49 protein-coding genes, 1 tRNA gene and 2 pseudogenes (1 of these 52 running past the window's edge) are annotated in these 55,979 nt (G+C 74.0%); 22 read left to right on the top strand and 30 right to left on the bottom strand.

What is annotated here, in order from left to right; all coding sequences use genetic code 11:
- Window positions 1-990, top strand: partial view of a polysialyltransferase family glycosyltransferase gene (locus ACZ6ZT_RS12300; RefSeq protein WP_469718480.1) — the 3' portion only. 753 nt of this gene lie to the left of the window's left edge; the window shows 990 of its 1,743 coding nt (coding positions 754-1,743); its start codon lies beyond the left edge, outside the window; its stop codon occupies window positions 988-990.
- 75 nt (window positions 991-1,065) lie between these two features.
- Here the strand turns inward: ACZ6ZT_RS12300 and ACZ6ZT_RS12295 are convergent, their stop codons facing one another.
- From ACZ6ZT_RS12295 to ACZ6ZT_RS12270, 6 genes are all read right to left on the bottom strand, one after another.
- The gene (locus ACZ6ZT_RS12295) at window positions 1,066-3,195 is read right to left on the bottom strand and encodes a 3-hydroxyacyl-CoA dehydrogenase NAD-binding domain-containing protein (RefSeq protein WP_469718476.1); all 2,130 of its coding nucleotides are present in this window, start codon (window positions 3,193-3,195) and stop codon (window positions 1,066-1,068) included.
- Complete coding sequence (locus tag ACZ6ZT_RS12290) at window positions 3,192-4,418, bottom strand: thiolase family protein (protein WP_469718472.1); 1,227 nt, start codon at window positions 4,416-4,418, stop codon at window positions 3,192-3,194. The genes ACZ6ZT_RS12295 and ACZ6ZT_RS12290 overlap by 4 nt, the downstream gene beginning before the upstream one ends.
- 128 nt (window positions 4,419-4,546) lie before the next feature.
- Complete coding sequence (locus ACZ6ZT_RS12285) at window positions 4,547-5,323, bottom strand: hypothetical protein (RefSeq protein ID WP_469718467.1); 777 nt, start codon at window positions 5,321-5,323, stop codon at window positions 4,547-4,549.
- A gap of 120 nt (window positions 5,324-5,443) precedes the next feature.
- Entirely contained in the window at window positions 5,444-6,724 is a 1,281-nt protein-coding gene (locus ACZ6ZT_RS12280; RefSeq protein ID WP_469718463.1) for an HRDC domain-containing protein, read from the bottom strand.
- Window positions 6,725-6,847: 123 nt separating this feature from the next.
- Complete coding sequence (locus ACZ6ZT_RS12275) at window positions 6,848-7,510, bottom strand: helix-turn-helix transcriptional regulator (RefSeq protein WP_351817870.1); 663 nt, start codon at window positions 7,508-7,510, stop codon at window positions 6,848-6,850.
- Between the two features lie 297 nt (window positions 7,511-7,807).
- The gene (locus ACZ6ZT_RS12270) at window positions 7,808-8,464 is read right to left on the bottom strand and encodes a DUF3000 domain-containing protein (RefSeq protein WP_469718460.1); all 657 of its coding nucleotides are present in this window, start codon (window positions 8,462-8,464) and stop codon (window positions 7,808-7,810) included.
- A gap of 91 nt (window positions 8,465-8,555) precedes the next feature.
- Between ACZ6ZT_RS12270 and hemE the strand changes: the two genes are divergently transcribed.
- Complete coding sequence (gene hemE / locus ACZ6ZT_RS12265; protein ID WP_469718456.1) at window positions 8,556-9,620, top strand: uroporphyrinogen decarboxylase; 1,065 nt, start codon at window positions 8,556-8,558, stop codon at window positions 9,618-9,620.
- A 61-nt stretch (window positions 9,621-9,681) separates the two neighbouring features.
- On the opposite strand, the pseudogene ACZ6ZT_RS12260 reads toward hemE, so the two are convergent.
- A pseudogene (locus ACZ6ZT_RS12260) lies at window positions 9,682-11,064 on the bottom strand (FAD-dependent oxidoreductase).
- An 80-nt stretch (window positions 11,065-11,144) separates the two neighbouring features.
- A complete protein-coding gene (locus tag ACZ6ZT_RS12255) occupies window positions 11,145-12,149 on the bottom strand; it encodes a DUF4349 domain-containing protein (protein ID WP_469718454.1) in 1,005 nt (334 codons plus the stop codon).
- Window positions 12,150-12,288: 139 nt separating this feature from the next.
- On the opposite strand from ACZ6ZT_RS12255, the gene hemG reads away from it, so the two are divergent.
- Window positions 12,289-13,767 (top strand): protoporphyrinogen oxidase, encoded by a 1,479-nt coding sequence (gene hemG, locus ACZ6ZT_RS12250; protein ID WP_469718451.1) that lies wholly within the window; start codon window positions 12,289-12,291, stop codon window positions 13,765-13,767.
- 23 nt (window positions 13,768-13,790) lie between these two features.
- Complete coding sequence (gene hemQ / locus ACZ6ZT_RS12245) at window positions 13,791-14,504, top strand: hydrogen peroxide-dependent heme synthase (protein WP_469718447.1); 714 nt, start codon at window positions 13,791-13,793, stop codon at window positions 14,502-14,504.
- A 110-nt stretch (window positions 14,505-14,614) separates the two neighbouring features.
- Here hemQ and ACZ6ZT_RS12240 read toward each other — a convergent pair whose 3' ends face one another.
- The 4 genes from ACZ6ZT_RS12240 to ACZ6ZT_RS12225 form a co-directional block, all read right to left on the bottom strand.
- A complete protein-coding gene (locus ACZ6ZT_RS12240; RefSeq protein WP_469718443.1) occupies window positions 14,615-16,255 on the bottom strand; it encodes an alpha/beta fold hydrolase in 1,641 nt (546 codons plus the stop codon).
- A 123-nt stretch (window positions 16,256-16,378) separates the two neighbouring features.
- Window positions 16,379-17,398, bottom strand: a complete 1,020-nt coding sequence (locus ACZ6ZT_RS12235; protein WP_469718440.1) for a TIGR04222 domain-containing membrane protein — start codon at window positions 17,396-17,398, stop codon at window positions 16,379-16,381.
- A complete protein-coding gene (locus tag ACZ6ZT_RS12230) occupies window positions 17,395-18,825 on the bottom strand; it encodes an MbnB/TglH/ChrH family RiPP precursor modification enzyme (protein ID WP_469718437.1) in 1,431 nt (476 codons plus the stop codon). The genes ACZ6ZT_RS12235 and ACZ6ZT_RS12230 overlap by 4 nt, the downstream gene beginning before the upstream one ends.
- 165 nt (window positions 18,826-18,990) lie before the next feature.
- Entirely contained in the window at window positions 18,991-19,743 is a 753-nt protein-coding gene (locus ACZ6ZT_RS12225; RefSeq protein WP_469718433.1) for an aminoacyl-tRNA hydrolase, read from the bottom strand.
- A gap of 71 nt (window positions 19,744-19,814) precedes the next feature.
- On the opposite strand from ACZ6ZT_RS12225, the gene ACZ6ZT_RS12220 reads away from it, so the two are divergent.
- The 3 genes from ACZ6ZT_RS12220 to ACZ6ZT_RS12210 all read left to right on the top strand — a co-directional run bounded on the left by ACZ6ZT_RS12220 (window position 19,815) and on the right by ACZ6ZT_RS12210 (window position 21,393).
- A complete protein-coding gene (locus ACZ6ZT_RS12220) occupies window positions 19,815-20,489 on the top strand; it encodes an AIM24 family protein (protein WP_469718430.1) in 675 nt (224 codons plus the stop codon).
- 143 nt (window positions 20,490-20,632) lie between these two features.
- Window positions 20,633-21,085, top strand: a complete 453-nt coding sequence (locus ACZ6ZT_RS12215) for an iron chaperone (protein ID WP_469718427.1) — start codon at window positions 20,633-20,635, stop codon at window positions 21,083-21,085.
- Between the two features lie 116 nt (window positions 21,086-21,201).
- Window positions 21,202-21,393 (top strand): hypothetical protein, encoded by a 192-nt coding sequence (locus ACZ6ZT_RS12210; RefSeq protein ID WP_469718425.1) that lies wholly within the window; start codon window positions 21,202-21,204, stop codon window positions 21,391-21,393.
- 26 nt (window positions 21,394-21,419) lie between these two features.
- On the opposite strand, the gene ACZ6ZT_RS12205 is transcribed toward ACZ6ZT_RS12210, so the two are convergent.
- From ACZ6ZT_RS12205 to zapE, 3 genes are all read right to left on the bottom strand, one after another.
- Window positions 21,420-22,301 carry a polysaccharide deacetylase family protein gene (locus tag ACZ6ZT_RS12205; RefSeq protein WP_469718421.1) on the bottom strand — a complete coding sequence of 294 codons (882 nt, stop codon included), beginning with the start codon at window positions 22,299-22,301 and terminating at the stop codon, window positions 21,420-21,422.
- Window positions 22,302-22,420: 119 nt separating this feature from the next.
- Window positions 22,421-22,846, bottom strand: coding sequence for an OsmC family peroxiredoxin (locus tag ACZ6ZT_RS12200; RefSeq protein ID WP_469718417.1), 426 nt, complete (start codon window positions 22,844-22,846; stop codon window positions 22,421-22,423).
- 62 nt (window positions 22,847-22,908) lie between these two features.
- A complete protein-coding gene (gene zapE, locus ACZ6ZT_RS12195; RefSeq protein WP_469718413.1) occupies window positions 22,909-24,018 on the bottom strand; it encodes a cell division protein ZapE in 1,110 nt (369 codons plus the stop codon).
- Window positions 24,019-24,054: 36 nt separating this feature from the next.
- Between zapE and ACZ6ZT_RS12190 the strand changes: the two genes are divergently transcribed.
- The 4 genes from ACZ6ZT_RS12190 (at window position 24,055) to msrB (ending at window position 27,317) form a co-directional block, all read left to right on the top strand.
- Entirely contained in the window at window positions 24,055-24,837 is a 783-nt protein-coding gene (locus ACZ6ZT_RS12190) for a pyrimidine reductase family protein (RefSeq protein WP_469718409.1), read from the top strand.
- Window positions 24,838-24,984: 147 nt separating this feature from the next.
- Window positions 24,985-25,452: an indole-3-glycerol phosphate synthase gene (locus ACZ6ZT_RS12185; protein WP_469718406.1), complete on the top strand. Its 468-nt coding sequence runs from the start codon at window positions 24,985-24,987 to the stop codon at window positions 25,450-25,452.
- A 47-nt stretch (window positions 25,453-25,499) separates the two neighbouring features.
- Window positions 25,500-26,894, top strand: coding sequence for a UDP-N-acetylmuramate--L-alanine ligase (gene murC / locus ACZ6ZT_RS12180; protein ID WP_469718403.1), 1,395 nt, complete (start codon window positions 25,500-25,502; stop codon window positions 26,892-26,894).
- A 15-nt stretch (window positions 26,895-26,909) separates the two neighbouring features.
- Window positions 26,910-27,317, top strand: a complete 408-nt coding sequence (gene msrB, locus ACZ6ZT_RS12175) for a peptide-methionine (R)-S-oxide reductase MsrB (protein WP_469718400.1) — start codon at window positions 26,910-26,912, stop codon at window positions 27,315-27,317.
- A 199-nt stretch (window positions 27,318-27,516) separates the two neighbouring features.
- On the opposite strand, the gene ACZ6ZT_RS12170 is transcribed toward msrB, so the two are convergent.
- A complete protein-coding gene (locus ACZ6ZT_RS12170; protein ID WP_469718397.1) occupies window positions 27,517-27,861 on the bottom strand; it encodes a hypothetical protein in 345 nt (114 codons plus the stop codon).
- Between the two features lie 284 nt (window positions 27,862-28,145).
- Between ACZ6ZT_RS12170 and ACZ6ZT_RS12165 the strand changes: the two genes are divergently transcribed.
- Entirely contained in the window at window positions 28,146-30,206 is a 2,061-nt protein-coding gene (locus ACZ6ZT_RS12165; RefSeq protein ID WP_469718393.1) for a phosphocholine-specific phospholipase C, read from the top strand.
- 56 nt (window positions 30,207-30,262) lie between these two features.
- Here the strand turns inward: ACZ6ZT_RS12165 and ACZ6ZT_RS12160 are convergent.
- A tRNA-His gene (locus tag ACZ6ZT_RS12160) sits at window positions 30,263-30,335 on the bottom strand.
- Between the two features lie 73 nt (window positions 30,336-30,408).
- Entirely contained in the window at window positions 30,409-31,269 is an 861-nt protein-coding gene (locus ACZ6ZT_RS12155; protein ID WP_469718390.1) for a CTP synthase C-terminal region-related (seleno)protein, read from the bottom strand.
- A gap of 93 nt (window positions 31,270-31,362) precedes the next feature.
- On the opposite strand from ACZ6ZT_RS12155, the gene ACZ6ZT_RS12150 reads away from it, so the two are divergent.
- Window positions 31,363-32,208: a LysR family transcriptional regulator gene (locus ACZ6ZT_RS12150; RefSeq protein WP_469718386.1), complete on the top strand. Its 846-nt coding sequence runs from the start codon at window positions 31,363-31,365 to the stop codon at window positions 32,206-32,208.
- The gene (locus tag ACZ6ZT_RS12145; RefSeq protein WP_469718383.1) at window positions 32,205-33,347 is read left to right on the top strand and encodes a M24 family metallopeptidase; all 1,143 of its coding nucleotides are present in this window, start codon (window positions 32,205-32,207) and stop codon (window positions 33,345-33,347) included. The genes ACZ6ZT_RS12150 and ACZ6ZT_RS12145 overlap by 4 nt, the downstream gene beginning before the upstream one ends.
- A gap of 22 nt (window positions 33,348-33,369) precedes the next feature.
- Here the strand turns inward: ACZ6ZT_RS12145 and treZ are convergent, their stop codons facing one another.
- On the bottom strand, window positions 33,370-35,121 hold the full coding sequence (gene treZ, locus ACZ6ZT_RS12140) for a malto-oligosyltrehalose trehalohydrolase (RefSeq protein WP_469718380.1): 1,752 nt from the start codon (window positions 35,119-35,121) through the stop codon (window positions 33,370-33,372).
- A gap of 124 nt (window positions 35,122-35,245) precedes the next feature.
- Between treZ and ACZ6ZT_RS12135 the strand changes: the two genes are divergently transcribed.
- Together ACZ6ZT_RS12135 and ACZ6ZT_RS12130 are read left to right on the top strand one after the other, a co-directional pair.
- Window positions 35,246-35,809, top strand: a complete 564-nt coding sequence (locus ACZ6ZT_RS12135) for an FHA domain-containing protein (RefSeq protein ID WP_469718376.1) — start codon at window positions 35,246-35,248, stop codon at window positions 35,807-35,809.
- Window positions 35,810-35,911: 102 nt separating this feature from the next.
- On the top strand, window positions 35,912-36,406 hold the full coding sequence (locus ACZ6ZT_RS12130; protein ID WP_469718372.1) for a GNAT family N-acetyltransferase: 495 nt from the start codon (window positions 35,912-35,914) through the stop codon (window positions 36,404-36,406).
- Window positions 36,407-36,430: 24 nt separating this feature from the next.
- On the opposite strand, the gene ACZ6ZT_RS12125 is transcribed toward ACZ6ZT_RS12130, so the two are convergent.
- Together ACZ6ZT_RS12125 and ACZ6ZT_RS12120 are read right to left on the bottom strand one after the other, a co-directional pair.
- Window positions 36,431-36,640 carry a DUF397 domain-containing protein gene (locus ACZ6ZT_RS12125; RefSeq protein ID WP_469718370.1) on the bottom strand — a complete coding sequence of 70 codons (210 nt, stop codon included), beginning with the start codon at window positions 36,638-36,640 and terminating at the stop codon, window positions 36,431-36,433.
- On the bottom strand, window positions 36,637-37,476 hold the full coding sequence (locus ACZ6ZT_RS12120) for a helix-turn-helix domain-containing protein (protein ID WP_469718367.1): 840 nt from the start codon (window positions 37,474-37,476) through the stop codon (window positions 36,637-36,639). The genes ACZ6ZT_RS12125 and ACZ6ZT_RS12120 overlap by 4 nt, the downstream gene beginning before the upstream one ends.
- 104 nt (window positions 37,477-37,580) lie before the next feature.
- On the opposite strand from ACZ6ZT_RS12120, the gene ACZ6ZT_RS12115 reads away from it, so the two are divergent.
- Complete coding sequence (locus ACZ6ZT_RS12115) at window positions 37,581-37,994, top strand: DUF7848 domain-containing protein (protein ID WP_469718364.1); 414 nt, start codon at window positions 37,581-37,583, stop codon at window positions 37,992-37,994.
- Between the two features lie 23 nt (window positions 37,995-38,017).
- Here ACZ6ZT_RS12115 and ACZ6ZT_RS12110 read toward each other — a convergent pair whose 3' ends face one another.
- The 3 genes from ACZ6ZT_RS12110 to glgX all read right to left on the bottom strand — a co-directional run bounded on the left by ACZ6ZT_RS12110 (window position 38,018) and on the right by glgX (window position 45,003).
- On the bottom strand, window positions 38,018-39,250 hold the full coding sequence (locus ACZ6ZT_RS12110; RefSeq protein WP_469718360.1) for a M14 family zinc carboxypeptidase: 1,233 nt from the start codon (window positions 39,248-39,250) through the stop codon (window positions 38,018-38,020).
- A gap of 1,138 nt (window positions 39,251-40,388) precedes the next feature.
- Entirely contained in the window at window positions 40,389-42,641 is a 2,253-nt protein-coding gene (treY, locus tag ACZ6ZT_RS12105) for a malto-oligosyltrehalose synthase (protein WP_469718356.1), read from the bottom strand.
- 247 nt (window positions 42,642-42,888) lie between these two features.
- Window positions 42,889-45,003 (bottom strand): glycogen debranching protein GlgX, encoded by a 2,115-nt coding sequence (glgX, locus tag ACZ6ZT_RS12100; protein ID WP_469718352.1) that lies wholly within the window; start codon window positions 45,001-45,003, stop codon window positions 42,889-42,891.
- 289 nt (window positions 45,004-45,292) lie between these two features.
- Between glgX and ACZ6ZT_RS12095 the strand changes: the two genes are divergently transcribed.
- Together ACZ6ZT_RS12095 and ACZ6ZT_RS12090 are read left to right on the top strand one after the other, a co-directional pair.
- Complete coding sequence (locus tag ACZ6ZT_RS12095; protein WP_469718348.1) at window positions 45,293-46,552, top strand: SAV2148 family HEPN domain-containing protein; 1,260 nt, start codon at window positions 45,293-45,295, stop codon at window positions 46,550-46,552.
- A 211-nt stretch (window positions 46,553-46,763) separates the two neighbouring features.
- Window positions 46,764-47,477 (top strand): exonuclease domain-containing protein, encoded by a 714-nt coding sequence (locus ACZ6ZT_RS12090; RefSeq protein WP_469718346.1) that lies wholly within the window; start codon window positions 46,764-46,766, stop codon window positions 47,475-47,477.
- Window positions 47,478-47,519: 42 nt separating this feature from the next.
- On the opposite strand, the gene ACZ6ZT_RS12085 is transcribed toward ACZ6ZT_RS12090, so the two are convergent.
- Window positions 47,520-48,371 carry a phosphotransferase enzyme family protein gene (locus tag ACZ6ZT_RS12085; protein ID WP_469718342.1) on the bottom strand — a complete coding sequence of 284 codons (852 nt, stop codon included), beginning with the start codon at window positions 48,369-48,371 and terminating at the stop codon, window positions 47,520-47,522.
- Between the two features lie 117 nt (window positions 48,372-48,488).
- Here ACZ6ZT_RS12085 and mgt point away from each other — a divergent pair, with 117 nt between their 5' ends.
- Both mgt and ACZ6ZT_RS12075 read left to right on the top strand, forming a co-directional pair.
- Window positions 48,489-49,742: a macrolide-inactivating glycosyltransferase gene (mgt, locus tag ACZ6ZT_RS12080; RefSeq protein ID WP_469718340.1), complete on the top strand. Its 1,254-nt coding sequence runs from the start codon at window positions 48,489-48,491 to the stop codon at window positions 49,740-49,742.
- Window positions 49,739-50,350, top strand: coding sequence for a DUF1697 domain-containing protein (locus ACZ6ZT_RS12075; RefSeq protein WP_469718338.1), 612 nt, complete (start codon window positions 49,739-49,741; stop codon window positions 50,348-50,350). Before mgt ends, ACZ6ZT_RS12075 begins: the two co-directional genes overlap by 4 nt.
- A 10-nt stretch (window positions 50,351-50,360) precedes the next feature.
- On the opposite strand, the gene ACZ6ZT_RS12070 is transcribed toward ACZ6ZT_RS12075, so the two are convergent.
- Together ACZ6ZT_RS12070 and ACZ6ZT_RS12065 are read right to left on the bottom strand one after the other, a co-directional pair.
- Window positions 50,361-52,010 (bottom strand): amidohydrolase family protein, encoded by a 1,650-nt coding sequence (locus ACZ6ZT_RS12070; RefSeq protein ID WP_469718336.1) that lies wholly within the window; start codon window positions 52,008-52,010, stop codon window positions 50,361-50,363.
- A 161-nt stretch (window positions 52,011-52,171) separates the two neighbouring features.
- The gene (locus ACZ6ZT_RS12065; RefSeq protein WP_469718332.1) at window positions 52,172-53,020 is read right to left on the bottom strand and encodes an aldo/keto reductase; all 849 of its coding nucleotides are present in this window, start codon (window positions 53,018-53,020) and stop codon (window positions 52,172-52,174) included.
- Window positions 53,021-53,064: 44 nt separating this feature from the next.
- Between ACZ6ZT_RS12065 and ACZ6ZT_RS12060 the strand changes: the two genes are divergently transcribed.
- Complete coding sequence (locus ACZ6ZT_RS12060) at window positions 53,065-54,066, top strand: ketopantoate reductase family protein (RefSeq protein WP_469718329.1); 1,002 nt, start codon at window positions 53,065-53,067, stop codon at window positions 54,064-54,066.
- A 44-nt stretch (window positions 54,067-54,110) separates the two neighbouring features.
- Here ACZ6ZT_RS12060 and ACZ6ZT_RS12055 read toward each other — a convergent pair whose 3' ends face one another.
- The 3 genes and pseudogenes from ACZ6ZT_RS12055 to ACZ6ZT_RS12045 form a co-directional block, all read right to left on the bottom strand.
- Window positions 54,111-54,884, bottom strand: coding sequence for a sirohydrochlorin chelatase (locus ACZ6ZT_RS12055; RefSeq protein WP_469718325.1), 774 nt, complete (start codon window positions 54,882-54,884; stop codon window positions 54,111-54,113).
- 9 nt (window positions 54,885-54,893) lie between these two features.
- Window positions 54,894-55,790 carry an ABC transporter permease gene (locus tag ACZ6ZT_RS12050; RefSeq protein ID WP_469718321.1) on the bottom strand — a complete coding sequence of 299 codons (897 nt, stop codon included), beginning with the start codon at window positions 55,788-55,790 and terminating at the stop codon, window positions 54,894-54,896.
- Window positions 55,777-55,979 (bottom strand): annotated as a pseudogene (locus tag ACZ6ZT_RS12045) (ABC transporter ATP-binding protein); the annotation flags it as partial. The gene ACZ6ZT_RS12050 and the pseudogene ACZ6ZT_RS12045, both read right to left, overlap by 14 nt.

Raw genomic sequence — 55,979 nt, 5'->3', positions numbered from 1 at the left:
ACCTCCATCGTCTTCAAACCGCACCCCAGCGCCCCCTCCAGCCTCGCCGACACCCTCGGCGAGGCGGCCCGGGAGGCGGGCGTGCCCTTCCTCGTCCTGGACGTGCCCGTCCTCGCCGAGACGCTCTTCGCGTACCTGCGCCCCCGCCAGGTCATCGGCTGCTTCTCCACCGGCCTGTTCACCGCCCGCGTGCTCTACGGCATCCCCGTCGCCCAGATCGGCGCCCTGGAGGTGATCCGGCGGATGCGGCCCTACGCCAACAGCAACCGCATCCCCGCCACCCTCACCCACGCGCTGCTCCCCGACCTGGAGGCCCCCTCCGCCGCCGGCCCCGCCGACCGGGTGCTGGACACCGAGTACATCCGCACCGAGGTCACCCCGTACGTCCAGGCCGTCGCCTACTGCATGCAGTCCAAGCGGTACGCGTTCCTGCGCCCGGTCGCCGAGGCGTACGTGGCCGCAGCCGTCGACCAGTGGGAGGGCCGCCCGGAACTGTCGATGCACTTCAACGAGCGCACCCGGACCCGGCTGGACCTGCCCGGGCCGCGCACCTGGAAGTGGCGCCCGGGCAAGGGCTGGACCTTCCGCGCCACCGGCGAGCGCACCGAGCCGGACGACGTGCCGTTCACCGACATCACGCTCAGCGGGTTCGCCTCCCTCGTCGAGGCCAAGGACGACCGGGGGATCCTGGAGGTGGGCGCGCGGCTGCTCGCCGAGCACGAGAACCTCGACCTGCTCATCGGCATGGCCCAGGCCCACATCCGCCGCAAGGAGACCGACCAGGCCAGGCGCCGCATCCAGCGCGCCGTCGAGATCTCCGCGGACAGCGGGCGCGCGCTGGTCTGGCTGCGGATCGCCGAGACCGCGGCGAAACTCGGCAAACACGGCGACGACCTGCGCCGCCAGGCCGGACAGCGGGCGCTGAGCATCAACCCCGAATCGCCCGCCGCCCAGCGCCTCGTCAAGAGCGGCCGCCTCGGCCGCAGATAGCGGGGTCGCCCGGCGGGTACGCGAACGGCCCGTCCGCACCGGAGTGCGGACGGGCCGTCGTGGTGACGCCGTGGGTTACGCCGGGACGCTGGCGACGCCCTGGGCGAGGAAGCGCTTGCCGTTCACCCGCTCCGAGACGCCCTCACGGTCCAGGTACGGCGTGATGCCGCCCAGGTGGAAGGGCCAGCCCGCACCGGTGATGAGGCAGAGGTCGATGTCCTGGGCCTCGGCCACGACACCCTCCTCCAGCATCAGGCCGATCTCCTGCGCCACCGCGTCCAGGACGCGGTCGCGGACCTGCTCCTCGGTCAGCACCGAGTCGCCCTGCACCAGCAGCGCGGCGACCTCGGGGTCCAGCTCCGGCCGGCCCGAGTCGTACTTGTAGAAGCCGCGCTTGCCGGCCTTGACGACCGCGGCGAGGTTCGGGGAGACGGTGAAGCGCTCCGGGAAGGCGCGGTTCAGGGTCTCGGAGACGTGCAGACCGATCGCCGGGCCGACGAGCTCCAGCAGCACCAGCGGGGACATCGGCAGGCCGAGCGGCTCGATGGCCTTCTCGGCGGTGGCCACCGGGGTGCCCTCGTCGATGACGTTCTGGATCTCGCCCATGAAGCGGGTCAGGATGCGGTTCACGACGAACGCCGGGGCGTCCTTGGTGAGGACCGCGGTCTTCTTCAGCTTCTTGGCGACACCGAAGGCCGTGGCCAGCGAGGCGTCGTCGGTCTGCTCACCGCGGACGATCTCCAGCAGCGGGAGGATCGCGACCGGGTTGAAGAAGTGGAAGCCGACCACGCGCTCCGGGTGCTGGAGCTTGGAGGCCATCTCCGACACCGACAGCGAGGAGGTGTTGGTGGCGAGGATCGCGTGCGCCGGGGCGACCGCCTCGACCTCCGCGAACACCTTCTGCTTGACGGACATCTCCTCGAACACGGCCTCGATGATGAAGTCCGCGTCCGCGAAGCCCTCGGCCTTGTCCAGGACGCCGGTCACCAGGGCGGTCAGGCGGTTGGCCTTGTCCTGGTTGATGCGGCCCTTGCCGAGCAGCTTCTGGATCTCGGCGTGGACGTAGCCCACACCCTTGTCCACGCGCTCCTGGTCGATGTCGGTGAGGACCACCGGCACCTCCAGGCGGCGCAGGAACAGCAGCGCCAGCTGCGAGGCCATCAGGCCCGCGCCGACGACGCCGACCTTGGTGACCGGACGGGCCAGCGACTTGTCCGGGGCGCCGGCCGGGCGCTTGGCGCGCTTCTGCACCAGGTTGAAGGCGTAGATGCCCGAGCGCAGCTCGCCGCCCATGATGAGGTCGGCCAGGGCCTGGTCCTCGGCGTCGAAGCCGGCCTGGAGGTCGCCGTCCTTGGCCGCGGCGATGATGTCCAGCGCGCGGTAGGCGGCCGGAGCGGCGCCGTGCACCTTGGAGTCCGCGATGAAGCGGCCCTTGGCGACGGCCGCGTCCCAGGCGTCACCGCGCTCGACATCGGCGCGCACGACCTCGGTCTCGCCGTTGAGGACCCGGGCGGTCCACAGCAGCGACTGCTCCAGGAAGTCCGCGCCCTCAAACAGCGCGTCGGCGATGCCCAGTTCGAAGACCTGCTTGCCCTTGAGCTGGCGGTTCTGGTTCAGCGAGTTCTCGATGATGACCGAGACCGCGCGCTCCGCGCCGATCAGGTTCGGCAGCAGGGCGCAGCCGCCCCAGCCGGGCACCAGACCGAGGAAGACCTCGGGCAGGGAGAAGGCCGGGATGGCCTTGGAGACGGTGCGGTAGGTGCAGTGCAGACCGACCTCGACACCGCCGCCCATCGCCGCGCCGTTGTAGTACGCGAAGGTGGGGACGGCCAGCGCCGAGAGGCGCTTGAAGACGTCGTGGCCGCCCTTGCCGATGGCGAGCGCCTCGTCGTGCTTCTTCAGCAGCTCGACGCCCTTGAGGTCGGCGCCGACCGCGAAGATGAACGGCTTGCCGGTGATGCCCGCGCCGACGATGGAGCCGGCGGTGGCCTCCTGCTCGACCTGGTCGATCGCCGCGTTCAGGTTGGCGAGGGACTGCGGGCCGAAGGTGGTCGGCTTGGTGTGGTCCAGGCCGTTGTCCAGCGTGACGAGCGCGAAGCGCCCGGCGCCGAACGGCAGGTCCAGGTGGCGGACGTGCGCCTGCGTGACGACCTCGTCCGGGAACAGCTCGGCCGCGCCCTTCAGGAGCTCAGCGGTGGTGCTCACTTGGAGTCTCCCTCGGCGTTGAAGTTCGGGTTCTCCCAGATGACCGTGGCGCCCATGCCGAAGCCGACGCACATGGTGGTCAGGCCGTAGCGGACGTGCGGCTGCTCCTCGAACTGGCGGGCCAGCTGCGTCATCAGGCGCACGCCGGAGGAAGCCAGCGGGTGACCGAAGGCGATGGCGCCGCCGTACTGGTTCACGCGGGCGTCGTCGTCGGCGATGCCGTAGTGCTCCAGGAAGGCGAGCACCTGGACCGCGAAGGCCTCGTTGATCTCGAAGAGACCGATGTCGTCGATGGTCAGGCCGGCCTGCGCCAGGGCCTTCTCGGTCGCCGGGATCGGGCCGTAGCCCATGACCTCCGGCTCGACACCCGCGAAGGAGTACGCGACCAGGCGCATCTTGACCGGGAGGTTGTTCTCCCGGGCGAAGTCCTCGGAGGCGATGATCGCGGCGGTGGCGCCGTCGTTGAGACCGGCGGCGTTGCCCGCGGTGACCCGGCCGTGCGTACGGAACGGGGTCTTCAGGCCGGCCAGGTTCTCCAGCGTGGTGCCCGGGCGCATCGGCTCGTCGGAGGTGACCAGGCCCCAGCCCGTCTCGCCCGCGGCCTCGTTGGTGTTGCGCACCGAGATCGGCACCAGGTCCTGCTGGATCTTGCCGTCGGCGTACGCCTTGGCGGCCTTCTCCTGCGAGCGCACGGCGTACTCGTCGGCGCGGAGCTTGGTGATCGCCGGGTACCGGTCGTGCAGGTTCTCGGCGGTCATGCCCATGAACAGGGCGGACTCGTCGACCAGCTTCTCGGAGACGAAGCGCGGGTTCGGGTCGACGCCCTCGCCCATGGGGTGGCGGCCCATGTGCTCGACACCGCCGGCGAGGGCGACGTCGTACGCACCGAAGGCCACGCCGCCCGCGACGGCGGTGACGGCGGTCAGCGCGCCGGCGCACATGCGGTCGATCGAGTAGCCCGGGACGGACTGCGGGAGGCCCGCGAGGATGCCGGCGGTACGGCCCAGCGTCAGGCCCTGGTCGCCGATCTGGGTGGTCGCGGCGATGGCAACCTCGTCGATCTTCGCGGGGTCCAGGTCCGGGTTGCGGCGCAGCAGCTCCCGGATCGCCTTCACGACGAGGTCGTCGGCGCGGGTCTCGTGGTAGATGCCCTTCGGGCCCGCCTTGCCGAACGGGGTGCGGACGCCGTCGACGAAGACGACGTCCCTGACGGTACGAGGCACGTTGGCTCTCCTCCAGGTGCGGGTGTGCACTGCTGCGCGGGGGCGTCCATCACTGAGCGCCCGCTCACCCCGCCATGCTACTTGCGAGTAACTGGTGTGCACACCCCCTCACGGAGGAGCGGTGAACGTCACACTCCGGCGGCCCCGGGCACCGGCCCGGCGGCCGGGCCGCCCGAGGTCACCCCGGCCATCGCCGCGGCCATCGGCGCCGAGGAGCGCACGGTGTCCCGGACGAACGCACCCCGGCCCACCCCCAGCCCCCGCAGGGCGGCCCCGTGGTCGGCGGCCACCACGACGGCCGCCCCCAGCAGCAGCACCCGCCACCCGGCGGTCACCAGCCGCCGGACGGGCCAGGGGAGCGGCGCCAGGCCCTCGGCCAGCCGCCGGCAGTGGAACGGCACGTGCCGCTCCTCGTCCGCCAGGATCCGCCCCGCCACCTCCGAGACCAGCGGATCGGCCGTGCCGTCGCGCACCGCCCGGTAGTACCGCAGCGCCACCACCTCCGCGACCATCAGCACCAACAGCTCCACCCGCAGCCCCAGCAGCCGGCGCAGCCGGACGAAGGCCGCGTCGCTCCAGTGCCCCGGCAGCGTCCCGGCGCCCCCCGCCGCCAGCAGCAGCGCCAGCAGCCGGGCGTGGTTCTGCTCCTCGGCGACGAACATCCGGATCGCCGCCGAGTACGCCGCCCCGCCCGCGCGGTCCGCCTTGCCGATCAGCGCCGAGCCGTCCCCGTCCTCGCCGACCTGGAACTTCTGCAGGCTGCGCACGAGCGCCGCCGGCAACCGCACGCCCCGCTCCCAGTCGGGGTCGCCGAGGTCCGCCCGGTACGCCCGGGCGGCCTCGAAGTCGCGGACCCAGGCCTCGTATCGGTCCGCGTACCCGTTCTCGCGCTTGCTTTTGAACATGCTCAACATGCTCAAGAACCTAGCGAGTATTGAGCGTGTTCAAAAGGGTGCGCGTGTCATGGCCGCGTAACAGAAAACCCCCGGCCGGCGGCCGGGGGTCTCTGATGTCGTCGGATGCGGTCAGGCGGTCGCGGCCAGGGCCGTGACCAGCGCGGCGGTGACCTGCTCGATCTGCCACGGGCGGGCGCCGTACCCCGCGAGGGCCTCGGCCACCGTGCCGGCGTCGAGGCGCTGCGGGGGCTCCCAGCACAGCCGGCGCACGGTGTCCGGGGTGATCAGGTTCTCCTGGGGCAGGTTCAGCCCCTCCGCCAGCTCCGAGACGGCGCTGCGGGCCGCCGACAGCCGGGCGGCCGCGGCCGGGTCCTTGTCCGCCCAGGAACGCGGCGGCGGCGGGCCGGAGGGGGTAGCCCCCGGCTGCGGCAGCTCGTTCTCGGGCAGGGCCTTCGCCCGGTCCACGGCGGCCATCCACTGGTCCAGCTGACGCCGCCCCATGCGCTGCCCGTAGCCGGGCAGGGCGGAGAGGGCGTGCACGTTCGCGGGGAGGGCCAGGGCCGCCTCCACGATCGCCGCGTCGCCGAGCACCTTGCCGGGGGACACGTCCCGCCGCTGGGCGATCCGGTCACGGGACTCCCACAGCTCCCGCACGACGGCCATCTGGCGGCGCCGGCGCACCTTGTGCATGCCGGACGTACGGCGCCACGGGTCCTTGCGCGGCGGCGCGGGCGGGGCGGCGGCGATGGCGTCGAACTCCTGGCGGGCCCATTCCAGCTTGCCCTGCCGGTCGAGTTCCTTCTCCAGCGCGTCCCGCAGGTCCACCAGCAGCTCCACGTCGAGCGCGGCGTAGCGCAGCCACGGCTCGGGCAGCGGCCGGGTGGACCAGTCGACGGCGGAGTGCCCCTTCTCCAGTACGTAGCCCAGCACGCTCTCGACCATCGCCCCGAGGCCGACCCGGGGGAAGCCGGCCAGCCGTCCGGCCAGCTCGGTGTCGAAGAGGGAGGTGGGCGCCATGCCTATGTCGCGCAGGCACGGCAGGTCCTGGGTGGCGGCGTGCAGGATCCACTCGGTGCCGGACAGGGCCTCTCCCAGCGAGGAGAGGTCCGGGCAGCCGACCGGGTCGATCAGCGCGGAGCCGGCTCCCTCCCGGCGCAGCTGCACCAGGTAGGCGCGCTGTCCGTAGCGGTATCCGGAGGCGCGCTCGGCGTCTACGGCCACCGGTCCGGTGCCCGCGGCGAAGGCCGCGACGACCTGGGCCAGCGCCTCCGCGTCGGCCACGACCGGGGGGATCCCCTCACGGGGTTCTAGCAACGGTACGGGCAGCCCATCGGACGAAACCTCGTCGTCCGGGGGGCCGCCCCCGGTGGTGGTGCGCAGGCCTGCTGCGGTCTCTTGGGCGTCGGTCACCGGTCAAGGGTATCCGTGGAAGCGGCGCGCCCGTCGCCGGAACGTTCCGTCGACGGGCGCGAGGGGGAGGGCGGGGTGGTTCCCGGGGTTCCCCGGCGCCGGGTCCGGGGCCTGCGGGAAGGGTCAGTGGATGATTCCGGTGCGCAGGGCGACGGCGACCATCCCGGCGCGGTCGCCGGTGCCCAGCTTGCGGGCGATCCGGGCGAGGTGGGACTTGACGGTGAGGGCGGACAGGCCCATCGAGACGCCGATGGCCTTGTTGGACTGGCCCTCCGCGACGAGGCGCAGGACCTCGACCTCGCGGCCGGAGAGCTCTCGGTAGCCGCCCGGGTGGCTCGGGGCACCCGGGGGGCGGCGGTGCATACGGGCGGCGGCGGCACCGATGGGGGCGGCGCCGGGCCGGGTGGGGAGCCCGATGTTCGTCCGCGTACCGGTGACGACGTAGCCCTTCACTCCGCCCGCGAGGGCGTTGCGCACGGCACCGATGTCGTCGGCGGCGGACAGGGCCAGGCCGTTCGGCCAGCCGGCGGCACGGGTCTCGGACAGCAGGGTGAGACCGGAACCGTCGGGCAGGTGTACGTCGGCCACGCAGATGTCGCGCGGGCTGCCGACGCGGGGGCGGGCCTCCGCGATGGACGACGCCTCGATCACGTCGCGGACTCCGAGGGCCCACAGATGGCGGGTCACGGTGGAGCGGACGCGCGGGTCGGCCACGACGACCATGGCCGTCGGCTTGTTCGGGCGGTAGGCGACCAGGCTTGAGGGCTGCTCGAGAAGAACGGACACCTAGGCCTCCTGGGGGAGTGGCGGGACGGCCGGCTGGGGGAAGGAAGCCGGTGCGAACCGTGCGGATGGTCACTGACTCCTTCGGCACGTCACCCGCCCGGCTTTAGGGAATGATCACGATTTGGTGAGTAACAATTCGGGCAATTCGGACGCACGATCGATCAAGCGATGATCAGAAGGCCGCAACGGACGCACTGTTCTGACACGCCGTTACGGTCCGCGGCGGCCCCGACCGGTCGTTCCCGGCCGCCGCGCGTACCTCCGTACGGCCCCCAAGGGGGCCGCCGGGGCCGCTCCCTACGGGTGGTGCGGGCCGCGGCGCTGTGGCAGGGACACCACGCCCGTGCCGGTGTCCGTCGGCCCGACCGGCGGCAGCCCCGCGATCTGGCACAGCAGCTCGCACCACGCCGCCAGGTGCGAGGCGGTGTCGGGCACCCCGCCCACCCCCTCGCGGGGGGTCCACGAGGCCCTGATCTCGATCTGGGTGGCCGGACGCCGCTCCGCGAGCCCGCCGAAGTAGTGCGAGCTCGCCATGGTCACGGTCCCGCTCGCCTCCCCGTACGCCAGCCCGCGCGCCTCCAGCGCCCCGGTCAGCCACGACCAGCACACCTCCGCCAGCAGCGGGTCCGCGGCCATCTCCGGCTCCAGCTCGGCCCGTACCAGCGTCACCAGCCGGAAGGTGCCCTGCCAGGCGTCGTGCCCGGCGGGATCGTGGAGCAGGATGAGGCGGCCGTCGGCCAGGTCGTCCTCCCCGTCCACGACCGCCGCCTCCAGCGCGTACGCGTACGGGGCCAGTCGCTGCGGCGGCTTCGTCGGGTCGATCTCGATCCCGGACCGCAGCCGTGCCTTCTTCAAGCCGTCGACCGCCCGGCGGAACGGGAGCGGGACGGAGCTCTCCTTCGCGCTGTCCGTACCGTCAGCGCCATCTGAAAATCGTCCCTGAGCCGCAGCCATGCCGGGAAGACTAGGCGGAACGGGCGCCCGTACGGCGCAGGGACACCCGCACCGGGCCGGGCACTTCTTCATACGTGCGAAGATTTGCCGCGTGAGCGCCACTACCCGCCCCACGGGCCAGCCGAGTCAGACGTACGATTCCGCCTTCCTGAAGGCGTGCCGGCGGGAGCCGGTCCCGCACACGCCCGTGTGGTTCATGCGACAGGCGGGACGCTCACTCCCCGAGTACCGCAAGGTGCGCGAGGGCACGGCCATGCTGGAGTCCTGCATGCGCCCCGACCTGGTCACCGAGATCACCCTGCAGCCGGTGCGGCGCCACGGCGTGGACGCGGCGATCTTCTTCTCCGACATCGTGGTCCCCCTCAAGGCCATCGGCGTCGACCTCGACATCAAGCCCGGCGTCGGCCCCGTCGTCGCCCGCCCGATCCGCCGCCGCGAGGATCTCGCACAGCTGCGCGACCTCACCCCTGAGGACGTCTCCTACGTCACCGAGGCGATCGGCATGCTCACGGGTGAACTGGGCGGCACGCCGTTGATCGGGTTCGCGGGCGCGCCTTTCACCCTCGCGAGCTACCTCGTCGAGGGCGGCCCCTCCAAGAACCACGAGCACACCAAGGCCCTGATGTACGGGGACCCGGAGCTGTGGGCCGAGCTGCTGGACCGCCTCGCGGAGATCACCTCCGCCTTCCTCAAGGTCCAGATCGAGGCCGGGGCCTCCGCCGTCCAGCTCTTCGACTCCTGGGTCGGCGCCCTCGCCCCGGCGGACTACCGCCGCTCCGTGATGCCCGCGTCCGCGAAGGTCCTGGAGTCCGTCGCCTCGTACGGGGTCCCGCGCATCCACTTCGGCGTGGGCACCGGCGAACTGCTCGGCCTGATGGGCGAGGCCGGCGCGGACGTCGTCGGCGTCGACTACCGGGTGGCGCTGGACGACGCCGTCCGCCGCGTCGGCCCCGGCAAGGCGCTCCAGGGCAACCTGGACCCCGCGGTCCTCTTCTCCACCACCGAGGCCGTAGAGGCCAAGACCGACGAGGTCCTGGCCGCCGCCTCCGCCCTGGAGGGCCACGTCTTCAACCTCGGCCACGGCGTCCTCCCCACGACGGACCCCGACGCCCTGACCCGCCTGGTGGACTACGTCCACACCAAGACGGCGCGCTGACCCGAAGACCGTCCCCGCCGCCCCACCGCCGCTGGCGGTGGGGCGGCGGGGTGCGTGGGGCTCAGGTGCCTGCCGTGCGGACTGCCGTGACGGATTTGCGGGCCGCTACCAGGATCGGGTCCCAGACCGGGGAGAAGGGCGGGGCGTAGCCCAGGTCCAGGGCGACGACCTGTTCGACCGTCATGCCCGCCGTCAGGGCGACGGCCGCGACGTCCACGCGTTTGGCCGCGCCCTGGCCGCCGACGATCTGGACCCCGAGCAGGCGGCCCGTACGGCGTTCCGCGAGCATCTTCACCGTCATCTCGGCGGCGCCCGGGTAGTAGCCCGCCGTGTTCGTCGAGCGGATGGTGGAGGTGACGAACCGCAGGCCCGCCTCCCGGGCGTCCCGCTCGCGCAGTCCCGTACGGGCGATCTCCAGGTCGCAGACCTTGCTGACGGCCGTGCCGACCACCCCGGGGAAGGTCGCGTAGCCGCCGGCCACGTTCGAGCCGATCACCTGGCCGTGCTTGTTGGCGTGCGTGCCCAGCGGGATGTGCCGGGTGCGGCCCGCCACCAGGTCCAGCACCTCCACGCAGTCGCCGCCCGCCCAGATCTCCTCGTGGCCCCGCACCCGCATGGACAGGTCGGTGAGCAGGCCGCCCGAGGGGCCCAGCGGGAGGCCCGCCGCCCGGGCCAGCGCCGTACGGGGCTCCACCCCGAGGCCGAGCACCACCACGTCGGCCGGGTACTCCGTCCCGTCCGCCGTGGTCACCGACACCGCCCGGCCCTCCCCGTCGGTGCCGATCGCCGTCACCTCGGCGCCGGCGACCGTGACGATGCCCATGGCGTTCATCGCGCTGTGCACGAGCCCGCCCATGTCCGGGTCCAGCGTGGCCATCGGCTGCTCGCCCCGGTGCAGGACGGTGACCTCGTACCCCCGCCGGACCAGGGCCTCCGCCATCTCCACGCCGATGTAGCCCGCGCCGACGACCACCGCCCGGCGGCCCCTCGTACGCTCCAGGGAGTCCATGAGGCGCTGCCCGTCGTCCAGGGTCTACACCCCGTGCACCCCGTGGGCGCCGATCCCCGGCAGCCGCGGGCGCACCGGCCGGGCGCCGGTGGCCAGCACCAGCTTGTCGTACGCCGTCCACGACTCGGCGCCGCTCTCCAGGTCCCGGGCGCGCACCCGGCGCCCGGCCACGTCCAGCTCCACGACCTCCGTCCGGGTGCGCAGGTCGATGTCCCGCGCCCGGTGCTCCTCGGGGGTCCGGGCGATCAGCTCGTCCCGCCCGGCCACCTGCCCGCCGACCCAGTACGGGATCCCGCACGCGGAGTACGAGGTGAAGTGCCCGCGCTCGAAGGCGGTGATCTCCAGCTCCGCCCGGCCCTTGAGCCTGCGGGCCTGGGACGCGGCGGACATCCCCGCCGCGTCCCCGCCGACCACCACCAGTCGCTCCGTCGCCATCGCCCGCCCCGTTCCGTCGTGTTCCGCCGCGTTCTGCCGTTCCGCTGTACGGGGCACACGCTACGGGGGCGGGCCCGCGCTCAGTCGCGCGGATCGTCCCCGGCGTCCCCCGCCGGGACGGCGGCGGCCGACACCGGCTCCTTCCGGGGCGCCGGCACGGGACCGGGGGCCGCCTTCCGCCGCGCCGGGCGCAGCCTGCGGTAGCCGCGGTACGCCAGTACGGCCAGCGCCGCCGTCAGCGCGAACGGCAGCACCACGGCGAGGGCCAGCACCAGGTACCGCACCAGGGTGGTGAACACCGACCAGCCGCCCCGCAGGGCGTCGCCGAACGAGGGGTCCCCGTCCCCGTCGTCCTTCTTCACCACGGGCGCCGCCGGCTCCGACACCGACAGGGTGATCGTTCCGAGCGAGGTCTGGTCCTTCAGGGCGGTCTGCTGGGCGAGCAGGGACTCCAGGTCCGACTGACGCCGGCTCAGCTCGCTCTCCAGCATGACCACATCGCCGAGCGCCGAGGCCTTCTCCATCATCTCCCGCACCCGGGCCACACTGGCCCGCTGCGAGGCGACCCGGCTGTCGACATCGGCCACCTTCTGGGTCACGTCCTGCGCCTCCACCTTGCGCCGCAGCAGCTTCCCGCCGCCCTCCAGAGCGCCGATCACCTGGTCGAAGCGCTCGCCCGGCACCCGCAGCGTCAGCGTCGAGCTCATCCGGCCGTCGGAGCCGCGCTCGGTGGACTCGTTGCCCACGTAGCCGCCCGCGGCCTCGGCCGCCGTACGGGCCGCCGCGAGGGTCTTCTGCGGTTCGGCCGTCTCCACGGCCAGCGTTCCGGTGCGGATGACGTTCGGCCGGACCGCCGCCGGTGCCTGCGCCGGACCCTTCGCGTCCGCCGCCGGGGGAGCGGCGGGCGCCGCCGCCCCCGGCTTGGCGCCTTCGGCCGGCGGCGCGGCCGCGCCCTGGCGGGGGGCGGCCGCCTCGCCCGAGGAAGGCCGCCCGTCGGCCCCGCACCCGGTCAGCGCCAGGGCGGCGGCCAGGGACAGCCCGGCCAGCGCCGCCCCCGAACGGTGTCTCGCGTGGAACGTACGCATCGTCAGTACCCCCATGTGGTCGGCTGCTGTCGTGGCTTCGACGTACGGGGGCCGCCCGCGGGTTTCGCCCGCAGGGTCCCGGAGCGGTCCCGAAGCGGTCACGGTCCGGCCTCGCCGAGCGGTCTGAGACGATGTGTCCATGCGCGAAGCGGACACACGTACGGAACGGCCGGCCCCCGCCGGCCACGTCGTCGTCGTAGGCGGCGGCATCGCGGGCCTCGCGGCCGCCCACCGGCTCCTCGCCGACGGCTTCCGCGTCACCCTGCTGGAGGCCGGACCGCGCCTCGGCGGCAAGCTGTACGCGGGCGAGCTCGCCGGCCTCCCCGTCGACCTCGGCGCCGAGTCCGTCCTCGCCCGCCGTCCCGAAGCCGTCGACCTCGCCCGGGCCGTGGGCCTCGGCGACGCCCTCCAGCCCCCGGCCACCGCCACCGCCCGCCTGTGGACCCGGGGCGCGCTGCGGCCCATGCCGCGCGGGCACGTCATGGGCGTCCCCGGCGACACGGCCCCGCTCGCCGCCTCCGGCGTGCTCTCCGCCGAGGGCCTCGCCCGCATCGCCGACGACACCGCGCTGCCGCCCACCGAGGTCGGCGAGGACGTGGCCGTCGGCGCGTACGTCGCCGCCCGCATGGGCCGCGAGGTCGTCGACCGGCTCGTCGAACCGCTGCTCGGCGGGGTCTACGCCGGTGACGCCTACCGCATCTCGATGCGGGCCGCCGTCCCCGCCCTCTTCGACGCCGTCCGCGCCCACCCCACCCTCACCGAGAGCGTCCGCGCCCTCCAGGCCGAGGCCGCGGGCCGCGCCGCCGCGGAACGGACCACCGTCACCGGAGCGGCCGCCACCGGCGCCTTCTTCGCCGGGATCGACGGCGGTATCGGCCGCCTCCCGCTCGCCGTCGCCGACGCCTGCCGGGCCGCCGGCGCGCGGATCCGCACCGACACCCCGGTCAGCGCCCTCAGCCGGACGCCCGGCGGCTGGCGGATCACCGCCGGCGACGAGGCCCTCGACGCGGACGCCGTGGTGCTCGCCACCCCGGCCGGGCCCGCCGCCCGGCTGCTCGACGGGCTCGCCCCCGCCGCGGTGACCGCGCTGCGCGAGGCCGAGTACGCCTCCATGGCCCTGGTCACCATGGCCTTCCGCCGCCGCGACCTGCCCGCCGCCCTCGCCGACGGCGGCGCCAGCGGGTTCCTCGTACCGCCCGTCGACGGCCGGACGATCAAGGCCGCCACCTTCTCCAGCAACAAATGGGCCTGGTCGGGGGCCGATCCGGAGCTCTTCCTGCTGCGCACCTCCGTCGGCCGGTACGGCGACGAGGGCGACCTCCAGCGCGAGGACGCCGACCTCGTCGACGTCTCCCTCGCCGACCTCGGCGAGGCCGTCGGCCTCGCGGCCCGGCCGGTGGCCTCCACCGTCACCCGCTGGGACGGCGGACTGCCCCAGTACCCCGTCGGCCACCTCGCCCGGGTCGCCCGGATCCGGGCCGCCGTGGCCGAGCTGCCGGGCCTCGCCGTCTGCGGCGCCCTCTACGACGGGGTCGGCGTCCCGGCCTGCGTCGAGAGCGCCGGGAAGGCCGCCGCGGCGGTGTCCGCGGCGATGGCCACCCCTGGCACGGACCACTGATCAGCACACGGGACAATGGACACATGACTGCACCAGAGAAGATTCCCAACGCGGGGAAGAAGGCGAAGGACCTCAACGAGGTCATCCGCTATACCCTGTGGTCCGTCTTCAAGCTGAAGGACGTCCTCCCCGAGGACCGCAGCGGGTACGCCGACGAGGTCCAGGAGCTCTTCGACCAGCTGGCCGCCAAGGACATCACCGTCCGCGGCACCTACGACGTCTCCGGCCTGCGCGCCGACGCCGACGTCATGATCTGGTGGCACGCCGAGACCTCCGACGAGCTCCAGACCGCTTACAACCTCTTCCGCCGCACGAAGCTGGGCCGCGCGCTGGAGCCGGTGTGGTCGAACATGGCCCTGCACCGCCCCGCCGAGTTCAACAAGTCGCACATCCCGGCCTTCCTGGCCGACGAGGTCGCCCGCGACTACGTCAGCGTCTACCCGTTCGTACGCTCGTACGACTGGTACCTGCTGCCCGACGAGGACCGCCGCCGCATGCTCGCCGACCACGGCAAGATGGCCCGCGGGTACCCGGACGTGCGTGCCAACACCGTGGCGTCCTTCTCGCTGGGCGACTACGAGTGGATGCTGGCCTTCGAGGCCGACGAGCTCTACCGCATCGTCGACCTCATGCGTCACCTGCGTGCCTCCGAAGCCCGCATGCACGTCCGCGAAGAGGTGCCCTTCTACACCGGGCGCCGCAAGTCCGTCGCCGATCTGGTGGCCGGACTCGCCTAGACCTCCCCTGGGGGGAAGGACCGGAGGACCGCTCGTGACACGAGAGCGGCCTTCGGGGATCGGGAGGCCCTGCCCCCGAATCGACGCAGCCGGAGACCCCGCCCGGAAGTTCAGACGACTGGCGGCAGCAGCGCCCTGGGAGCGCGTGCTGCCCGGTCGTCCAGCGACACCGGTGCGGGCTCCGGATGCGGCGCACACGTGGTGCGCCACCCCGGGGTGGCGCCCGTGAGCAGGTACCGCTCCACCCGCCGGTCCACGCACCCGTTGCGTCCGCCGGCCACCCCGTGGGCGCCCGCGCCCACCTCCGTGACCAGCGCGGCCCCCGCCCCGAGCCGCCGTTGCAGCTCCAGCGCGCCGGGGTACGGGGTCGCCCCGTCCCGCTCCGCCGCGACGATCAGCGTCGGCGGCAGCCGTACCGCCTCCGCCCCGCCGACCTCGGCCGGACGCTGTCGGGCCGGCACCGGCCAGGAGGCGCAGGGCAGGTTCAGGAAGGCGTTGGGCCAGGTCTCGAAGGGCGCCCGGCGGGCCAGTTCGGTGTTGTCGCGGTCCCAGGTCTCCCAGTCGGCGGGCCACGGGGCGTCGTTGCACAGCACCGCCGTGTAGACGGCCGTCGCGTTCGCGGCCTCCGCCGCCCGCTCCGGATCGCGCGCCGCCTGCCGCGTCAGCGGCCCCGGATCACCGCGCAGGAAGGCGGCGAGGGCCGCCGCCCGCTCCGGCCAGACGTCGTCGTCGTACGCCGTCTGCAGGTACGCGGCGTGCAGTTCGCCGGTGCCGACGACCCCGCCCGCCGGAGTCCGGGCCACCGCCGCGCGCACCCGTTCGTACCCGGCCCGCACCGCCTCGGCGGTGGCGCCCAGCCCGTACACCGCGTCGTGGCGGGCCGCCCAGGCGCGGAAGTCGGCCCAGCGGCGCTCGAAGGCCGGAGCCTGGTCGAGGTTGTCGAGGTACCAGACGCGGCGCGGATCCGGGTCGACGGCCGAGTCGAAGACCATGCGGCGCACCTGCGCCGGATACCGGGAGGCGTACACCGCGCCCAGGTAGGTGCCGTACGAGGCCCCCACGAAGTTCAGCCGCCGCTCGCCGAGCGCGGCCCGCAGCACGTACAGGTCGCGGACGTTGTTCAGGGTGGTGTACTGGCGCAGCGCCGTCCCGGTGTGGCGGGCGCAGCCCCGCGCGTACGCCCGGGCGGCCGCGAGCCGCTCCCGTTTGTACGCGGCCGGGGGCACGGCCGGGACCTGCGTGGGCCCCTGCGGCCACTCGCCGGGGTCCTGGCAGGACAGCGGGGCCGAGCGGCCGACGCCGCGCGGGGCGTAGCCGACGAGGTCGTACGCCGCGGCGATCCGGCTCCAGGCGGGCCGGCCGCCGAGCAGCGGGAAGAACATCCCCGACGCGCCGGGCCCGCCCGGGTTGTAGACGAGGGCGCCCTGGCGGACGGTGTCCCCGCGGCCGGTGGCGGGGAGCCGGCTGACGGTGAGGGAGATCCGCGGGCCGCCGGGGCGGGCGTAGTCCAGCGGAACGGGCAGCGCGGCGCACTCCACGGGGGCGGACAGCCCCTCGACGGCGGGGCAGGGCCCGAAGCGGAGCGGGTCGGAGGCCGCGCGGCGGGCGGCGAGTTCGGCCCCGGCGTCCTCGGCGGCCGGGCCCGCGTCCCGGGCCAGGGCGGTGGCCGGGGCCGGGGTGGTACAGAGGACGAGGGCGAGGGCCGCCGCGGTGGCTCCGTACCGTACGAGCCCCGTCGGCGTCCCGCGCATGGCGTTCCCTTCGTCTCATCGTCGTGTGATCTGATGAGATGTCATATTCGGTCGCTGTGTACAGGGCCGCCGCCGGGTGTCGGAGCCGGTACCCCCGGTTGCCGTACGAGCGCGGGGCCGGGATCAGGAACTGCTGCCGCAGCTGGAACTGGAACTTCCACAGCTGGACCCGGAGCTGCCGCAGCTGGAACCCGAGCTGCCGCAACTGGAGCTCCCGCAGCCGGCGCCGCTGCCGCTGCCGCAGCTCGAACCGCCGCAACCCGAACCGGAATCCGAGCCGGAGGAACCGCCGCCGTCGCTCGCCGCGCACCAGACCAGCGGCAGGGCATCGGCCGCCGAAGTCGAACCGGTGTACGAGCCGCTGCCGCGCCCCCCGGCTTGCGCCGCCGCCAGCCGGGTGCTCCGGGCGGCGGGCACCAGTTGCTCGCGCAGGTACGGGTCCCGCAGGCCGCGCAGCCCGAACAGGGCCGTCTGTACGTGATCGGCCGGATCGGCCGCGTACCGGGCCCGCATCGCCGCCAGCGCCGTCCGCCCGGCGGGCGTGACGCGCCGGGCGGCCCGCTTCGCGCAGACGGAACCGAGCAGGATGCCGCCCAGCAGCACCGGGAAGACCTTCACGACGAACGGCACCCGGGAGTCCGGGTCCATGGACCAGGCGAGGAAGGTCAGCGGCAGCGACAGCACCAGCAGCAACCCGCACAGCACCGCCTGGAGCACGCCCCAGCGCCGCAGCCCGCGCCCCGCGCCGGGCGGCGCGATCAGCCCCCGGGCGGCGAGGCCGTCGCCGGTCTCCTGGACGGCCGGGTCGCGCATGGCGGCGTAACGCACCTGGTAGAGCCACCCGGACGGCGCCTGCCGCAACGCCTCCAGCACGGCCCGTTCGGCGGGGTCCGCGCCGCGCGCCCCGGGCCGCGCCCGGACCAGGCCGGGGCCGCCGCCGGTCAGCCGGGCGTCCCCGAACAGCGAGACGAGCGCGGCGTCGACGACCGTGCCGGGGCCGCCCGCCAGGAACGCCGCCTCCGACAGGTCGTGCAGCTCCGGCGCGGGCCCCGCCGCCCGGGGCCGGGCCCGCAGCACGGCGCGGAGCAGCAGCGCGGCGGAGCACAGGACGGCGGCCCAGACGCAGACGGCGAGCAGGTTCACGCCGCTCTCCCCAGCAGGGCGCGGGCCCAGCGCACGATCCGGCGGGGCGGCCGGGCGCCCGCCCGGTCCTGCCACCAGACGGTGAGCCGGCGGCGGGCGGCGGGGTCGGCGGGCAGGTCCTGGATGAGCAGGTGCTCGGCGAAGTCCAGGGCGTCGCGGCGGTACCCGGCCGTCATGGGGCGGCGGCGGGCGTAGCCGAGGAAGGCGGCGCGGTAGGCGTCGGGCCCGCCCAGGATCTCCGGCAGCTCCGGCGCGACCTTCGCGACGACCGAGGCCCGCTTGGCGGCCAGCGCCCGGGACTGCACCCGGATCCGCTGCCGGTCGAACCCCTCGGGTACGGGCGTCCCGGCCACGAGCGCCGACAACAGCGCGGCCTGCCCCAGCCCGAGCCGCGTCCGCGCCCCGTCGAGCCCCGCCCCGCCGGATTCCACGGGCCCGCGCGCGGCCCCGGCCGCGGTCCCGCCGCCTGCCGCGGTCCCGCAGCCGGTCCCGGCCCCGTGAGTCCTGATCCCGGTCCCAGCCCCAGCCCCAGCCTCGGCCTCGGCCCCGGGGCCGCGGGCCGGCGCGGGGGGCCCCGTACCAGCGGCCGTCGCGCCCGCGCCAGCGCCCACCCCGGCGGTCACCACCTCCCGGATCCGGGTCAGTTCCGCCGCCAGCTGCGGCTCCGGCGGGAAGTCGTCGTCCCGTTCCAGCAGGACACCCGGCGGGTCCACCCGCTCCCGCAGCGCCGCCAGGACGTCGAGCACGACCGGCGGCACCGGGTGCGCGTGGGTGTCGTGCCAGACGCCGTCGCGCTCCACGCCCCCGGCCACGTGCACGTACGCCAGCGCCTCCAGCGGGATCGCGTCCAGTACCGCCGCCGGGTCCTCGCCCCGGTTCACCCGGTTCGTGTGCAGGTTGGCCACGTCGATGAGCAGCCGTACGCCGGTCCGTTCCACCAGCTCGGTCAGGAACCGGGCCTCCGTCAACTCCTCCCCGGGCCAGGAGACCAGCGCGGCGATGTTCTCCAGGGCCAGCGGCACCGGCAGCGCGTCCTGCGCGATCCGGACGTTCTCGCACAGCACGTCCAGCGCGTCCCGGGTCCGCGGCACCGGCAGCAGGTGCCCGGCTTCCAGCACCGGCGAGGAGGTCCGTACGAAGGCGATGTGCTCGGTGACCAGCGGCGCTCCCAGCGCCACCGCCCGCTCCCCGAGCGCGGCCAGCTTCTGCGGGTCGGGACGGTCCGCGCCGCCCAGGCCCAGCGAGACGCCGTGCGGGACGACCCGCACCCCGCGCTCGCGCAGCCGTACCAGCGACTCGGGCAGATGGCCCGGGCAGATGTTCTCGGCGACGACCTCGACCCAGTCCAGGCACTCCAGCCGCTCGACGGCGTCCGCGATCTCCGGCCGCCAGCCGATGCCCACCCCCAGGCGCGCCATGGGCTTCATGTCCCCCCACCCCCCTCTCACCGGCCCCCGCCGGTCCGTACCGTCCGTACGCCGGTGTGATGGCCCCGGCGGCGCCGGGCCAACCGTGAGGGGGAGACGTTCAGAGCAACATTTGAGGTTCCCGGCCCGGCACGCGGGGCCCGGGCGCGCGGCGGCCCCCGCTCCTCAGAGCCGCGCGCGCAGCGCCGGGTGGTCCGCGACGACGGTGCAGGAGCCGGGCGCGATCTCCGTGAACCCCGCGTCCCGCACCACCGGCAGCCCGCTCCCGCTCAGCCGCTCCCACCCCTCGCGCGGGGCGGTGCGCACCGCCAGCCGGAAACCGGACTCCCGCCAGGCGGTCCGCTCCGCCGGGCCCAGTTCCCACCAGGCCAGCTGCGCCGCGTGCCCGGCCTGCGCCATCGCCTTGCCGGCCGACATGTCCAGCTCCGGGTTCAGCCACAGCACGGGCACCCGCGGGCCGGCCGCCGCGTCCACCGGTTCGGCGTCTTCCAGGTCGGTGCCCGAGACCTGGAGCTTCGCCAGCTCCTTGGGCCAGCCGTCGAGCGGCACCGGCGGGAACACCCGCACCTCCGCGCGCTCCCCGTGCACCGTGATCCCCGGCAGGGTCCCGGCCTTGCGCCACTCCGCCCCGCGGGCCCGCCGGACCACCTTGCGGATCCGCGCGTCCTGCCAGTCGCGCACCGCCGCGGCCCACTCGCCCTCGCCGTGCGCCCGCTCGTCCGTCAGCAGCACCAGGACCGCACGGGCCGCCGTCTCCAGCGCGTCGGTCCGGGCCGGCGGCTCCGCCTTCTCGATCCGCACGACCAGCGGCAGCACGAACTGCGGCGCCTCGTCGCGCGGCGCGCGTCCCTCCCGGAACGGGCTGTCCGACCCGACGGCGGGTACGGCTGGGGTATCGGTCGTGTCCTCGGTGCTCATCCGCCCAAGGATGCCAGCCTCCGTCTTCAGGATGATGTCCCGGGTACGCGCTCCGGGTGAGGATCGACGCCATGCAGAGTGAGCTTTTCGCGTCCGAGAACCTGGCCAAGCCGTCACCCGCGCCGGGCATGACCCTCCAGAACGCCAAGTCCGTCAAATACACCGTCAACGGGGAGATGTTCGCCCGGCAGGGCTCGATGGTCGCCTTCCGCGGCAACCTCCAGTTCGAGCGCAAGGGCCAGGGCATAGGCGGCATGCTCAAGCGGGCCGTCACCGGCGAGGGGCTGGCGCTGATGTCGGTGCGCGGGCAGGGCGAGGCCTGGTTCGCCCACCAGGCCGGCAACTGCTTCATCGTCGACTTCGAGCCGGGCGACGCCCTGACCATCAACGGGCGCAACGTCCTGTGCTTCGACCCGACCCTGTCCTACGAGATCAAGATGGTGAAGGGCGCCGGAATGACCGGCGGCGGCCTCTTCAACAGCCTCTTCACCGGCACCGGCAAGCTCGCCGTCGTCTGCGACGGCAACCCGATCATCATCCCGGTCACCGCGCAGGCCCCGGTATACGTGGACACGGACGCGGTCGTCGGCTGGAGCGCCGCGCTGGAGACCGGCCTGCACCGCTCCCAGTCGGTCGGCTCGATGATCCGCGGCGGCTCCGGCGAGGCCGTGCAGCTCAAGCTGAGCGGCGAGGGCTTCGTCATCGTCCGGCCCAGCGAGCTGACCGAGACGGCGGCCGCGCACTGAACCTGACGGGTGTGGGCCGCCGTACGGCAGGCGGCGGCCCTGGGTGCTGCGCGACCGCGGGCCGTCGCCAAGTGCGTTGTCAGTGGAGCCGGTTACGGTCCTCTCACGTGATCCGAACGTCAGCAGTCACAGGGGAGTCCGCCATGGGCAGCGCCGATCGCAGCACGCACGAGGGGTTCACGGCCGAGGAGCGGGCCGCGATGAAGGACCACGCCAAGGAGCTCAAGGCGGCGGCGCGCCGCCAGTCGGCCGCCGAGAAGGCGGCGGAGGCCGAGCGGGACGTCCTGGCGAAGATCGCCGAGATGGGGGATTCCGACCGGACCATGGCCGAGCGCGTCCACGCCGTCGTCACGGCCACCGCCCCGGCCCTCGCGCCGAAGCTCTGGTACGGCATGCCGGCGTACGCGCTCGACGGGAAGATCGTCTGCTTCTTCCAGAGCGCGGAGAAGTTCAAGGCCCGGTACGCGACGCTGGGCTTCAGCGACCAGGCGAACCTGGACGAGGGCACGATGTGGGGGGCCGGCTTCGCCCTCACCGAGGTCACGCCGGAGGCGGAGGAGCGGATCGCCGCCCTGGTGAAGCAGGCGGTGAGCTGACCCGCCGCCGCCGGCCGGGGGCGGGCCGAGCGAGCATCAGCGGCCGGGGCCGCCGCCCCGGGGCGGCAGGACCGGCCGGGGAGGGCGGTGGCCCCGGGCCGCGTAGGCTCGTACGCATGGACCAGCCGCAGGAGCCCGCACCGTACTGCCCCGCCCCGGCCGCGCCCGTCGGGCGGGTGCCCGGGCCGCCGTACGCCGACTGCGTGGAGTGCGGCGAGCCCACCGAGTACGGGGTCGCGACCCCGGGCGTGGTGCTGTGCCCGGTGTGCGAGTGGCAGGACGCGCAGCGCACCGCCTGCTCCGGCTGAACGTTTCTCCAGGCCGGACCCCGCCGCTACTTCCCCATCAGCTCGGACACCTTCACGAAGCGGTACCCCCGCTCGCGCAGCACCGGGACGATCTTCTGGACCGCCTCCTCCGTGACCGGGGCCGCGCTGCGCGTGCAGTGCATGACCACCACCGAGCCGGGCTTCACCCCGCTCAGGACGTCCTGCGCCACCGCGTCGGGGTCCTTCGCGAAGGCGTCCCCGCTGACCACGTCCCACTGCACGGCCGTCACCTTGGCGGGGGCCAGTGCCCGCAGCGCGTCGTCGTCGTAGCAGCCGCCCGGGAAGCGGAAGTAGGGCACGCTGTTGACCACGCCGGCCTTCCGGAACGCCGCGAAGGCCCGCTCCACGTCCGCCCGGGCGGCGTCGCCGTCGAGGGCGGGGAGCCCGTAGCAGGGCGACTTGAAGGCGTGGTGGCTGTAGGAGTGGTTCGCGATCTCGAAGTTCGGATCGGCGCCGATGGCCTTCGCCTGGTCGGGGTACTCCTCCGCCCAGCGGCCCGTCATGAACACGGTGGACGGGATCCGCAGCCGGCGCAGGGTGGCGATGAGCTCGGGGTTGTCGAAGTGCTCCCCGGAGGCCGCGCGCGGGCCCTGGTCCGAGGTCATGTCGGCGTCGAAGGTGAGGGCCACCGTCTTGTCGGCCCGCTGACGCGTGCGTTCGAAGACGGGAGTCAGCCCGTTCGGGCCGGGGGCCAGGACGGGCACCTTGTGCGGGGCACCGGGCTGAGGGGACGCGGAAGGGGAGGGGGACGAAGCCGCTCCCGAGGCCGCCGGGCTGCCCGGACGGGTCTGTGCGCCGCTCTGCGGGGCGCCGGAGCCGCCCCCGCATCCCACGAGGACGGCGCCGAGCGCGGCCACGGCCGCCACTGTGCGTACAGAAATGGTCACGTACGCAAAATATATGACTATGTGGCAATCGGACGTTTACGGCACGGCGCCGACACCCGGACATCGAAAACGGGCCCCCGCGGCATACGCGCGGGGGCCCGCCAGGGGTGGGTACGGGATCAGACGAGCTCGGCGCTCAGCGTGATCGTCGTGCCGGTCAGCGCCTGGCTGACCGGGCAGTTCTTCTTCGCGTCCTCGGCCGCCGCGGCGAAGGCCTCGGCGTCCAGGCCGGGGACCTCGGCGCGCACGGTGAGGTGGATGCCGGTGATGCCCTCGCCGGGCTGGAACGTCACATCGGCCTTGGTCTCCAGCCGGGTGGGAGGCGTGCCCGCACCGTCGAGGCCGTGCGAGAGCGCCATCGAGTAGCAGCTGGAGTGCGCGGCGGCGATCAGCTCTTCGGGGCTGGTCTTGCCGTTCGCGGCCTCGGCGCGCGAAGGCCAGGAGACGTCGAACGAGCCCTGCCCCGAGGAGTCGAGGGAGACGACGCCGGAGCCCTTGAGCAGGTTGCCTTCCCAGACGGTGTGGGACGAGCGCGTGGTGGCCATGGTGGATCCCTTCGCAGATGTGGAAACGGCCGGGCCGCAGAAGCGTCCCGGCCGTCCCAAACCTACTGGGAGACCAGGGGTTTCGCGTCGCGGGCGAGTGCGGTGAGCCGCGATATGGCTCGGAAGTACTTCTTCCGATATCCGCCGTTGAGCATTTCTTCACTGAACAGCCGGTCGAAGGGGACGCCGGACGCCAGCACCGGCACCTCGCGGTCGTACAGCCGGTCGGCGAGCACCACCAGGCGCAGGGCGGTGGACTGGTCCGGGACCGGGCCCACGTCGGTGAGGCAGACCGCCGCTATCCCGTCGGTGAGCGCCCCGTACCGGCTCGGGTGGACCTTCGCCAGGTGCTCCAGGAGGCCCGGGAAGTCGTCGAGGCTCGCGCCCGGGGTCCTGTACGCGGCCTTCGCGACCTGCTCGTCGGTGAAGGGGGCCGGGGCCTCGGGCAGGCCGCGGTGGCGGTAATCCTGGCCGTCGATGCGCAGCGGCCGGAAGTGCGCCGACAGCCCCTGGATCTCGCGCAGGAAGTCGGCGGCGGCGAAGCGGCCCTCGCCGAGCTTGCCGGGCAGCGTGTTGGAGGTCGCGGCCAGCGCCACGCCCTTCTCGACGAGCCGGCTGAGCAGGGAGGAGACCAGCACGGTGTCGCCCGGGTCGTCGAGCTCGAATTCGTCGATGCACAGCAGCCGGTGGCCGCCCAGGGTCTGCACGGTCTGCTGGAAGCCGAGGGCGCCGACCAGGTTGGTCAGCTCCACGAAGGTGCCGAAGGCCTTGAGCGCGGGCTCGGCGGGGGTGGCGTGCCACAGGGAGGCCAGCAGGTGGGTCTTGCCGACGCCGTAGCCGCCGTCGAGGTAGACCCCGCGCGGGCCGGCCGCGGGCGCGGCGGGCTTCTTCGCGAACCAGCGCCGCTTGCCGGAGCCGCTGGCGTGCGCCCCGCCCAGGCCGGCGGCGAAGGCGCTGAGCACGGTGACGGCCTCGGCCTGGCTGGGCTGGGCGGGGTCCGGGTCGTAGGTGTCGAAGCGCACCGAGTCGAAACGCGGGGGCGGCACCATCTCGGCCACCAGCCGTTCGGCGGGCACGCGCGGTTCGCGCTCACACAGGGCCAGCGGCCCCGCGTCGGCTATCGGGGACTGCCCCGAGGGGGCGGAACCGGAGGTCGAGAGTGAAGTTGACACAGCACTCAACTCTACGCGGCGTGTCAGACTGCACCGATGCGACGCCTGCTCCCTGTGACCGATCAGACACCCGCCCCGTCCGGCGGTCCGGCCGACCGCGAGTGGTCCCTGGACGAGCTGGCGGACGCCTACGCCTATCCGGCGCTCGCCCCCGGCGCGCACTGGCTGCGGGCGAACATGGTGTCCACCCTGGACGGGGCCGCCCAGCACGACGGGCGCACCGAGCCGATCTCCGGCGAGACCGACATGCGGATCTTCGGCACCCTGCGGGCCCTGGCCGATGTGGTGGTCGTGGGTGCGGAAACGGTTCGCCAGGAGGGTTACCGGCCGGCCCGCGCCCGGGAGGACTTCGCGGCCCGCCGCGCGGCCGCCGGGCAGGGTCCCGCCCCCGCCATCGCGGTGGTCACGGCCAGCCTGGACCTGGACTTCACGCTGCCGCTGTTCACCTCCCCGCTCGTGCCGACCCTGCTGCTCACCGGCGCCGGCGCCCCGGCCGACCGGGTGGCCGCGGCCACCGCCGCCGGGGCCGAGGTCGTGGTGGCGGGCGAGGGCGCGGGCGCCGACCCGGAGCGGCTGGTACGGGAGCTGGCCGCGCGCGGGCTGGGCCGCCAGCTCACCGAGGGCGGCCCCCGGCTGCTGGGCCAGTTCGTGGCCGCCGACGCGCTGGACGAGCTGTGCCTGACGATCTCGCCGATGCTCACCGCCGGGGACGCCCAGCGGGTCTCCGGCGGCCCTTCTGTCACCGTTCCGCACCGGCTCGCGGCGGCGTCCGTACTGGAAGAGGCCGGGTTCCTCTTCACGAGCTACCGTCGGATCTGAACAAGAAGCGGAATTAGGAGTTCCGCTTAGCTTCCTCTGGGCACATACCTGATCACATATATCTACGGAACGCCCCGCGTGAGCGGGGCAGGATGGTTTGCGCGGGAGCCGGCCGACCGGCCCCCGCGCACGAAGGAGAGGGCGTCCGTGTTCACGAGCGTATTGATGATCGAGCAGCCGCTGACCACGGTGGACGTGGACTTCGTCACCACCCTGCACGGCGACGACCACGTCTCCTTCGTCGTCCTGATGCAACCCAGGGGCGACCAGGACCGGCTGCTCCGCGCCATCGACGACGTCGCGCTCGGCGAGCTGCCCGAGGCCCTCCACGAAGGGGAGGAACCCGAGGGGGACGCGGCCCGCGGGCCCGCCGCGGTGGCGCTCGAACACTCCCTGGCCGCCCTGCGGCGCAAGGGCGCCGAGGCCGTCGGTCACATCATCGAGGACCACCCCCTCGACCACCTGAAGACCGTCGTCGACGAAACCGGTGCCGACGAGGTGATCGTCCTGACCGCCCCGCACTACGTGGAGGAGTTCTTCCACCGGGACTGGGCCTCCCGGGCGCGGCACAAGGTCGGGGTTCCGGTGCTCAAGCTCTTCGCCCACAACGAATAGGCTGGGGCGGCACAGCCCCCGCACCTCTCGACCCTGGAGCGACCTGAATGAAGCCCGGCCTGCCGACCGCGATGGAACGGCCCCACTTCATCGGCATCGGCGGCGCCGGCATGTCCGGCATCGCGAAGATCCTCGCCCAGCGCGGCGCGCGGGTGGCCGGCAGCGACTCCCGTGACTCCGAGACCGCCGGGGCGCTGCGCGCCCACGGCGCCACGGTGCACATCGGGCACGCCGCCGGCCACCTCGCCGACGACACCAGTTGCGTGGTCGTCTCCAGCGCCATCCGCGCCGACAACCCCGAGCTGGTCCGCGCCGCCGAGCTGGGCGTTCCGGTCGTGCACCGCTCCGACGCCCTCGCCTCGCTCATGGACGGCCTGCGCCCGATCGCCGTCGCCGGTACGCACGGCAAGACCACCACCACCTCGATGCTGGCGGTCTCCCTCTCGGCGCTGGGCCTGGACCCCTCGTACGCCATCGGTGGCGACCTGGACGCGCCCGGCTCCAACGCCCACCACGGCGAGGGCGAGATCTTCGTGGCCGAGGCGGACGAGAGCGACCGCAGCTTCCACAAGTACGCGCCCGAGGTCGCGATCATCCTCAACGCGGAGCTCGACCACCACGCGAACTACGCGTCGATGGAGGAGATCTACGCCTCCTTCGAGACCTTCGTCGCCAAGATCGTCCCCGGTGGCACCCTCGTCGTCGCGCACGGCCAGGACGGCGCCGCCGAGATCGCCCGCCGGGTCGCGGGCAGGGAGGGTCTGAACGTCGTCACGTACGGCGAGGAGGACGACGCCGACGTCCGGATCACCAAGATCACCCCGCGCGGTCTGACCAGCGAGGTCACCGTCGTGCTCCAGGGCCGGATGCTCACCTTCACCGTCTCCGTGCCCGGCCGTCACTACGCGCACAACGCCGTGGCCGCCCTGGCCGCCGGTGTCGCCCTCGGCATCCCGGCGCACAACCTCGCCTCCGCCCTCGGCAAGTACACCGGCGTCAAGCGCCGCCTCCAGCTCAAGGGCGAGGCGGCCGGCGTCCAGGTCATCGACTCCTACGCGCACCACCCCACCGAGATGACCGCCGACCTGGAGGCCATCCGCGGGGCCGCCGGGGACGCGCGCATCCTGGTCGTCTTCCAGCCGCACCTCTTCTCCCGCACCCAGGAGCTGGGCAAGGAGATGGGCGCCGCCCTCACGCTGGCCGACGCCTCCGTGGTCCTCGACATCTACCCGGCCCGCGAGGACCCGATCCCCGGGATCACCAGCGAGATCATCATCACCGCGGCCCGCGCGGCCGGCGCCGACGTCAGCGCCGAGCACGAGAAGGAGGACGTCGCCGACGTCATCGCGGGAATGGCCAAGCCCGGTGATCTCGTTCTCACCATGGGCGCCGGCGACGTCACGGACCTGGGACCCCAGATCCTCGCCCGCCTGTCGAACTGAGGGAGCGGGAACGTCATGGCGTACGAGGTCCAGAAGACGGACGAGCAGTGGCAGGCCGAACTGACTCCGTCCGAGTACCAGGTGCTGCGCCTGGCGGGCACCGAGCCGGCCTTCCGCGGTGAGTACACCGACACCAAGACCGAGGGCGTCTACTCCTGCCGGGGCTGCGGCGCCGAGCTGTTCCGCTCCTCGGAGAAGTTCGAGTCGCACTGCGGCTGGCCGTCCTTCTTCGACCCGAAGGACACCGACGCCGTCGAGCTGATCGCCGACACCTCGCACGGCATGGTCCGCACCGAGGTCCGCTGCGCGAGCTGCGGCTCCCACCTCGGTCACGTGTTCGAAGGTGAGGGGTACCCGACCCCCACCGACCAGCGGTACTGCATCAACAGCATCTCCCTGCGGCTCACCCCCGCCGAGAGCTGAGCCGGTCCTCCAGGGCCCGCGCCGGGGCCCAGCCCCGGGCGCGGGCCCTGCCCACATCCGGCACCACCGGCCGGGACGGCCGACCCACCGCGTAAGGGCTGAGGTCCGGCCCGGCCCCGGCCCGGCCGCGTAACGGCCGAGGCCCGGCTCGCCCCCAGCAGACCGCGCCGCCGCCTACGCTGCCCGCGCCCGCTACGGGTCACCGGCAGCGCAGCGTCCCCGGCCGGGCCCGTGCCGACAGCCGCCCACCGCGCCCGGTACGGGCCATCGGCAGCGCAGCGTCCCCGGCCGGGCCCGTGCCGACGGCGGCCGCCCGCGCCCCCGTACGAGCCACCGTCAGCGGCAGCGCCCCCGCCCGGACCCGCGTCGGCGCCTCGCCCGCCGCCTTGACCCGGCCGTACGCGTTCAGCCGCCCCGTACGCGGATGGCCCTCGCCGGCCGTCCCCCGGGCCCCGCGCGGGTCGTACACGCCAGCACTGCTCATCCACACCACCCGCCGCCCCGCCGCCGCGTCCACCATGCCGCCTGGCCCGATCCTGAGCACGGATCCTCAACTCCCGCTGCCGCGCGCCGAGTAGGCGACCCCGCGTCCGCCCTCCGGTGAGGCGGCTCGCAGGGCTTTCGTACGGGCGCGGGTCCCCGTACCGTGCCGGTGCCTGCCCGACCACACCTCCGGTTCAGCGCCCCCCGCGCCCCACCCGCTCCGCGCCCGCCGGGCGTTCGCCCGTTGTACGGCCCCCCGACAGACGGGGATCCCCGTTCGGTACCCCGGGACCGCTGTCCTTGGGGCGCCCCTCGGCTCCCCCTTCCCCCCAGAGGTCGTCACCCATGGCTGAGCTCAACCGACGCAGGTTCCTCCAGATCGCGGGCGGCACCGCCGCGGCCGCGATGCTCAACGAGAGCATCGCCCGGGCCGCCGCCATTCCCGCGCAGGGCACCACCGGCACGATCCAGGACATCGAGCACATCGTCGTGCTGATGCAGGAGAACCGGTCCTTCGACCAGTACTTCGGCACCATGAAGGGCGTGCGCGGCTTCGGAGACCCGCGCCCGGTGCTCCAGGACAACGGCAAGCCGGTCTTCTACCAGTCCAACGGGACGAAGGACATCCTCCCCTTCCACCCGCAGGTCAACGACCTGGGCATGCAGTTCGTCGAGGGCCTCAACCACGACTGGGCCGGCGGCCACCAGGCCTACAACAACGGCAAGTACGACAAGTGGGTCCCGGCCAAGACCACCACGACCATGTCGTACATGACGCGGAACGACATCCCGTTCCACTACGCCCTCGCCGACGCCTTCACCGTCTGCGACGCCTACCACTGCTCCTTCATCGGCGCCACCGACCCGAACCGCTACTACCTCTGGTCCGGCCACACGGGCAACGACGGCACCGGCGGCGGCCCCGTCCTCGGCAACCAGGAAGCCGGCTACGGCTGGAAGACCTACCCCGAGCGCCTGGAGGCGGCCGGGGTCTCCTGGAAGGTCTACCAGGACATCGGCGACGGCCTGAACGCCGCGGGCGGCTGGGGCTGGATCGGCGACGCCTTCCGCGGCAACTACGGCGACAACTCGCTGCTCTACTTCAACAGCTACCGCAACGCCCAGCCCGGCAGCGCCCTCTACGAGAAGGCCCGTACGGGAACCAACGCCAAGGCCGGCGAGAGCTACTTCGCCAAGCTGCGCGCGGACGTCGTGGGCGGCACCCTGCCCCAGGTGTCGTGGATCGCCGCGCCGGAGGCCTTCAGCGAACACCCGAACTGGCCGGTCAACTTCGGCGCCTGGTACATCTCCCAGGTCCTGGACGCGCTCACCGCCAACCCGGCGGTGTGGGCGAAGACGGCCTTCTTCATCACCTACGACGAGAACGACGGCTTCTTCGACCACGTCGTGCCCCCGTACCCGCCCACCTCCGCCGCCTGGGGCCTGTCCACGGCGGACGTCACCCGCGACCTCTACGCCGGGGGCGGCGGCTACGCGGCCGGCCCCTACGGCCTCGGCCCGCGCGTCCCGATGATCGTCGTCTCGCCCTGGAGCAAGGGCGGTTACGTCTGCTCCGAGACCTTCGACCACACCTCGGTGATCCGCTTCATGGAGCAGCGCTTCGGCGTCCAGGAGCCCAACATCTCGCCCTGGCGCCGCGCCGTCTGCGGCGACCTGACCTCGGCCTTCGACTTCAGCCGCGCCGACGCCTCCCCGGCCGCGCTGCCCTCCACGGCCGGCTACGTACCGCCGGACCACAACGCGCACCCGTCCTACCACCCGGTCCCGCCGGCCACCGGCAGCCTGCCCGCACAGGAGGCGGGCTCCAAGCCGACCCGCGCCCTGCGCTACTCCCCGTACGTGGACGGCAAGGCCACCACCTCCACCGCCAAGTTCACCCTCACCTTCTCCGCCGGCCCCTCCCTCGGCGCCCACTTCCACAGCACCTCGGGCAACCGCACCGACGGCCCCTGGCCCTACACCGTCGAGGCGGGCAAGACCCTCTCCGACACCTGGAGCACCAGCACCTCGACCGGCAACCAGATCGACCTCACGGTCTGGGGCCCCAACGGCTTCCTGCGCACCTGGAAGGGCCCGACGAAGAAGGCCGGCCCCGAGGTCACGGCCCGCCACGTGGACGCCACCGGCAACCTGGCGCTCACCCTCACCAACGCCGGCACGGCCGCGGTCAACCTCACGGTGACCAACGCCTACGGCGGCGCCCCCCAGACCTTCAAGGTCAACGCGGGGGCCACCGTCACCACCACCGTCGACCTCCGCGCGACCGGCCGCTGGTACGACGTCAAGGTGGTCTCCGACGCCGACGCCACCTTCCTGCGCCGCTTCGCCGGCCACGTCGAGACGGGCGCCCCGGGCGTCTCCGATCCCGCCCTCAAGACCGCCTGACCGGAAACGCCCGTGGGGGCTACGAGGAGAACCTCGTAGCCCCCACGGGACCGAAGGGTGAGTGACGGGACTTGAACCCGCGGCCACCTGGACCACAACCAGGTGCTCTACCAGCTGAGCTACACCCACCACGAGGGGCGGCGGACCGCCCGTCGTCGTGCACGCACAGCATAGCCGATCGCCGGGGTGCTCCCGCGACGGGTTATCCGGCCGACCGGACGCCGGCCAGGGTGGCGGCGAGCCTGGCCAGCAGGCTGTCCGCGCGGCGGGCGGCGCGCGCCACGGCCGCCTCGGCCAGCGCCCGGACCACCGGGTGCGGCCGGCTCCCGTCCCCGGCAAGCTCCGGCTGGAACAGGGTGGCCAGGAAGAAGGGGTGGCCGGGCAGCTCCACGATCCGCACCTGCCCGTCCTCGTCGTGCCCCGACAGCCGCAGCCCGTGCGCGGTGAGCGCCGGGAGGTGTCCGGACGCCGGGCCGTAGACGCAGTGGTAGCGCTCCAGCGACCGCTCGGCGCCCAGCGCGGACTCGGCGAGCGAGCCGGGCTCGGCCCGGACGAGGCCCTCGTGCCCGACCAGCGAGCAGGCCAGCGGCGCGATCAGGGGGTCCGCCGCCCCGGGGTCGTTCTCGGCGTGCGCCATCCCCGTCAGGCCGCACGCGTTGCGGGCGAACTCCAGCAGGGCGTGCTGAAAGCCGCCGCAGGTGCCGAGGAAGGGGATCGCCTCCTCCCGGGCCACCCGGATCGCGGCGAGCGCCCCGGCCTCGCTCGCGTACGGGCTGCCGGGCAGCACCCACACGGCGTCGAAGCGGGCCAGCGTCCCGTCCGCCGCCGCGTCGGCCGCCTCCGCCGTCGGGATCCAGCAGGCGTCGAGGACGAGACCGTCGCGCACCTCCAGTGCCTCCAGCAGGAGCGGGATCCGGGTGTGCGACTTCACGTGCGGGGAGCGGTCGCCGACGAGGGCGATCCGGGCGACGGTGGCGGTGCCGGCCGGGGCCGCAGTGGGGGACGAGGCGGCGGCGGTGTACGAGGGGACGGCGGTGGCGGCGCGCGGGGCGGTGGTGGTCATGTGGATCATCCTGGAGCCCGGCCCCACTTCAGCGCCAACGATTGTTCCTGCACCCTCCATAAGCGATCCTGATGAGCCTGAGACCCTGGGATCATGGACCCCCACCTCCTGCGCACCTTCACCGCCGTCGCCCGGCTCTCCTCCTTCTCCGCCGCCGCCCGCGAACTCGGCTACACCCAGTCCGCCGTCTCCCAGCACATCGCCGCCCTCGAAGCCGACCTGCGCGCCGAGCTGCTCACCCGGCGGCCCGTCGCGCCCACCCCCGCCGGGGCCCGGCTGCTGGAACACGCCGGCCCGCTGCTGCTGCGCCTCGACGCCGCCCGCGCCGACGTGCTGCGGCTGGCCGCCGCACCGCCCGGCCGGGTCACCCTCGCCGCCTCCCCGCTCGCCATCGGCCCCCGGCTGCTCGCCGCGCTCCCCGCCACCGGAGTCACGCTGCGGATCCTGCCCCCCGACGCCGTGCCCGCCGCCGTCGCCGCCGGGGACTGCGACCTCGGCCTCGTCGACGGCCCGGCCGCCCCCAGCGACCCCCTGCGGCTGCCCGACGTGGCCCCGCTGCGGGTGACCGGCATCGGCGAGGAGGAGCTGGCCGTCCTGCTCCCGGCCGGGCACCCCTTCGCCGGCCGGGACTCCGTCCGGCTCGACGACCTCGCCGACGCCCGCTGGCTCGACGCCCCCGACCTCGGCCTGCCGCTCACCGCCGGCCGCCGTGCCCTGCGCTACGAGGGCACCGACCTGCGGGCCCTGTGCGCCCTCGCGGCCGCCGGCCACGGCCTCGCGCTGCTGCCCCGACGCGTCGCCGAAGCCGCCGGCGCGGGGGTCTGCGTACCGCTCGCCGCACCGCGCCTGGTGCACCGTACGGAACTCCTCGCCCCCGCCACCCTGTCCGGCGCGGCCGCTGCGCTCGCCACCCGCCTCGGGGCAGGATCCCCCGTATGACCGACACTCCCGGCCCCGTCCACGCCGACCCCGCCCCCTTCACCACCGCCGACTACGCCGCCCGGATGGCCGGCGCCGCCCGCGCCGCCGCCGAGGCCGGGCTCGCCGGGCTGCTCATCGCCCCCGGGCCCGACCTCACCCACCTCACCGGATACCGGCCCGTCGACACCGAGCGGCTCACCCTGCTCGTCCTCACCCCCGACCGCGAACCGGTCCTCGTCGTCCCCGCCCTGGAAGCCCCCGACGCCGCCAAGGCGCCCGGCGCGGGCGCGCTGACCCTGCGGGACTGGGCCGACGGGAAGGACCCGTACGGGATCACCGCCCCGCTCCTCGCCGCCGGCGGCCGCTTCGGCGTCAGCGACAACACCTGGGCCCTGCACCTCCTCGGCCTGCAACGCCAGACGCCGGACACCGCCTACGCCCCCCTCACCGAGGCGCTGCCCCTGCTGCGCGCCGTCAAGGACGAACGGGAACTGGCCCGGCTCGCCGCCGCCGGGGAGGCCGCCGACGCCGCCTACGCCCAGATTCTGCACGTCCCCTTCGCCGGCCGCCGCGAGAGCGACGTCGCCGCCGACCTGGCCGCGCTGCTGCGCGTCCACGGCCACTCCCAGGTCGACTTCACCGTCGTCGGCTCCGGCCCCAACGGCGCCAACCCCCACCACGAGGCCGGCGAACGCGTCATCCGCGACGGCGACATGATCGTCCTCGACTTCGGCGGCCTGAAGCACGGCTACGGATCCGACATCTCCCGCACCGTGCACGTCGGCGAGCCCACCCCCGAGGAACAGCGCGTCCACGACATCGTCCGCGAGGCCCAGCAGGCCGGTGTCGCGGCCGTCCGCCCCGGCGCGCTCTGCCAGGACGTCGACCGGGCCGCCCGGGCGGTGATCACCGAGTTCGGCTACGGGGACCGCTTCATCCACCGCACCGGCCACGGCATCGGCGTCACCACCCACGAACCCCCGTACATGATCGAGGGCGAGGAACAGCCCCTGCTGCCCGGCATGTGCTTCTCCGTCGAGCCGGGCATCTACCTGCCCGGCCGCTTCGGCGTCCGCATCGAGGACATCGTGACCGTCACCGGGGACGGCGGGCGCCGCCTGAACAACGCCCCGCGCGAGCTCGCGATCGTGGAATAGCCGGGCGGCCGGGCGGGCGGTTCTAGTGGCCCAGCACCACCGCCGATTCGCCCGGTACGTGGACCCGCCCGTCCGGACCGGGATGGTCCGCCGGCTCCCAGGCGGCCAGCACCCGCACCCCGTTGCGGCCCAGCGCGATCGTCACCGGCTCCGGCGAGAAGTTGACCACCACCCGGACATCACCCCGCCGGAACGTCACCCAGCGCCGCTCCTCGTCGTGCGCGACCCGTACCGCCGCCAGGTCCGGGTCGCGCAGGTCCGGCTGCGACCGGCGCAGCGCCACCAGCGTCCGGTACCAGTCCAGCAGCCGGGCGTGCCCCGGCGCCTGCGGCTCCGACCAGTCCAGACAGGACCGGTCCCGGGTCGCCGGGTCCTGCGGGTCCGGGATCTCCTCGGCCTTCCAGCCGTGCTCCGCGAACTCCCTGCGCCGGCCCGTCCGCACCGCCTCCGCGAGCTCCGGGTCCTGGTGGTCGGTGAAGTACTGCCAGGGCGTGCCGGCCCCCCACTCCTCGCCCATGAACAGCATCGGCACGAACGGCCCGGTCAGCGTCAGCGCCGCCGCGCAGGCCAGCAGGCCGGGGGAGAGGGAGGAAGAGAGCCGGTCGCCCAGCGCCCGGTTGCCGATCTGGTCGTGGGTCTGGGAGTAGCCGAGGAAACGGTGCGCGGGCGTGCGCCGCCGGTCCACCGGGCGGCCGTGGGTGCGGCCCCGGAAGGAGGACCAGGTGCCGTCGTGGAAGAACGCCCGGGTCAGCGTCTTGGCCAGGGCCCCGAGCGGAGCCGTGGCGAAGTCCGCGTAGTACCCCTGGGATTCCCCGGTCAGCGCACAGTGCAGCGCGTGGTGGAAGTCGTCGTTCCACTGCGCGTGCAGGCCCAGCCCGCCCGCCGTACGGGGCGTGGTCAGCCGGGGGTCGCCCTGGTCCGACTCGGCGATCAGGAACAGCGGCCGGGCCGTCTCCACCGCCAGCTCGTCCACCGCCGCCGCCAGCTCCTCCAGGAAGGTCAGCGCCCGCCCGTCGGCCAGCGCGTGCACCGCGTCCAGCCGCAGCCCGTCGATGCGGTAGTCCCGCAGCCAGGCCAGCGCGCTGCCGATGAGGTACGCGCGGACCTCGTCGGAACCGGGCGCGTCCAGATTCACCGCCGCGCCCCACGGGGTGTGGTGGGTCTCGGTGAAGTACGGCCCGAAGGCGGGCAGGTGGTTCCCGGACGGGCCCAGGTGGTTGTGGACCACGTCCAGCACCACCCCCAGCCCCGCCGCGTGCGCCGCCGCCACGAACCGGGCGAGCCCCGCCGGACCGCCGTACGGCTCGTGCACCGCCCAGGGCGCCACCCCGTCGTACCCCCAGCCGTGCCGCCCGGGGAACGGGCAGACCGGCATCAGCTCCACGTGCGTGACCCCGAGCGCGGTCAGGTGCCCCAGGCGGGCGGCGGCCGCGTCGAAGGTGCCCTCGGGGGTGAAGGTCCCGATGTGCAGCTCGTACAGGACCGCGTCCTGCAACGGGACGCGCGGCCCGGACCCCTCCGGGGTGAGCGGCCCGAAGTCCACCACCGCCGAAGGGCCGTCGGGGCCCTCCGGCAGCCGCCGCCCGCGCGGGTCGGGGCGCGGCACCGGGACATCGCCCAGCAGGAACCCGTACCGGTCGCCGTCGCCGGCCGGGGCCTCGACGGTCCACCAGCCCGCGCGGTCCGGACCCGGATCGGGGGTCATCTCGTAGTCGGTGTCGTTGAGTCGCAAGGCGACCCGACCTGTCAGCGGTGCCCACACCTCGAACTGCACGGACGGTCCCCTCGTCTCAACGGTGTCGTCTCAGGCGGTGTCCAGCATGCGTATCGTGCCCATCATTCCGGGCCCACCGGGGGAGTTCTGGACACTCCGCACCCGACGGGCCGACAATCACCCTGTGACGTCGAGTTTCGAATTCCCCGCCTTCCCCGTCCCACGTGTCTCCGACGCGGAGCGCGAGCGGGCGCTGGGCCGGCTACGGGAGGGCGCGGCGCTCGGGGAGCTGTCGCACGACACCTTCCTGCGCCGCATGGAACTCGCGCTCGTCGCCCGGCGCGCCGAGGACCTGGCCGTCCTCACCGCCGACCTGGAGGCGCGCGGACACGCCGAAAGCCCCTGGACGCACCGGCTGTTCGGCTGGGTCGGCCGGGCTTCCGCCGTGTCCGCCGGAGTACGCCGGGCCTGGCAGGCCGAACGGCTGCCCCGGCTGCTGCTCCCGCACCCCGGCGCCGGCCCGCTGCGCATCGGCCGCGACCCCGGCAACGGCCTGCGGCTCAGCCACGACACCGTCTCGCGGGCCCACGCCGAGCTGACCCTGCGCGACGGCACCTGGATCCTGCGCGACCTCGGCTCGACCAACGGCACCACCGTCAACGGCCGCCGCGTCACGGGCTCGGCGGTGGTCCGCGACGGCGACCAGATCGGCTTCGGCCGCATGACGTTCCGGTTGTCCTCGGGGTGAGGGAGCGGCGGGCCCGGCCGCCCGCCGGTGGGATCGGCCGGGGGCGTGCCCGACTGCCCTCCCGCTGGCCTCCGGCGCGGGACAGCGCGGAGGATGAAGTCCATGAATTCCACGAACTCCGTGAACTCCATGAACCCGACGCCCACCCCGCTCGTGCGCCCCGCCCGTCCCGCCGATCTGCCCCGGCTCGTCGAGCTGATCCACGAGCACATCGCGTACGAGCGCTCCGCTCCGCGCCCGCCCGACCTCGCCGACCGCCTCGGCCCGCTGCTCTTCGCGGGGGAGGCCCGGGTGTGGGTACTGCTCGCCGAGACGCCGGGCGGCGAGGTCGCCGGATACGCCGCCTGCTCGGAGGAACTGTCCTTCTGGGACGCCCGCTCCTACCTCCACCTGGACTGCCTCTACCTCGCGGAGGAGGCCCGCGGCCACGGACTGGGCGCCGCCCTCATGTCCGCCGTGGCCGACCTGGCCCGCGAGTGCGGCCTCGGCCACGTGGAATGGCAGACCCCGGAGTGGAACGAGGGCGCGATCCGCTTCTACGACCGCCTCGGCGCCACCTCCCGCCCCAAGCGCCGGTACGCCTGGCCGGTGGTGTAAGGCGCCACCGGCCAGCCGACCGGGTCAGGCGCCGTCGGTCCCCGCCTTGAGGGCCGAGACGAAGGCGGCGAACGCCCCGGCGGTCAGGTGCAGCACGGGGCCGCCGGGGGTCTTGGAGTCGCGGAGGGGGACGGTGCCTAGGGGGGCGAGGTTGGTGGCGACCTCGACGCAGTTGCCGCCGTTGTTGCTGTACGAGGACTTGAACCAGTGGGGGGAATCGGTCGGGGTCGTCACGGGGTGCCCTTTCGTAACTCGCGGATCATGGCCACAGACGCCGTCTGGGACAGCGCCTCGGCCTGGAGTTGATGGTAGGCCGTCAGCATGGGCAGCACCGATGACGTTTCCCGGTCCAGGTGCCCCTGGGCCTGAGACTCGGCGTAGGCGACTACGGACCGGTCCGGCAGCGTCAGGAGGTTGACCGGCAGGTCGAACGTGCGCCGCTCGCCTATGTCGTACGGTGCCACCTGGAGCATCGTGGCGGGGTGCTCGGCGAACGCCAGTAGCCGCTCCAACTGGGCGTCCATGACCTCGGACCCCCCTACGGGTCGTCGGACGCAGCTCTCGTCCATCACGACGAACACCATGGGCGGACGCGCCCGTTCCAGCGCGGCCTGCCGTTCCGCCAGGAACGAGACGCGCTCGGTGGCCTGCTCGGGGGTGATGGCTCCCCGCCGTACGGCGCTGTCCGCCAGCACGCGCGCGTACCGAGGCGTCTGCAACAGACCTGGAACGATGCCGATCTCGAACAGCCGCAGCTCGACCGCCCGCCCTTCGTGGTTCACGTACTCCGGAAAACCTTCCAGCAAGCTCCCGTGCCGGAGGGTGCGCCACTCGCGCTCGAAGGAACCGGTGCTGCCGGCGGTGCCGAAGGCGGCGTCTGTTTTGCGCGCGAAACGAAGGGTCGGCGGTTTGCGAGCAGTTTCGACCGCCGAGATGTGCTGGCTCGAACATCCCACCCGCAGGGCCAAGTCCTCCTGGTTCCACCCGCGTGCCTCCCTCGACCTGCGCAGTCGCGCGCCGAACGCGGCGGCCGGGCTGCTCTCGGGGCGTAACTCCTTGCGGTTGACCATGGTGCGCTCAACCCTTCCCTCCCCAGCGATTACTTGAAGGGTTCCCCGACTCTAGGCCACGCTGATGCTCCTTGGTAGTGAAACGACTACGGAGAGGAGCGGCGGTGTTCGACGCGAACGCACGCCCACACCCGCACGACCCGCTGGAGCCGGTCCCCACCCCCGGGTGCGGGGTCTGCGAGGCGCTGGCGGAGACCAGGAGGCTCGCCTGGGCGGTGGGCAACGTATCCGCCGTGGCGGTGCAGAACGCCGAGCTGGCCAACCACGCGCAACACGCGGGCGGCGGTGGCGCGGTGAGGGCGGCGTTCCGGTTCGTGGAGCACGTCATGCGGCGCCACCCCTCGGCGGAGACGACGGCCACGGCGCGGTGCCTGCACCCCGACTGCCGGTGGCGCTCCGGCCCGGGCGGGGGCGCCGACGCCTGCTCGGACATGTGCATCGCGCACACCGGCCGCACCGGGCACATGACCTTCGTGAGGGAGTTCTCGGAGGTCGCCGTCGTGGAGCGCGTCCGGTGAGTGGCGACGGCACCTGAGCCGGGCTACAGGCGCTCGTACGTGGCCAGGACCGTACGGACCTGGTGCTCCACCTGCGTGGCCACCGGCACCCAGCGGGCTTGGTAGCGGGCCGCGAACTCCTCGCACCACCCCGTGACGAATCGGTCCAGTCCCGGCGCCGCCGGATGCCCTTGGGCCCGCAGTACGCGGAGCAGCATCGCGGCGGCGCGCAGCGACAGCCGGCGGCCGAAGGCGTCGATGCTGCCGACGGCCGCCGCCGTGGCCTCGGCCGGCGCCCCGGCCCCCGTCCACTCGGCGGCGACCAGGGGGATCAGCCCGAGCGTCCAGTCCACCGCCCGCAGCAGCGCGGCGGTCCCGGCGTCCGTGCCGAGGACGCCGCCGCGCACCCCGGCCACCAGGCCCGAGTCCTCGGTGAGCCGCCGCGCCAGCATCCGCAGCGCGCCCCGGGGGTCCGGGTGCGGGGCGGGGTCGTCCACCAGGTCGGAGGCCCACATCGGCACTTCGACGATGGCGGTGGTTCCCTCGTGGCACCAGGTGCTGAGCCGGGTGTCCTCGGGGTGGAACGCCCCGGCGACCCCTGCCCCCGCGTCGGGCATCACGAAGATCCCGGGCCCGGGGGAGACCCAGCCGGCCGCGTCGGAGGCGCCGGTCTCCACCGGGATGCGGAGCTCGGCGGCCGACTTCGCGAACGGCTCGGCCAGCCCGGGGACGTCCCGGGTCAGCTGCACCCAGGACCCGCCGAGGTCCGTTCCGTGCAGGGAGACCTGGAGGACGGGCCGGAGCTCGGTTATGAGCGCCCTCAGTGCGCGGGTCTCGGGCGGGAGCCGGTCCGGGGAGAGTAAGGACGGTGCCCACTCCGGCTGTTCGGGGCCGGGCGGGCGGAAGAAGTGGCGGTGGTAGTCCAGCAGCGAGTACGGGCGCGGCGTGCGGTGCAGCTCGGCGCCGTCCGGATCGGCACAGAGCAGGAAGTGCCACTCCGCCCCGCCGCCCCCGTCCCGCGCCACACGCCGCGCGAGCTCCAGGGCGGTCGCCCCGCCGACGGGCTCGTTGGCGTGGGCCCCGGCGACGACGAGCACGCGCCGCGCGGCGCCGCCCCCGTCCCGCTCGCCGACGGAGAGCAGCCACAACGGCCGCCCGGCCCGCGAGGAACCGGCCTGACGGAGCCGGGCACGGGCGGGGTGTTCGTCCACGAGCGCCCGGGCGGCGAGGGCGAGCTCGGGCGGGGTGGGGTAGCGCATGTCACGAAGGAGGGTCACACGTGATGCCATGCCCGCCCCGCACGCCCCCTACTGCTCCCCCCGCCCACCAAAACCCCTGGCCAAAGCCTTGGGGAGCCGGGGTGTGCGGGGCCTCAGCGGATCCGGATCAGGGAGGGATTTGGTGATTTCCCGTCCGTCTCATCGTCCTTCCGGGGCAGGACGGCGCGTCAAGGGCGCTCCCTTCGGTCGCGTCGCTTCGCGATGGCCTTCGGCCACCCTTGACCCACCGCCCCACCCCGGAAAAACGAAGACTCCCGGGAAACCCCCAAAAGAACGTTCACGGGGCAGAGAGGCTGTCCTGTCTCCCTCAGCGCTGCGCGACCCCTTCCAGCCCAGGCCCACCAGGACCCAAGATCCGGCCCCTCGCGCTTGCATTCCGGGCCGGGGGCAGCCAGACCACACCAAACGGCGACAGGACCACCGGCACACACCCCCGGAGGCCCTCCACGCATCAGATCGCTCCGTGCTTCGCCCGGCATAGCGTCCGCCGCCCGTCTTGGGGCTGGACATAAGCCGCCCACGGCCGTCATCTGGCTCGACACCCACGCGTCTGCGGCTCGACGACTACGTATGCGACCCATGGGTGGGCAGTTCTCTGCGGTTCTACTGCTTGGTGGGCTGTAAGGACGAAAGAACCGTCGTCTGGTGCAGTCAAGACCACTGTCGGGCGGCGGTCGCGCGCCGGGGCGGCCCTTTCATCACCTTGGGCGGCTTATGTCCAGCCACAGACCGCCGTCGGACGCTATGCCGGGCGAAGTGTGGAGCGACCTGCTGCGCATGGGCCTCTGACGTCGTCGGATGGTGGTCCTGTCGCCGTTTGGTGTGGTCTGGCCGCTCCCGGCCCGGAAAGGGATCGATGCCCGCCCGTGTGCCCGGCCACCCGACCGGGGGCGCTCGAAGGTCGCTGACACGGCAGGGGCATCGGTACTGCCCCGTGAACGTTCTTTTGGGGGTTTCCCGGGAGTCTTCGTTTTTCCGGGGTGGGGCGGTGGGTCAAGGGTGGCCGAAGGCCATCGCGAAGCGACGCGACCGAAGGGAGCGCCCTTGACGCGCCGTCCTGCCCCGGAAGGACGATGAGACGGACGGGAAATCACCAAATCCTTCTCTGATGCGGACCGGCTGAGGCCCCGCCCCCCTACCCCCGCACCAGCGCCACCGCCCACCCCCCGCCCAGCAGCTCCGCCACCGGGACCTGGCCCTCGTACGGGGTGTCGGTGGCCGGGGTGGGGCCCCATGCCCGGTGCCAGCGGCCGGGTGGGAGGGTGAGGGTGGTGTGCTGCCAGCCGCCCGACTCCGCCAGGCGGTGGGAGAGGCGGGTGGCTACCGCCACGAGGTCGGGGGAGCGGGTGTAGGCCAGGCAATGGGCGGCCGCCGGGCCCGAGGCCGTCAGGGGGGTGTAGCCGGTGAAGAGGGCCGGGCGGTCGCGGCGCAGCCTGAGCAGGGCCGCCGTCAGCGCCAGCTTCTCCGCCGCGAGGCCCTCCGGGGCGGTGCCCGCGTCGAGGGCGGCCAGGGCCTCGTGCGGGAACCGCACCGGGCGGCGGTTGTCCGGGTCCACCAGCGTCCGGTACTCGGTCTCCGAGCCCTGGTAGACCTCCGGCACCCCCGGCATCGTCAGGTGCAGCAGGGTCATGCCGAGGACGTTGGCGCGGGCCGCCTCCGCCAGCTCCGGCGGCAGCTCCGCCGCCTCCTCGGGCACCAGCTTCGCGATGCCGGCCTCGTACGCCTCGTCGGGGTCGGTCCACGAGGTACGCAGTCCCGCCTCCCGGGCGGCCTTCAGCAGGGCCGCCGCCAGCCGGGGCTCCCGCTCGGGGGCGTCTCCGAGGCCGAGCGCGCTCTGCCGGGCCACCCACCCCAGCTGGGGGTCGTCGCCCGCCACCGGGCCCATGGCCTCCGGGGCCTGGGACAGCACCGCGATCCGTGCCCGTACGTCCGCGCTCCGCTTCGTGTCGTGCGTGGACAGCACCGTCCCCGAGGCGGGCCAGTCCCGCTCCTGCGCGGCGCAGTACGCGTGGAACTCCGCCACCGGCACCGCCGGGTCCTCGGGCGCCCCGCCGACCTCGGTGGCCGACAGCAGTGGCGCCCAGCGGTAGAAGGCCCGGTCCTCCAGGGACTTGGCGCGCAGGGCCGCCGAGGTCTGGGCGAAGCGCGCCCCGAACGCCGGGTCCCGCGCGATGAGTTCGCGTACGGCCTCCACCCCCGCGACCCCCCGCGCCGACTCGGCGACCTCGCCCCCCGGGTAGGGGCGGTAGACGGGATAGTCGATCAGCAACTCCCGGAGTGGTTCGGCCAGTTCCGGGCCCGCCATCCGCTCCAGCGTGGACAGTTCGGCGGCCAGGTCGACCGTCAGGACCTCCCGGGCCGCCGTCGCGGCCGTCTCCTCCCAGCGGGGCAGGCCGGTGGCCGCCGCGTGGGCCCGGGCCAGCTCCGCCGTGCCCGCCGGGTCGGTGAACACCCCGTCGACCCGGTGCAGCGCGTCGTACCCGGTGGTGCCCGCCACCGGCCAGGCGGGGGACAGCCGCTCCCGGCGGGCGAGGATCTTCTCCACCACCACCCAGCAGCGGCCGCCGACCGCCGACCGCAGCCGCCGCAGGTACCCCTCGGGGTCCGCGAGCCCGTCCACGTGGTCGATCCGCAGCCCCTCCAGCACCCCGTCCCGTACCAGCTCCAAGACCTTCGCGTGGGTGGCGGCGAAGACGGCCGGGTCCTCCACCCGGACGCCGATCAGGTCGGAAATGGTGAAGAAGCGGCGGTAGTTGAGGGCGGTGCGCGCCTCCCGCCAGCAGGCCGGCCGGTAGTACTGCGCGGCCAGCAGCTCGGGCATCGGCAGTCCGGCCGTGCCGGCCCGCAGCGGGAACTCCCGCTCCTCGTAGCGCAGCACCTCGCCGTCGACGCGGTATCCGGCGGGGTCGGCCGGTTCGGCGAGGACCGGGAGCAGCAGCTGTCCGCCGCCCCCCTCCCAGTCGATGTCGAACCAGCGGGCGTAAGGGGACCGCGGCCCCTCCCGCAGCACCTCCCAGAGGGGGCCGTTGAGCCGCAGCGGGTCGGGTACGGCCATGTGGTTCGGCACGATGTCGAGGACCAGCCCCAGCCCGTGCGCCCGTGCGGTCGCGGCCAGCTCGCGCAGCCCCGCCTCGCCGCCCAGCTCGGTGCGGACCCGCGCGTGGTCGGTGACGTCGTAGCCGTGCGCCGAGCCGGGCACGGCTTCCAGCGCGGGCGAGAGGTGCAGGTGGGACACGCCGAGCGAGGCGAGGTACGGTACGGCTGCCCCGGCCGCGGCGAACGGGAACGCGGGCCCCAGCTGGAGCCGGTAGGTCGACGTGGGGACGACGGGGTCCGGAACGGGAGAGTCCGAGGGTTCCGGGTGACTGCTCGCAGGCTGCAGGCTCATGAGAACGTACGTACCCAGCCCTGGCGATTGTGTGCCCTCGCCCCATGCATCCGGGTGACATCGGCGCATCGACGCGGCGTCGACGTGCATCGACGTGCATCGACGCGCGTCGACGCCATCGACGTCGATCAAGTGACCGAAGGCCGCGACGGCGCGGCGTGCCCCCCTCGGCGCGGCACCCCCCCCACGCCCACGGCGGCGGCCCCCACGAGGCCGCCGCCGTCCACGCCGCTGTGTACCCCGCCGCCTACGCCGGGCGCTGGAGCACCACCAGGCACCGGCCCGTCAGGTGCACCTCGTCCCCGGCCGCGTACTGCGGTCCGGTGTCGGGGGGCATGACGTCCGGCCGGGCGGTGTTCACGATCAGCCGCCACCGCGCCCCGTGGCCCGCCGGGATGGTGAACTCCTGCGGCTCGGGGTCCGCGTTGAACATCAGCAGGAACGAGTCGTCCGTGATCCGCTCCCCGCGCGGTCCGGGCTCGGAGATCGCCTCCCCGTTGAGGAACACCGTCAGCGCCCGCGCGTGCTGCGCCTGCCAGTCCCGGGCCCGCATCTCCTCCCCCTGCGGGGTGAACCAGGCGATGTCCGACAGCTCGTCGTGCGTGCCCTCCACCGGCCGCCCGTGGAAGAACCGGCGCCGCCGGAAGACCGGGTGGTCACGGCGCAGCCAGACCATCTGCCGGGTGAACTCCAGCAGGCTGGGCGGCGGTTTGCCGGGCTCCGGCCAGGTCAGCCACGAGAGCTCGTTGTCCTGGCAGTAGGCGTTGTTGTTGCCGCCCTGCGAGCGCGCGAACTCGTCGCCGTGGCTGAGCATCGGCACGCCCTGCGACAGCATCAGGGTGGCGGTGAAGTTCCGCATCTGGCGCTCGCGCAGCTCCAGCACCTCCGGGTCCTCGGTCGGGCCCTCGACCCCGCAGTTCCAGGACCGGTTGTGGGTCTCGCCGTCCCGGTTGCCCTCCCGGTTGGCCTCGTTGTGCTTCTCGTCGTACGAGACGAGGTCGTTCAGGGTGAAACCGTCGTGGCAGGTGGTGAAGTTGATGGAGGCCAGCGGCCTGCGGCCGTCGTCCTGGTACAGGTCGGACGAGCCCGTCAGCCGGCCCGCGAACTCCGCCAGGGTGCGCGGCTCCCCGCGCCACAGGTCCCGTACGGTGTCGCGGTACTTGCCGTTCCACTCGGTCCACAGCGGCGGGAAGTTGCCCACCTGGTAGCCGCCCTCGCCCAGGTCCCAGGGCTCCGCGATCAGTTTGACCTGGCTGACCACCGGATCCTGCTGCACCAGGTCGAAGAACGAGGACAGCCGGTCGACCTCGTGGAACTGCCGGGCGAGGGTCGCGGCGAGGTCGAAGCGGAAGCCGTCCACGTGCATCTCGGTGACCCAGTAGCGCAGCGAGTCCATGATCAGCTGGAGGACGTGCGGGGACCGCATCAGCAGCGAGTTCCCGGTGCCGGTGGTGTCCATGTAGTGCCGGGGGTCGTCGGCGAGCCGGTAGTACGAGGCGTTGTCCAGTCCGCGGAAGGACAGCGTCGGCCCCAGGTGGTTGCCCTCGGCGGTGTGGTTGTAGACCACGTCGAGGATCACCTCGATCCCGGCCTCGTGCAGCGCCCGCACCGCCGACTTGAACTCCAGCACCTGCTGTCCCCGGTCGCCCGAGGCGTAGCCGTTGTGCGGGGCGAAGAAGCCGATGGTGTTGTAGCCCCAGTAGTTGCTGAGTCCGTCGTTGGCCAGGCGGTGGTCGTTGACGAACTGGTGCACCGGCATCAGTTCCAGCGCCGTCACCCCGAGCTTGGTGAGGTGCCCGATCACCGCCGGGTGCGCGAGCGCCCCGTAGGTGCCCCGCAGCTCCTCGGGGAGCTCGGGATGGCGCATGGTCAGGCCCTTGACGTGGGCTTCGTAGAGCACGGTGTGGTGGTACTCGTGGCCCGGCGGGCGGTCGTTGGCCCAGTCGAAGTACGGGTTCACCACGACCGAGCTCATCGTGCGCGGCGCGGAGTCGAGGTCGTTGCGCGAGTCGGGGCGGCCGAAGTGGTAGCCGTACACCTCCTCGCCCCAGTCGACCTTGCCGCTGATGGCCCGCGCGTACGGGTCCAGCAGCAGCTTCGCCGCGTTGCAGCGCAGCCCGCGCTCGGGCTCGTACGGGCCGTGCACCCGGAACCCGTAGCGCTGGCCCGGCATGATGCCGGGCAGGTAGGCGTGGCGCACGAAGGCGTCGGTCTCGCGCAGTTCGATGGCGGTCTCGGAGCCGTCGTCGTGCAGGAGGCACAGCTCGACGCGCTCCGCGACCTCCGAGTACACGGCGAAGTTGGTTCCGGCGCCGTCGTACGTGGCACCCAGTGGATACGTCTGTCCCGGCCAGACCTGCATAGCTGACTCTTCCCATCCTGGTCCGGCTGCTGCGGCATCGGTCACCCCACCAGATCTTCCCCGAAAGACGCCCCGCACGCGCGGACTTGGGATGCTCCTGACGGGTGACCCGGAGAGCTGACGGTCGGGTCAACCGACTGTCGGGGCATCACATAATGGGTCGGCGGACGGCCGGACCAGGGGGCACGGGTCACCTGGGGGCCGCTTCGGGCTGCGTCGGGCCGTGCGCGCGGAGTACCCTTCCGTGATCACTGGAGACGGGCGTCCAGACGCAGAAGGCGGTGCACGGGTGAGCTCGGGAGGTCTGGAGCTGCCCCCTGGTGACAGCGGTCACGAGGGCGGCCCGGCGGACGGCCCAGGGGGCGGCGCGGGCGCGGTGGCCGCCGGGGCGGTGTCACTGGCCCCGCCGGAGGCCGGTGACGTACGGGCCGGGGCCGAGCTGGACTGGGGCGCGGACGCCTGGAGCGAGGTCCGTACGCGGGCCCAGCGCGCGGGCCGGGCCTACATCTGGCTGAACCTCATCGAGCAGCGGCTGCGCTCGGTGGTCGGCGCGGTGCTGCGGCCCGTCTACGAGCCGGTGCACGGCGGCGACGACTGGGTGGTGGCCGCGGCCGGGCCGGCCGGGCAGGAGTGGGTGCAGCGGGCGGTGGCCGTGCGCGAGGTCAGCCGGCGCAAGGGCTACCTCCTCGACCCGGCCGACGACAACGTGCTGAGCTTCCTGACGCTGCCGCAGCTGCGCGAGCTGATGGTCCAGCACTGGCCCTGCTTCGAGCCGTACTTCGACGACCGGCGGGAGATCGAGCTGGCCCTCGACGAGCTGGAGGTCACCCGCAACGTGGTCTCCCGCAACCGGGCGCTGTCGCGGCCGGTGCTGGAGCAGGCCGAGCGCGCCTCGGCGCGGCTGCTGGAGGTGCTGGGCGCCGGGGCGGGCAGTCCCGCCGCGGACCGGCTGCCGATCGACGCGGTGGAGGACCTGGTCGGGGACCGGTACGCGGACGTGATCTCGGTCCATCCCGACCGGGTGCGGCTCCAGCGGATGCTGCCGGCCGAGGACCTGTTCGGAGGTGCGCGGCGGCTCGACGCCATCGGCATAGGCCTGAACCTGCTGGTGCAGAACTTCTCCGGCCGAAGACTGGTCCGGCTGACGGAGTCGGGCTGCCGGGTGCGGCTGCTGTTCCTGAACCCGGCGAGCAGCGCGGTCAAGCGGCGCGAGCGCGAGCTGGGGCTGCGCAAGGGGGAGCTGAGCCGGTCGGTGGAGATGAACATCCTGCACGTGCGGCGGGTGCGGGCGGGGCTGCGGGACCCCTCGCGGTTCGACATCCACGTCTTCGACGAGACGCCGCGCTTCACCGCCTACCTGGTGGAGGGGGAGTCCTCGGGGATCGCGGTGGTGCAGTCGTACCTGCGCCGGGCCCGTGGGATGGAGGCGCCGGTGCTGGTGCTGCGCGGGGGCGGGCGGGGGACGGCGAGGGACGCCGACCACGGCTTGTTCCCGACGTACCGGGAGGAGTTCGAGTCGGTGTGGGAGGACTCCCGGCCGGTGTCCTGAACCCTCCCCGACGGGCGCCCGCGCGGTCCGGGAGCGGGCCCACGGGCCCCGGCGGCGGGTGTGTCAGTGGCGCGTGGCAGGCTGAAACGCGTTGACCGATATACGGGGGAGGGCACGTCATGCGGACGTGGCACGGGGGAGCGCGGCGAGCGGCGGCGCGTACCGGTACGAGTACGAGGGGCCCGGGGGCGCTGGGCGCGGGGGGTGCGCGATGAGCTGGATCAGCGGGCCGCTGGCCGCCTTCGACCTGGAGACCACGGGGACGGACGTGGAGAGCGACCGCATCGTCACGGCGGCGGTCGTCCGGCTGGATCCGGACGGCGCGGTCTCGCGGGAGCGCACCTGGCTGCTCGATCCCGGCGTGGAGATACCAGAGCAGGCGTCCGCGATCCACGGCATCTCGACGGAGCACGCACGGGCGCACGGGGTACCGGCCGCCGAGGCCGTCGAGGAGATCGCGCGTGCGGTCGCCGACGGGCTGGGCGCGGGGCGGCCGCTGGTGGTGATGAACGCGCGCTACGACCTGTCCCTGCTCGACCGCGAGTGCCGGCGCCACGGGGTGGCGTCGCTGAGCGAGCGGCTCGGCGGGGTGCCGTCGCCGGTCATCGATCCGCTGGTGATCGACAAGCACGTGGACAAGTACCGCAAGGGCAAGCGGGCCCTGCACGCGCTGTGCGCGCACTACGGGGTCTCCCTCGACGACGCGCACGACGCCCGCGCGGACGCGGTGGCCGCCGCCCGGGTGGTGCGCAGCCTCGGCGAGCGGCACGGTCCCGTCGCCCGGATGCCGCTCGCGGACCTGCACGCCCTCCAGGTACGGGCGGCCGCCGAACAGTCCGTCTCGCTCCAGGCCTATCTGCGGCGCACCACGGACCCGTCGGCGGTCGTGGAACCGTCCTGGCCGCTGATACCCCGCAGCCGCTGATCCTTCGCGGCCGGTGACCCGGCGGCCGGTGTGCGGGCCGGCCTAGAAGGGGTGCCAGCGCGTCGCGGTGTCCCCTTCGCGCAGGGAGGTCACGCGGCGGCGGAACTCGGCCAGGGCGGCCGGGTTGGCGGGGGCGTGCTGGGCGACCCAGGCGCAGCTGGCCGTTTCGCGGGCGCCGCGCAGGACCGCGCAGCCCTCCCACTCCCGTACGTCCCATCCGTAGGCGGTGGTGAACTCCTCGTAGGCCGCCGGGGGGAGCCCGTACCGGTCGCGGGACAGCGCCATCACCACCAGGTCGTGTTCCCGCAGGTCGGCGGAGACGGTCTCCAGGTCGACCAGCACCGGCCCGTCCGGACCGACGTGGACGTTGCGGGGCAGGGCGTCCCCGTGGATGGCGCCCGGAGGAAGGTGCGGGGTGAGGCCGGCGACCTCGTCGGCGTAGGCGTCGCGCCGGGCCCGCAGGTACGCCGCGTCCTCGGGGTCGACGGCCGCGCCGGCCAGCCGGAGCCAGCGTTCGACCCCGCCGAGGAGGTCCCGCGCGGGCAGCGCGAACGGCGGGGCGGGCAGCGCGTGCAGCGGGCTGAGCAGGGCCGCGAGGTCGGCGGGAGCCGCCGGGCGGACCGCGTCGGGCAGCCGGTGCCACAGGGTCAGGGGGTGGCCGTCCACCAGCCGGGGTTCCGGCTCGGCCGCGCGCACCGCCGGGACGCCGGTGGCGCGGAGCCAGTCCGCGACGGCCAGTTCCCGTGCGGCCCGCTCCAGCAGCCCGGCCTCCCGGCCCACTTTGACGACCAGTCCGGCGACGGCGAAGACGGCGTTCTCGCCGAAGGAGAGCAGTTCGGCCGGTCCCCGCAGGCCCGCCCGCGTCAGTACGTCCCTGGCCCGTGCCTCGTCCATGCCGTCCCGCCCGCCCTCTCGCGCCGCCGTGTGCTGTCGTACCGCCGGAAAGTCTCCCATCCCCGGGTGAGCCGTAAATCCGTTGTACGAGACGTATCGTCTCGCTAGGGTGGCGCCATGAGCGCATCGGACCAGCCCGCCACGCCCGTCCAGCCCGCCAAGCCTGCCCACATCGCCATGTTCTCCATCGCCGCCGCCGGCCACGTGCACCCCAGCCTGGAGGTCATCAGGGAACTCGTCGCCCGCGGCCACCGCGTCAGCTACGCCGTTCCCCCCGGCTACGCCGAGAAGGTCGCCGCGACCGGCGCCACCCCGGTGATCTGGAACTCCACCCTGCCCACCGACGACGACCCGGCCGCCTGGGGCACCGAACTCATCGACCACGTCGAACTCTTCCTCCACGACGCGATGCAGGCGCTCCCGCAGCTCACGGCCGCCTTCGCGGGCGACGAGCCGGACCTCGTCCTGCACGACATCACCGCCTACCCGGCGATCGTCCTCGCCCACCGCTGGGGCGTCCCCGCGATCTCGCTCTCCCCGAACCTCGTGGCCTGGACCGGCCACGAGGAAGAGGTCGGCGCCCCCATGACCGCCGCACTGCGCGCCACCGAGCGCGGGCGGGCGTACTACGCCCGCTTCGGCGCCTGGCTGCTGGAGAACGGCATCACACAGGACCCGGACTCCTTCGTCGGGCGCCCGCAGCGCAGCATCGCCTTGATCCCGCGCGCCCTCCAGCCCCACGCCGACCGGGTCGACGAGTCGGTGTACACCTTCGTCGGAGCCTGCCGGAGCGAGGATGCGGAGCGGGGAACCTGGCGCCGGCCGGAGGCCGCCAGGGACCGGAAGCTGCTCCTGGTCTCCCTCGGCTCCACCTTCACCAAGCAACCCGCCTTCTACCGGGCCTGCGTCGAGGCCTTCGGCGGCCTGCCCGACTGGTACGTGGTCCTCCAGATCGGCAGGTTCACCGAGGAGTCCGCACTCGGCGAGATCCCGGACAACATCGAGGTGCACCGCTGGGTGCCGCAGCTGGACATCCTGCGCCAGGCCGACGCCTTCATCACCCACGCGGGCGCCGGCGGCAGCAGTGAGGGCCTGGCCACCGCCACGCCCATGGTCGCCGTCCCCCAGGCCGTCGACCAGTTCGGCAACGCCGACGTGCTGGTCTCCCTCGGCGTGGCCCGGCACGTCCCGGCCGAGCGGGCGGACGCGACGACCCTGCGGGAGGCCGTCCTCGCCCTGGTGGCCGACCCCGGGGTCGCCGTTCGCGCCGAGGCCCTCCGCGCCGCGACGGCCGCCGAGGGCGGCACCCGCCGGGCGGCCGACCTCATCGAGGAGGCACTGTCACAGCCGCCCCTTAAGGTGCGCCCATGACGAAGAAGCCCGCCGCGGAGAAGCCCGCCGCGCAGAAGCCTCCCGCCGAGAGGCCGCCCACGAAGAGATACGCGGCGCTGCTGCGCGGCATCAACGTCGGCGGCAGCAAGAAGGTCCCGATGGCGCAGTTGCGTACGCTGCTGGAGGGGCTGGGGCACGGCGACGTCCAGACCTACCTGCAGAGCGGCAACGCCGTCTTCAGCGCCGCCGAGGGCGACCCGGCCGCCCTCGCCCGGGAGCTGGAGGAGGCCATCGAGGCGCACTTCGGCTTCCGCGTGCCCTGCCTGGTCGTCGACGGGGCCTACCTGAGGGCCGTCGCCGAGGCCTGCCCCTTCCCGGCCGCCGAACTGGAGGGCAGGCAGCTGCACGCGGTCTTCTTCTCCGCCCAGCCGGGCCCGGAGCGCTTCGCCGCGCTGGACGGCCCCGCGTTCCTCCCGGAGGAATACCGCGTGGGCGACCGCGTCCTCTACCTCTACGCCCCCGATGGCCTGGGCCGCTCCAAGCTGGGCGAGGCCCTCGCCCGGCCGGCCGTCGTCAAGGGCCTGGACGTCACCACCCGCAATTGGAACACCGTCGTCAAACTGGTCGAGCTGACCCACGCGCCGTAGGCCCCGCCCCTCACCGCGCTCCGTAATAGCCCGGAAGTTCCCGCAGGTACGCCGGGATGTTGGGGCCGGCCAGCAGGCGGGGCATCCAGTCGGGGTCCGCGGCGGTGGTCAGCGGGCTCAGGGTGGTCTGCTCGAAGGGCAGGCCCAGGCGGCACTTCAGCACGCGTGCCACGTCCTCGGGCGTCAGGGCGCCGGCCGGGGCGCCGCCCGGGCAGCGGGACAGTTCGGCCCGGAGGCGCTCCACGGACGCCGGTTTCGGCAGCACCCGCTCCAGCAGGAACCGCGGATCCATGGCGAGGCCGCGCTGGAGCCGGCCGGCCGTCTCGGTGAGCGGCATCGGCGCCAGCCCCGTGCCGGGGCAGTTCACCGCCATGACCTTGGTGCGGCCGGAGCCGAACCGGGCCGCCGGCTCGGTGTCGGCGGCGGGGCGCGCCAGCGCCATGAGCGGCTCGTCCCCGTAGAGCATGTCGCCCCCCACGGACACCAGGCGGACGTTCTCCTCGGTGGCCTCGATCAGACCCCGGTACGCGTCACCGCCGCGGCCGTCCACCACCACCAGGTCGGCCGCGTAGCCCGGCGCGATCCGACCCGCGCGGCGTTCCCAGCCCATCGCCCGGGCCGGGTTCCGCGTCACCGCCTCCACCAGCTCGCGGTCGCTGAACAGCCCCTTCAGCGCGTGCCGGTTGACCAGATCGGCCACCTTCAGTTCGCCCAGGACCGACCTGCTCCCCGACGGCGCCCAGTCGGGGGCCAGGCTGATGCCGACTCCGGCCGCCTTCGCGGCGGCCACGTCCGCGGTCCTCCCGTACAGGATCAGGTTCGACAGCGGCGACCAGACCAGCGAGGCGCCGCGCCGCCCCATGTCCGCGAACTGCTCCGGCGTCAGCCCGACCCCGTGCACGGCGACGAGCCGGGGGCCCACGAGCCCGCTCCGCCGGACGGCCTCGTACTCCTGCGCCATGCGCGGTCCGGTCCCCTCGGCCAGATGCAGCACCAGCACGCCGTCCCGTTCCGCCCGCGACAGTTCCGCCCACTCGGGGGCGTCGCGGCCGAGGTCCACCCGGCTGACGGTCCGGCGCGGGCCGAGCCGGGACGTCTCGACGTTGCGGACCAGGCAGCCGGGGGCGCTGCTCGGCAGCCCGGGGTCGGCGCCCTGGAGGGCCGTCGTGCCGCCGGCCAGCGCCTTGTACTCGCCGTAGCGGCCGGCTTCCGCGGCGAGGTCGTAGAAGGCGGGGTCGGTGAGGACGAACGCGGAGGAGGTGACGCGCCGTTCGTAGTCGGCGTCGTAGTTCCGCCATTCGTACCGGTCCTGGTACGCCTTGCCGACCGGCAGGAGCGGGTAGACGGAGTGCTCGGGGTGGTTGTGCAGGTCGATCAGCCCGGGGTAGAGGACGCCGCCGGTGTCGACGGTCCGGGCGGAGCGTGCGCCCGCCGGGAGCGGGGCGCCCGCCCGGACGACCGCCTCGATGCGGCCGGACCGGATCCAGACGCGGGCGCCCGGCCAGACGTGGCCCGCGTCGTCCATCGTGACCACCGTGCCGGTGAGCAGCAGCCCGGCGCCGGACCCGGCGGGTGGTGCCGTGACCCGGGCGAGGCCGAGGGCGGTGGCGCACACGGCGCCCGCGGCCAGCAGGACGGCAACGGCTCTGCTGCGGGTCATGTCGCCTCCGGGCCCGCGCGGGAGGCCCGCGGAGTGGGGCCCGCGCGAGGACCCGGAGCCTAGCGGCAACGGCGCGGCGGCGGCAGGGCGCGCCAGTGCGGCCGGGTGCGACCGGGTGCGGTGGGCCGGGGCCGGCCGGTGCGGTGGGCCGGGGCCGGCCGCTACGCCGTCAGCGCGTCCAGCAGGGCCAGCTCCCGGGGCGTCAGCGTGATCGACGCCGCCGCGAGGTTCTGCGCCAGGTGCGCGGGCGAACCGGTGCCCGGCGTCGGGCACAGCACCGGGGAGTGGTGCAGCAGCCAGGCCAGCGCGATCTGCCCCGGGCCCGCGCCGTGCGCCGCCGCCACCGCGGCCACGGCTGCCGCGCCCTCCCGGGCCAGCGTGCCGCTGCCCAGCGGGTAGTACGGCAGGAAGGCGATCCCGCGCGCCTCGCACAGCGCCAGCACCTCGGCGGAGGACCGGTCCAGCAGGTTGTACGGGTTCTGCACCGAGGCCACCGGTACCGACTCCAGCGCCCGCAGCAGCTGCGGCGCGCTCACGGTGTCCAGGCCGATGTGCCGGATCTTGCCCTCCTCCCGCAACCGCGCCAGCTCGCCCAGCTGTTCGGCCTCCGGGACCGCCGGGTCGAAGCGGTGCAGCTGGTACAGGCCGATCCGCTCCACCCGCAGCCGCCGCAGGCTCGCCTCGCACATCCGCCGCAGGTCCTCGGGCCGGCCCGCCGCGTGCCACTCGTCGGGACCGGTGCGCACCACCCCGCCCTTGGTCGCGACCACGAGCTGTTCCCCGTACGGGTGGAGGGCCTCGGCGATCAGCTCCTCGGCCAGGTCGGGGCCGTAGTTGTCGGCGGTGTCGATCAGGGTCACGCCCTGCTCGACGGCCGCCCGCAGCAGGGCGACGGCCTCGGCGCGGCCGCCGCGCGGGCCCCAGTAACCGGGGCCGACGAGACCGCCCGTACCGAGTCCGAGGCGGCCCAGCGGCAGGTCCCCGCCGAGCGGGAAGAGGGTGTCCGTCATGGCCCGACGGTACTCCCGCGCCCACGGTGTGCCAGGCTCGGGGGATGCGTTATCTCATCATCGGCGCCGGAGCGATCGGCGCGACCATCGGCGGACGCCTCGCCGCATCGGGCCGGGAGGCCGTCCTCGTCGCCCGTGGCGCCCACGCCGAGGCCCTGCGGGCGGACGGACTGCGGCTGACCACCGCCGAGGGCACCCTCGTCCACCGGCTCCCCGTGGCCGGCGCACCGGCCGAACTGGGCGAACTGCGCCCCGACGACGTCCTGGTGCTCACCGTCAAGACGCAGGACGCCCTCGCCGCGCTCGACGCGTGGGGCGACGCCGAGGTCGCCGGCGGCGGCACGGCGGCCCAGCGGCTGCCGCTGCTGTGCGCGCAGAACGGCGTGGAGAGCGAACGGCTGGCCCTGCGGCGCTTCGCGCGCGTGTACGGGGTCTGCGTGTGGCTGCCCGCGACCTTCCTGGAGCCCGGTGTGGTCTCGGCGCTGTGCGCCCCGCTGACCGGGATCCTGCACCTGGGCAAGGCCGCCGGGGGCAGCGACCGGCGGATCGCGGAGATCGCCGCCGACCTGGAGAAGGCGGGCTTCGCGGCGCCGGTGGTCGAGGACGTGATGCGGTGGAAGTACGCCAAGCTGCTCGGGAACCTGGGCAACGCGATCCAGGCGACGACGGGACCCGAACCGGACCCGGCGAAGGCGGCGCTCCTGCTGCGGGCGATCCGCGAGGGCAAGGCCGCCTTCGAGGCGGCGGGCATCGCCTACGCCTCGGACGCGGAACAGTCGGCGGCCCGCGACGGCAAGGTCGACCAGCCCGCGGGCGTGCGCGGCGGCTCCTCCTGGCAGAGCCTGGCGCGCGGCACGGGGTCGGTCGAGGCGGACTACCTCAACGGGGAGGTGTCCCTGCTGGGCCGGCTGCACGGGGTGGCGACGCCCGTCAACGACGTGCTGCGGCAGGCGGCGAACATCTTCGCCCGGCAGGGCCTGCCGCCGGGCGCCATGTCCATCGAGGACCTGACGGCCCTGGCCGACGAGGCGGCCTCGCGCGGCTAGCGGTCCCGGCCGCCTCAGGGCGCCTCAGGCCGCCTCAGGCCGCCTCAGGCGGTAAGGGCCGTGACGGCCGTGGGGCGGCCAGGGGCCGCCTGGCCGGCCGCGTCGTAGCGGCGCAGCAGCAGGCGGGCGAGTTCCGGGGCGGCGCCGAGGACTTCGGCGACCACGTCCGCGCCGGACGCGGCCGCACCGGCGGCGATGCGGTCCGGGAGCCGGCCGGGGGCTATGACGTAGGGGGCCACCGCCACCCGTTCGGCGCCCTCGGCGCGCAGGGCCCGTACGGCGTCCTCCGTACGGGGCACGGCCGCGGAGGCGAACGCGGGCCGCACGGCGCACCAACCGGTGTGCCGCCACTCCCGCGCGATTTCAGCGATCACCGCGATCGCCTCCGGGTCGGAGGAACCGGCGGACGCGAGCACCACACCGGTGCGCGCGCGGTCCGCCGGGGTGAGGCCGAGACCGGCCTCCGCGAGGCGCCGCTCCAGGGCCGCCACCAGCAGCGGGGAGGGGCCGAGGACGTCGGCCACCCGCACGGACAGCCCGCTCAGACGGCCGGTGGCCTCCGAGAGCACCGCCGGGATGTCCGCCTTCGCGTGGAAGGCCCGCGTCAGCAGCAGCGGCAGGGCCACGGCCTCCCGTACCCCGGACAGGTAGAGGGAGGCGAGGGCCCGCGCGACGGTCGGGCCGTTGAAGTCGAGGAAGGCGGGCTCGATCCGCAGCCCGGGACGCAGCGACCGGGCCCGCCCGACGAGGGCGTGCACGGTCGCCGCGTGCCGTGGGTCGCGGCTGCCGTGGGCGATGACGAGGAGGGCGCGGGACATGAGGGCCGCTCAGTTCTTGACCAGCAGGCCGCGGCTGCGCAGCACCCACCGCTCGACCGGGCTGAAGATCAGCAGGTCGATGGCGATGCCGACGACGAGGATCAGCAGGATCGCGAGGAACACGCCGGGCAGGTCGATGTTGTTGCGGCCGTTCTCCAGCAGCTGGCCGAGGCCGAGGCCCAGGTCGGGGGAGCTGGCGATGATCTCGGCGGCCATCAGGGAGCGCCAGGAGAACGCCCAGCCCTGCTTGAGGCCGGCCAGGTAGCCGGGGAGGGCGGCGGGCATGATCACGTGGCGGGCGCCGCGCAGGCCGGTGGCACCGAGGGTGCGGCCGGCGCGCAGGAACAGCGGCGGGATCTGGTCGATGCCGGAGACGAGGCCGTTGGCGATCGAGGGGACGGCGCCCAGCAGGATCACCGTGTACATCATGGCGTCGTCGAGCCCGAACCAGAGGACCGCCGGGGGGACCCAGGCGACCGAGGGCAGGGACTGCAGGCCCTGGAGGATCGGCCCGATCGCGGCGCGGACGAACTTGACGCGGGCGACGAGCAGGCCGAGCGGGGTGCCGATGGCCAGGGCCAGCAGGAAGCCGAGCAGACCGCGCGACACGCTGGTCCAGATGACGTCGAGGAGGGTGCCCTTGAGCCACATCCCGGACAGGCTGTCCCACACCGCGGACGGCGCGGGCAGCTTGGTCTCGTCGGTGACCTTCAGGGAGACCAGCACCTGCCAGACCACCAGCACGAGGCCGACGGCCAGCAGCGGGGGCAGCGCCTTCTTGGTGAGGACCTCGCGCAGCGGGGTGCGGTGGGTCTGGACCGCGTCGAGGGCGTCGAGGCCCGCCTCCAGGCCGGCCAGGTCCTCGTGCCTGGTTCCGGCCTTCGAGGTGGTGTCAGTGCTGGCCATGGCGGCGGATCTCCCCACGCAGGTGTTCGGTGATCTCAAGGGACAGCTCCGCGACGTCGGCGTCCTCGATGCGGCGCGGCTGCGGGATGTCCACGGTCCACTCCTTGGAGACCCGGCCGGGGCGGGAGGAGAGGAGGACGACGCGCTGGGCGAGGCGGACGGCCTCGCGGACGTTGTGGGTGACGAAGA

The organism is Streptomyces sp. NPDC102258, assembly GCF_055584685.1.
This window is presented reverse-complemented; position numbering and strand designations above follow the sequence as displayed.

Coding starts and splice junctions, on each gene's coding strand:
- ACZ6ZT_RS12285 (WP_469718467.1), bottom strand. CDS start 5,323: ATGTTCAAAAGCAAGCGCGAGAACGGGTACGCGGACCGATACGAGGCC.
- ACZ6ZT_RS12270 (WP_469718460.1), bottom strand. CDS start 8,464: ATGGCTGCGGCTCAGGGACGATTTTCAGATGGCGCTGACGGTACGGAC.
- ACZ6ZT_RS12255 (WP_469718454.1), bottom strand. CDS start 12,149: ATGCGTACGTTCCACGCGAGACACCGTTCGGGGGCGGCGCTGGCCGGG.
- hemG (WP_469718451.1), top strand. CDS start 12,289: ATGCGCGAAGCGGACACACGTACGGAACGGCCGGCCCCCGCCGGCCAC.
- hemQ (WP_469718447.1), top strand. CDS start 13,791: ATGACTGCACCAGAGAAGATTCCCAACGCGGGGAAGAAGGCGAAGGAC.
- ACZ6ZT_RS12240 (WP_469718443.1), bottom strand. CDS start 16,255: ATGCGCGGGACGCCGACGGGGCTCGTACGGTACGGAGCCACCGCGGCG.
- ACZ6ZT_RS12230 (WP_469718437.1), bottom strand. CDS start 18,825: ATGAAGCCCATGGCGCGCCTGGGGGTGGGCATCGGCTGGCGGCCGGAG.
- ACZ6ZT_RS12225 (WP_469718433.1), bottom strand. CDS start 19,743: ATGAGCACCGAGGACACGACCGATACCCCAGCCGTACCCGCCGTCGGG.
- ACZ6ZT_RS12220 (WP_469718430.1), top strand. CDS start 19,815: ATGCAGAGTGAGCTTTTCGCGTCCGAGAACCTGGCCAAGCCGTCACCC.
- ACZ6ZT_RS12215 (WP_469718427.1), top strand. CDS start 20,633: ATGGGCAGCGCCGATCGCAGCACGCACGAGGGGTTCACGGCCGAGGAG.
- ACZ6ZT_RS12210 (WP_469718425.1), top strand. CDS start 21,202: ATGGACCAGCCGCAGGAGCCCGCACCGTACTGCCCCGCCCCGGCCGCG.
- ACZ6ZT_RS12200 (WP_469718417.1), bottom strand. CDS start 22,846: ATGGCCACCACGCGCTCGTCCCACACCGTCTGGGAAGGCAACCTGCTC.
- ACZ6ZT_RS12190 (WP_469718409.1), top strand. CDS start 24,055: ATGCGACGCCTGCTCCCTGTGACCGATCAGACACCCGCCCCGTCCGGC.
- murC (WP_469718403.1), top strand. CDS start 25,500: ATGAAGCCCGGCCTGCCGACCGCGATGGAACGGCCCCACTTCATCGGC.
- msrB (WP_469718400.1), top strand. CDS start 26,910: ATGGCGTACGAGGTCCAGAAGACGGACGAGCAGTGGCAGGCCGAACTG.
- ACZ6ZT_RS12165 (WP_469718393.1), top strand. CDS start 28,146: ATGGCTGAGCTCAACCGACGCAGGTTCCTCCAGATCGCGGGCGGCACC.
- ACZ6ZT_RS12155 (WP_469718390.1), bottom strand. CDS start 31,269: ATGACCACCACCGCCCCGCGCGCCGCCACCGCCGTCCCCTCGTACACC.
- ACZ6ZT_RS12150 (WP_469718386.1), top strand. CDS start 31,363: ATGGACCCCCACCTCCTGCGCACCTTCACCGCCGTCGCCCGGCTCTCC.
- ACZ6ZT_RS12145 (WP_469718383.1), top strand. CDS start 32,205: ATGACCGACACTCCCGGCCCCGTCCACGCCGACCCCGCCCCCTTCACC.
- ACZ6ZT_RS12130 (WP_469718372.1), top strand. CDS start 35,912: ATGAATTCCACGAACTCCGTGAACTCCATGAACCCGACGCCCACCCCG.
- ACZ6ZT_RS12120 (WP_469718367.1), bottom strand. CDS start 37,476: ATGGTCAACCGCAAGGAGTTACGCCCCGAGAGCAGCCCGGCCGCCGCG.
- treY (WP_469718356.1), bottom strand. CDS start 42,641: ATGAGCCTGCAGCCTGCGAGCAGTCACCCGGAACCCTCGGACTCTCCC.
- glgX (WP_469718352.1), bottom strand. CDS start 45,003: ATGCAGGTCTGGCCGGGACAGACGTATCCACTGGGTGCCACGTACGAC.
- ACZ6ZT_RS12090 (WP_469718346.1), top strand. CDS start 46,764: ATGAGCTGGATCAGCGGGCCGCTGGCCGCCTTCGACCTGGAGACCACG.
- ACZ6ZT_RS12085 (WP_469718342.1), bottom strand. CDS start 48,371: ATGGACGAGGCACGGGCCAGGGACGTACTGACGCGGGCGGGCCTGCGG.
- mgt (WP_469718340.1), top strand. CDS start 48,489: ATGAGCGCATCGGACCAGCCCGCCACGCCCGTCCAGCCCGCCAAGCCT.
- ACZ6ZT_RS12075 (WP_469718338.1), top strand. CDS start 49,739: ATGACGAAGAAGCCCGCCGCGGAGAAGCCCGCCGCGCAGAAGCCTCCC.
- ACZ6ZT_RS12070 (WP_469718336.1), bottom strand. CDS start 52,010: ATGACCCGCAGCAGAGCCGTTGCCGTCCTGCTGGCCGCGGGCGCCGTG.
- ACZ6ZT_RS12065 (WP_469718332.1), bottom strand. CDS start 53,020: ATGACGGACACCCTCTTCCCGCTCGGCGGGGACCTGCCGCTGGGCCGC.
- ACZ6ZT_RS12060 (WP_469718329.1), top strand. CDS start 53,065: ATGCGTTATCTCATCATCGGCGCCGGAGCGATCGGCGCGACCATCGGC.
- ACZ6ZT_RS12055 (WP_469718325.1), bottom strand. CDS start 54,884: ATGTCCCGCGCCCTCCTCGTCATCGCCCACGGCAGCCGCGACCCACGG.
- ACZ6ZT_RS12050 (WP_469718321.1), bottom strand. CDS start 55,790: ATGGCCAGCACTGACACCACCTCGAAGGCCGGAACCAGGCACGAGGAC.